Raw genomic sequence first — 57,671 nt, forward strand, 5'->3', positions numbered from 1 at the left:
TTTTATTTTTGCCGCTGGTGGGGCCGTTGTCTAGTTGGTGGGGGGTGGGGGTGTTGACCCCCTTATGAATAACCCTCTTTGTCCTCTTGCTCTATCTAGCGGCCCTTCAAAATATCACGAGCAAAGCGCCCCTCATATGGTGGTCTGAGGAGCGCTTGTAGCAATTTAGAGTGTTGGCTAGAAAAGGGTGTCGGAAGAACCATCTGCCGTATTGGTGAGAGGCACATTCTCGCGCTCTAGCCCGTAGTGGCGGCGATTGATAGCTTTCCCAAGTGCGTTGGGAATGCCCACTACCAATGCGTTACCCATGCAGAAAGCACGATGCCCGTCAGTTAAGCCTGCATCGGTCCAGCCCTTCGGAAAACCCTGAATCTGGTCTAGTTCATCGGGAATAAGACGGCGTAGACGGCCTGATTCTGTCTTTACAACATGTTTAAATCGTGAGGCACCAGCTCCGCCCTCGCCGGTCAAAATGGTACGTGCCGGGCGGTCAAGGGGGTCGGGGAAAGACATGCTACCTTCTGAGTAGGTATATTTGAACCCACTGGCTTTATTGATACGTTCTTCTTTTTTGCCACCTTTTAGGTATTCCCAGGCCTGGATTTTGCTAGGTTCGATAAAGAACTGGTCTGGTACTTCGGTCTCGTCGACCACGATATCCCCGAGGGTAAGACACTTGCCTGTGTACAGAGCTTCTGGCTTCGCGGTATAGATCTTACCGTGCTGCATTACGCCGGCATCTTGGAACCGTGAAGTTTTTGCACCTAGACCAAAGCTTTGAGTTACTTCAAAGGGGTCAATACTAATGCTGAAGTTATCTTCGCGAGCTAGGCTCTGAGTAATGGGGAAGGCTTCGGCAAAAACTCCTTCGGTACGCAGGGTAGCTTCCAAGTCCCATGTCATATCGGTAAGTTCTGCATAAATGTACACGCGTTTACGTTTCTGAGGGTGGCCGTAGTCAGCCGCGTTAATGACTCGCCATTCAACGGAATACCCCAGCGAGTAGAAGCAGGAAAGAATAATCGCGAAGTCACGTCCCCGTTGCTTTGACGGTGATTTGAGCAGGCGATCTACATTTTCAAGGACGACGTAACGAGGCTTTTTCATGTCTAGCGCACGGTAGATATCCCACCAGAGCACTCCCTTTTTGCCTTCAATGCCGTGTGACTGAGACAAGGGTTTTGAGACAGAGTAGTCCTGGCAGGGGAAGCCGCCAACGAGCATATCTGCTTCTGGAATGGTGATTTCACCATTTTCAGCCATATCGAGGGCCTTGTTGATGTCTTCGTTGAGGAAGTTTTCTTCTCCAAAACGTGCAACGTAGCAGCGAGCAGCAAACTGTTTGGTGGGTGTTCCTGGGGGTTCCCACTGGTTGGCCCAGACTGTCTCAAAGTTACCAGCTGAAGGTAGGCTGAAGCCGTCTTTGTTATAGCCTTCGAAGCCTAGGCGGAAGCCGCCGACGCCCGCGAAGAGCTCGATGATGCGAATCGGCTGGTCTGCCACGGTTGAACCTCCCGCTTGGAACTGTAAGTCTTAAGAGTATAGATCAGAATAGGTGTTCTGATCAATTCTATGTGATAAGCGTCTATAATTTAGGTGCTTTCTGCTTTCTGCTTTCGTCGAGCGAAAAGAGTTTAGAGAATGACCAATGAGTTCACTAGGGAGTCTTTGGAATCCCTCCTAGATGTAGCTATGGGCAGGACGCTGGGGGAAGTTGACAGCAAGCGTCTTATTGATCGGTATGTGGAAACCCGTCCTGACCGTGTGGTCAAGGGGGTTCCTGGCGATATCATCGAACAATCTGTCCTGGGTCTCCCCAAAGATTCTCTCCAGAAAGCTGACCTCTTAGTTGACGGGACTCCAACGGAGCTGAAGGTAACTGGGGTCTACAAACGTGGGGAAGGGGCGAATGCGGAGTACCATGCCAAGGAACGTCTTACGATAACTAATGTGAGTTACTCTGGGGTTGTTCAAGAGAGTTTCTTAGACTCCCACCTATGGGAGAAAATTCAGAATATCTTACTGGTGTACTACCAGTATGGTGATACCCGTGCGCTCTCGACTGAAGACTACAGAAAATTCCGGTACTTGCTCTACTCAAATCTTCACTTCAGTGATGAAGAAAGAGAGATTATCAAGTCAGATTGGGAACAGGTCCATGGTTTTTTCGCCTCTGAGCGTGGCCAGTATGTTATTAGACAGCTTCAGGACTCTCAAACTGATGACGAAGAACGTCGATCCCTGAGGGCAGAGCTATCCGTTGCCCTTGGTGGGCTGATGTATTTAGAGGTTGCTCCTAAATTTCCTCGTGCCCGGTTGGCTATAAAAAACTCGTACTTCAAAGTAAAGACAAAGGAAATATTTAGCGCGAAAGCATCGCAGCAGAAATTGGCAGGGGTTTCTGGTTATTCAGATCTGCTCCAACAGATTTCTAAGTCTGTAGCACCTTACGTTGGTATGAAGCTAGGGGATATCGCTAAAGAAGCGGAAGAAGTTAAATCTTCTACCCTTGCTGACCGAATCAGCAAAGGGGCAACTAACTACATACTTGGATACATGCTGACTGGAGATTACGTTAAAGCTACTTCTATCGAAGAGCTTGCTAAAGCTGGCTTCATCGTTAAGGCAATACCCATCAAGGACACCGGTCATAAGAAGGAGGATTCTAAACTTACCCCGGTCGTATTCTCAGAATTTGAGGACGATACAGCTTTCGAAGATTCAACACTTTTTGATTACCTTTTTAGTCACAGGTTCTTATGCGGGGTCTTTGAACGTCATCAGGGGAGGGACAGAAGCCTAGATATCTTCAGGGGCGTTAAGGTTATTGAATTTTCAGACGGCATGTTTGAAGAATCTGCTCGGAAGGTTTGGGAGACAATGCGTTGCATGTACCTTCAGCAGGAGATGACCACTCACTTGGCTCTGCGAAAAGATGGAACGGTTATCTATAACAAAAACGGTTTCCCAAAGATGGGGAACAACCTACCTAAGTCCAAAGAATATGAAATCTTTATCAAAGGCACGAGCGGAGATTCATCGAAGAAACCGTTAGTCATTAATGGACATGCTTTCTACAATCTGGATTATTGGATAAAGGGTTCCCTCATGGTTGAGTTACTCAATGAATCTGAGTTCCTTTAGGGAGAGTGATTCAAAAAAACTGAGGTGAAACAGGCTTACAGCGAAGCTGCTGGCTCGGGGCTGGCGTGAATCACCTCGTGAGCGAAGCGAACCGGGTGAGAGGGTCGGCAGCGAGCGTAAGCCTGTTTCACCTCTTTCAATCTTCTGGTCCCGCTATATGGGCAGTCCCCGGTGCAAACCTCCACTGACCCTCCGGCAAGAAGCCGGGGTGCCGCGTCCACCCGCTAAACTAGACCCCATGCGCTACACCTACCTCGGCCCGTCCGGAACCTTCACCGAAGCAGCCCTCCTCACCGTGCCCGGTGCCCCCGACGCCGAACGCATACCCGCAACGTCCGTCCCCGCAGCCCTCGATGCCCTGCGCGACGGCACCGCCGATGCCGCCATGGTGCCCATCGAAAACTCTGTTGAAGGTGGTGTGACCGCAACCCTCGACGCCATCGCAGCCCTCGATGGGTCCCTGCGTATCGTCCGCGAAGTGCTGGTACCCATCACCTTCGTGCTGGTTGCCCGCCCCGGCACCACTCTAGAGAACGTCAAAACCATTTCAACGCATACCCACGCCTGGGCGCAGGTGCGCTCCTGGGTGGCTGAGAACAAGCCCAGCGTGAATTACCTACCGGGCTCGTCCACTGCGGGCGCTGCCCTGGGGCTGCTGAATGAGAACCCCGGCTACGAGGCCGCTATCTGCTCGCCCGCTGTGGCCCAGGCTCACCCCGAGCTGCAGGTGCTGGCCCACAACATTGGTGATAACAAGAACGCCGTGACCCGTTTCGTGCTGGTTGCCCGCGATGCCGAAACCCCCGCACCCACTGGCGCAGACAAAACCACCCTGGTCATCCCGCTGCCTCAGGACCGCCCCGGCGCCCTGCTTGACCTGCTCGAACAGTTCTCAACCAGGGGAATCAATCTCTCCCGCATTGAGTCCCGACCCACCGGCGAATTTCTGGGGGCCTACTTCTTCTCCATCGATATTGATGGCCACCTCTACGACGCCCGCGTGCGCGATGCCCTGCGCGGCATCCACCGAGTCTCACCCGGCGTGCTCTACCTGGGGTCCTATCCCCGCGCCGACAAGCGCCTAGCCGCGGTAGACCCCATACACGACGAGGCTTCTTTCACCGCCGCCCGCAACTGGGTCGAAACCCTCTTCCCCGGCGGACGCCCCGAGGAACTTAAGCACAATATCTAAGGCTTTTAAGGTCAATGAAATGTATAGAAATCCAGCCCGCACTTCACAAGAGTGAAGGTGGGCTGAACGATTGCCTTACATTCTATAAAACCTTTTGCGTTGCCACCGGGAGCTTTCCGGCTTAGGGGATGACGCAGGCTCACAGCGAAGCTGCTGGCTCGGGGCTGGCGTGAATTGATCCGAGCGCCCCAGCGCGAGGATCAAGAGGGTCAGCAGCGAGCGTGAGCCTGCGTCACCCCCCCCTATGAGCTGAGTTTCCAGACTCTGCCGAGAGCCTTTAGAGCCTCAGTAGCCGCTGCCACCAGAGGCGCTGCTGCTCTACCAGCTCATCACGGGCATTCACAAAATCACTGAGCGAACGAATCTGCATGTCATCAGGGTAAACTTGCACCTTCATCGCGGCGGGGAGCACCTGGGCATGAAAATCGCTCACCTCACCCAGAACGTCCCCGTCCACCTCAACGGGCAAGCTGGTATTGGGGAAGTAGACGCGGACGTCCGTACCCACAAAGTGCTCGACAACCGGGTGGCGCACCCGGGTGGGGCGCAGAATAAACTGAGCCGCCATGCGCACCCAGCTACCCAGGTTGCGCGGGGTCAGCACAATCACCTCAAGCTGCCCATCGGAGAGCTGAGCTGTCTGTGCAAGATTCACCCCACCCTGAATCTTGCCGGTATTGGCAACCAACACAGCCCGAATCTTGCGGCGAACGGGCGCACCGTTATTCACCGTAATCACCGCTGGGCGGCGGCGGGTGAACATGTGCCGGGTGCTAGCCTCAACATAGGCCAACCAGCCGATACGGGCTTTCAAATCCTCTCGGGTGTCGGTCATAATCTGGGCGTCAAAACCTGCCCCGCCCATGACCACAAAATTGACCGGTGGAAGCTCCTTCTCGCCCTGCATCTCCATGCGAATCATGTCGATGGTGCGGCTCTGCCCATGCAAGGCAATATTGATGCAGGCGTGCAGGTCATTGACGTCCATGTCGAGGTTGCGGGCCAGTAGGTTGCCCGTGCCCAAGGGCACAATGCCTAAGGTGGCAGTGGTGCCCGCCAGACCGTCCGCTACAGCGCGTACGGTGCCGTCACCACCGACAGCCAGCACAATCTCAGCCCCGTCCGCCGCAGCCTGCTGGGCCATACCAAAGCCGGGGTCGTTAGCCTCAGTCTCATAGAACCTAGCCCGAGGCCAATCAGCCAGGCCCAGCTCGGCTGTAATCATGCGAATCACCGAATCAGCCCGATCCTTGGTGGGGTTATACACCACCGCAACCTGCTTCGGATCACCCGGCTCTAACATACGGTGCAGGGGCCGGTAGACAGGGAAAAGATCAGGACGTTCCCGCCTGCCCCTCCGCACAGAAAGAGCCACTCCGCCCAGGGCTAGAGCAGAAGCAGCAGTAAGGGATACACCGAGAGTCGAACGCGAAACCATATCACCAGCATACTGAAGAAAACCGTGTGCCACCGCCCGGCGTCCGCACGCCTGACATCGCAGCGGCAACTACGGTAAATTTAGAGGCATGATTGACATTAACCTCCTGCGTGAAAACCCCGACGCCTTCCGCGCCTCCCAGCGCGCTCGCGGCGCTGACGAAACCGTCATCGACCAGATTCTCGAAGCGGACGCCACCCGCCGCACCTCCATCAACGACTTCGAGAAGCTACGCGCCGAACAGAACGTCTTCTCCAAGAAGATCGGCAAGGCCGCCAAGGAAGAAAAGCAGGCTCTGCTCGCTGAGGTTAAGGAACTCTCCCAGAAGGTCTCAGAAGCCAAGGCTGCCGCCGACGCCGCTGCCGCCCGCCAGGAAGAACTGGTCGCCGGCGTAGGCAACCTGATTATTGACGGCATTCCTGCCGGTGGCGAGGACGACTACGTGGTCGTCAAGCACGTCGGTGAACCCCGCAACTTCGAAGCAGACGGCTTTGAACCCCGCGACCACCTTGAAATCGGTGAGCTGGTTGACGGCATCGACATGGTGCGCGGCGCTAAGGTCTCAGGCTCCCGCTTCTACTTCCTCAAGGGCCATGTAGCCCGCCTGGAACAGGCCCTCATGTGGATGGCCCTCGACCAGGCCACCGCCAACGGCTTCACCATGCTCACCACCCCCACCCTGGTGCGCCCCGAAACCATGAACGGCACCGGCTTCAACGTCGAACACGACGACGAAATCTACCGCCTCGAGCGCGACGACCTCTACCTGGTGGGCACCTCCGAGGTCGCTATCGCTGGCTACCACGCCGACGAAATCATCGACTTCGAGAAGGGCCCGAAGAAGTACCTGGGCTGGTCCTCCTGCTACCGCCGCGAAGCCGGCTCCGCAGGTAAGGACACCCGCGGCATCATCCGCGTGCACCAGTTCAACAAGGCCGAAATGTTCGTCTACTGCCCCGTCGAGCAGGCAGAAGACATGCACGCCAAGATGCTGGCCTGGGAAGAAGAAATGCTGGCCAAGTGCGAGCTCTCCTACCGCGTCATCGATACCGCTGCGGGCGACCTGGGCTCGTCCGCCGCCCGCAAGTTCGACTGTGAAGCCTGGGTACCCACCCAGGGCGCCTTCCGCGAACTGACCTCAACCTCCAACTGCACCACCTACCAGGCCCGCCGTCTGAACGTGCGTGAGCGCATGCCCGACACCGTCACCGCAGACGGCAAGACCAAGAAGGGCGGCACCCGCACCGTTGCCACCCTGAACGGTACCCTGGCGACCACTCGCTGGCTGGTTGCAATCCTTGAAACCCACCAGCAGGCAGACGGCTCCGTGCGTATCCCCGAGGCCCTGCGCCCCTACATGGGCGGCCTTGAGGTTATCCCCGTAGCGGCCTAACCCCGTAAGGTACCATCTACTTCGGAAAAGACCACCTCGTTTGTGGGTATAACCGACGTAGATGGTACCTTCTGCTTTTAAGCGTGACCGAGGAAGGGAGCTCCCATGCCCAACCGTACCCGCGCCCTACTGGCCAGCATGCTGGTGCTGGTGGCAGGCGTCCTTTCCGCCTGCGCCCCGGGTGCTACCGAGCAGGACGCCGCCGGGCAGGACGCCGCCGGGCAGGCGTCCGTGCAAACCGCAACCCAGGGAAAGCCCCGGGTGCTTGTCACCTTCACCGTGCTCGCAGACATGGCTAGCGCCATCGGCGGCGAGCACGTTGAGGTTGAATCTCTCACCAAAGCCGGGGCTGAAATCCACGGCTACGAGCCCACCCCATCGGATGTGCGCAAGGCAGCGGACGCCGACCTGATTCTCGCCAACGGCCTCAACCTCGAAGCCTGGCTTGAGCAATTTTTGCAGGACGCCGACGCCCCGGCTGTCACCGTCACCGAAGGAATTACACCCCTCGGCATCGCCGAAGGGGAGGGGGAGGGCTACCCCAACCCCCACGCCTGGATGAGCCCGGTCGCCGCCAAAACCTACGCCGATAACATCGCGGCGGCCCTGGCCGACCTCGACCCGGCCCACGCCGACAGCTACCGGGCCAATGCCGAAGCCTACAAGCAGGAACTCAGCCAGGTACACCAAGAACTCATCTCCGCCATCAGTAATCTCCCCCAACACCAGCGGCTTCTGGTGACCTGCGAGGGCGCCTTCTCCTACCTGGCCGCCGACGCCGGTCTCGATGAAGCCTACCTTTGGGCAGTGAACTCCGACGGCGAAACCGGTGCCCGCCGCATGATGGAACTCTCCGACCGGGTAGCGGGCAGCGCCGTGCCCGCTGTCTTCTGCGAATCCACCGTGCCCACCCGCACCATGGAACAAATCGCCACCGACACCGGCGCAACCTACGCCGGAGCCCTCTACGTCGATTCCCTGTCTGACGCCGACGGCCCCGTGCCCACCTATCTCGATTTAATCCGCTACGATACCCGCCTCATGGCTGAGGCCCTCAGCCAATAACCGCCCTAAACTGAGGTTCTATGACTGCACCACCGCTGCTCCAGCTCACCGATGTAACTGTCACCTACGGGGCACCCGGCTCCGGGGCCGTACGCGCCCTGAACCGGGCGTCCCTGCACGTTGCCCCCGGGAACATCTGCGGGCTGGTCGGCATGAACGGCTCTGGCAAGTCCACCCTCTTCAAGGCCATTATGGGCGTGGTGCCAGCATCGGGCAGCGTCCGGATTGACGGGCTCGCCCCGCGCGAGGCTCGTAGACAGGGCCTGGTCAGCTACGTACCCCAGAGCGAGGACATCGACTTCACCTTCCCGGTCTCGGTGCGCGACGTGGTCAGCCAGGGGCGCTACAGCCGACTGGGCATCACCCGCCGCCTGGGTGCCACCGACCGGGCCGCCGTCGATACCGCCCTGGAGCGGGTCGGGCTCACCGACCTGGCCCACCGGCAAATTGGCAACCTTTCTGGCGGCCAGCGCAAACGCGCCTTCGTTGCCCGTGGCCTAGCCCAGGGAGCCCGCCTGCTCCTGCTCGACGAACCCTTCGCCGGCGTCGATAAAAAGAGCGAAGCCATGCTCGTGAGCCTCTTCAAAGAGCTGCGCGCCGACGGCGCTGGCATACTCATCTCAACCCACGACCTGGCCAACCTGGCAGACCTGGCCGACACTGCCGTCCTGCTCCGCAACGAAGTGCTACTCACCGGCGACCCCGCCACCGTGCTGGCCCCCGAAAACATCGTGCGAGCCTTCGGAATGAACCCGCTGACAGGGGAGAACTAATGTATGAACTCTTCATCGAACCGCTCACCTACGGCTTCATGCAGCGCGGCCTGCTGGTGACCGTGCTGGCGGCCCTGGTATGCGCCCTGCTCTCCTGCTGGCTGGTGCTCATGGGCTGGTCTCTCATGGGCGACGGCATCTCCCATGCCGTGCTTCCCGGCGTGGCCCTGGCCTACATTCTGGGTGCCCCCTTCGCCCTGGGCGCCCTGATTGCCGCCCTGGTGGCCGTCGCCCTCATCGGGTCGGTTGCCGCCCGCGGGCGCGTGCGCGAGGACGCCGCCATCGGCATCGTCTTCACCGTCATGTTTGCCCTGGGGCTGGTGCTCCTTTCGGCCTTCCCCTCCCAGGTTGATTTGCACTCGGTCATCTTCGGCAACGTGCTGGGCGTATCGTGGGCGGACGTCTGGCAGATAGGCCTGCTGGCCGTACTAGTTGTTGCTGTGCTGCTTATTAAGCGCCGTGACCTGGTGCTCTACGCCTTCGACCCCGGCTACACTCACGCCATCGGGCTCAGCCCCAAACTGCTTTCAGGGCTACTGCTGGTTGCCCTGGCACTGACCTCTGTGCTGGCTCTTCAGATTGTGGGCGTTGTGCTGGTTGTAGCCCTGCTGGTGATACCGGGGGCAACCGCCCGCCTGCTCACCGACCGCTTCACCACCATGCTGCTCATCTCGGCAGGGGTCTCCCTGACCGCTGCCCTTGCCGGCTTCTTCATGGGCTACCTGCTCGACGTCTCAGCCGGCGGCACCGTGGTGCTGGCCCTCGGCGTCCTCTTCGGCCTGGCCTACCTCTTCGCCCCGCACCACGGCCTGCTGGCGGTTGCGCGAGCACGGAGGGCGTCATAACACGGACATAAATAAAAGGGCTACCGCTTATGACTAAGCAGTAGCCCTCAATGCATACGGGTTTTAAACCGTTTTATGCCTACCATTATCCCATAGAGCTCAAATCAACAGCAAGACCTGCCGGAGGCAAAGACGCCAATGAAGGAATCAACTGAAAATATTATCGCTGCACAAATAGGTTCGGCCAGACTCTCTACCTACCTCACTCAGGCGCAGGGAGACCGTAGCAGAGCACTAGCCCTTTATCTATGGAATCTTGAATCATCCGCTGCCGTTTTATCAACAACCGCGATGGTGGAAGTGCACCTAAGAAACACGGTTGATTTGGCCCTAAAGTCATGGAACGCGGCACAGGATTACACTGCTGAACCTGGCCGAGAGGGGCCTTACAGCCAAGAGTGGATTGAAGACCCAGCTCCACGCATTAGAAACATCGTGGCCCCTGCTCGACGAGTCTCGCTCAAAGATAAAAGTCGGTCCTCGATGAAAGACATTAATAATAAAAACACTAAGCCGTACCCCACTCACGATGACTATGTAGCGGGGCTGACCTTTGGAACCTGGACTAGCCTACTTCCGCACCCCGATGCAGGAAGTAACAATATTCGAGTAGCTATCTGGGAGACGGAACTTTCAAAATATTTTTCTAAGCACCGCAACGTTGTGTATTACTGGGCTCAGCATCTGCGATATGCGCGAAATCGAGCTTCGCACCTTGAGCCTCTACTCGATGTCAGGGAACTTCAGCACTATCACCGGTGCGCAGTACGTCTGCTCAATGCGCTTAATCCAGTCGCGGCGTCCTGGCTAGCGGGGCAAGCATTTATTCCACGGGCTCTTAGCAAGAGGCCTTAGTCTAGGGACAATTCAAAGCTATCGAGCCTGTTCGTGGGTGCAACATGTTGCACTAATCCCCAAATGTGGCGGCGGCACTGCCACATTTGGCGGGCAGCGCCACATCTGCACAAGGCGCATTGAGCAGGTGCCCGGCGGGCGGCGTCCTAACCGCTAGGCTTCACGCGGCGCTCACCTTGCCTTAACCCGGCTTTTGTATAGTCTGGTCTACACGAGAGAAAAGAGACACCGATGATTTCAGAGATCAAAGACATGCAGACCCTGCCGCTGCGCCGCTCCACCTGGCAGAAAGAAGAAGGTGCCAAGTACCTGGTTGCTATCGACGTTGATGGCACCTTGGTCAACCACGACGGGGCCATGAGCGAGGCTGTCAAAAAAGCAGCCCAGGATGTTGTGGACGCGGGCCACCACGTGGTCATTTCCACCGGACGCTCCCTGGGCGCCACCCTGCCCATCGTTGAGATGATTGGGCTGACGCGCGGCTACGCGGTGAGCTCCAACGGCGCGGTTACCCTCAGCATCGACCCCTCCCTAGAAGCTGGCTACCGCATCATCGACAAGGTCAGCTTCGACCCCTCCAACGCCATCACCCTGCTCAAGGCCAAGCTGCCGCACGCGTCCTTGGCCCTGGAAGCACCCGACGGAACGGTCTATGCCACCGATAACTTTGAGGACTGGTCCTTCGGCGTCAACACTGTGAAGACCACCCGCACCGAGATGGCCGCGATGAAGTCGGCTGTGCGCGTGGTGGTCTGCTCACCCACAGACACCCCTGATGATTTCAAGCGTGCTATCTACGATTCGGGCCTGCATGGGGTGAACTACGCGGTGGGCTGGAGCGCCTGGCTCGATGTGGCTGCGCACGGGGTGTCGAAGGCGACCGCCCTGGAACAAATCCGCCGCAAGCTACGCGTAGACCCCCGCCACACCATCGCCATCGGTGACGGCCTGAACGACAAGGAAATGATCCACTGGGCAGCCCGCGGCGTTGCCATGGGCCAGGCCCTGCCCGAGGTGGCGGAGCTGGCTACGGATGTCACCGGTTCGGTCTACGAGGACGGTACGGTGCCGATCCTGCGGGACCTGCTCTAAAATTCAGCAGATTCGAATGCGACTGATATTCCCGAAAGTACGTTAAAACAACGCCCGCTCGGGAACAAGAGTCACATTCGTACTTGGTTTACTGTCCCAGCACACCGAAAGGCCCACCGTGAGCAACTCCCTGCCCGCCACCGGCGTCCTACTCTATGACCCCGACTGCGGCATCTGCCAAAAAGCCGCCCGAGTACTCACCCACCTGGGCCTAGACGCCCGGGTGCAGGCCGGGCACTACGACCGCCTACAAGGGTACGGCGTCGACCTCGAACGCTTCATGCGCCAAATCCCCTTCATCACCCCCACCGGGCAGGTGGCCTACGGGGCGCTCGCCATCGCCCTAGCCCTTTCCACCAGCCGGTACGCGCCCGCGCGGGTGGCGGCGTCCGCCCTGAAGAACCCCCTGCTGCGCCCCCTGGCTGAGCGAGTCTACCTGCAAATCTCCACCAACCGCTCCACCGCCTGCCAGCTCAAGCCCTAACGGCTCGACGGCAGAAAGAAGCCCAGCATGCTCGCAGTCCTCGAAGGCTTTACCATCATCGCGGTAGTGGTGGGCGTAGGCTACCTGGTCGCCCGCCTCGACATTCTACCGCCCAACTCTGGGCTCTCCCTCAACCGTTTTGCCTTCTTCGTAGCCCTGCCCCCGCTCATGTTCGTGACCATGGCCGGGGCTGACCTGCACGTTATCTTCTCCGGCCGCCTTCCCGTGGCTATCTTGAGCTTCGCTACGGTCGCCCTGCTGTTTGCCGTCATCGCCAGGTTCCTGCTCAAAAAGGACGCCGGCACCGTCACCGTGGGTGCCGCCGCCAGCGGCTATATCAACGCCAACAATATGGGTCTGCCCGTAGCAACCTACATCGTGGGCGACGCCGCCCAGGTAGCCCCTATCCTGCTCTTCCAGCTCCTGATCGCCGCCCCCATCGTGCTTTCAATCCTGGATGCTATCTCCCACGGCTCGGTTTCCATGAAAGCCGTTGCCACCCAGCCCATCAAAAACCCGCTGATTATCGGTTCAGCCCTGGGCCTGCTGGTCAACGTGTTCAACCTGCAGGTTCCCGACGTGGTAATGGAGCCCTTCCGCATCTTGGGCGGCGCGGGCGTACCGCTGATCCTGGCAGCTTTCGGCATGTCACTTCGGGGCTCCAAGGTGCTTGATACCCCCGGCCAGCGCCTTGAAACCGTGCTTGCCGCCAGCTTTAAGAACCTTCTAATGCCGCTGGTTGCCTACCTGCTGGCCCGCTACATCTTCCACCTCAGCGAGAGCGATATCTTCGCGGCCACCATTCTTGCTGCCCTGCCCAGCGCCCAGAACATGTATAACTACGCGGTGCGGTACAACGTAGCCACCACGCTCTCCCGTGATATCGTGCTGCTCAGCACCCTGGGCGCCATGCCCGTGATTCTGGTGATTTCACTCCTCTTGCACTGACAGTTTGCCGGTACCCGGCCTATTGCTCCTGCCCCTCTAAGCCCTCAAGCAGCTCGGCGATGAGCTCGCGAGAAGCCAGCTCCTCATGCCAGTAGGACCGCACCAGGGTCTTGCTCACCGCCTGGGAGGTAATTCCCAGAGCCTGGGCTACCGCCTTTTGCTGCCCGCGCACACCGGGCACGAGCAGGTCAAGCACCCGCCACTCGGCTTCGGTACGGGCGGACGCCACCCGGTAGAGCAGGCGCAATAGGCCGGTTACCTGGTCGGCCCGGACGCCCTGCCCTTCAGCGTGTACACAGATACCGCGCGGTGGCGCACCGGTCCGGGCCTGCTCCACCGCCGACCGGGACAGGCTCAAGGCAGAGCCCGAACACTCCGGGGTAGAAACCGCACCCAGGGCCGCCGCGAAGCGCGGCCGCACCAGCTCACCGGCGCCGATACCCACCCAAAACCGGGCAAACCGTGCCCCGAGCAGGGCGGCGGCCAGGGCGTCCTGGGCATTATCAAACGCCCCCTGCACCTCATCGGGGTAGGTGCGGGTAAAAGCAACGGCGGGGGCCAGCTGCTCGAGACGGTTCTCCAGGTCGGCGAGGTGCTCCTGCACCGAACCCTGGGATGAGCGGGCAATGAAGGTCAGTACAAACATGCTTCTCAGTATGCCCTAGAGTCACCGGGCAGAAAACTAGCCCTCACTCCAGAGCAGGGTTTCGGCGTCCACCCCGGCAAGGAAGAGCTGCTCCTGTAGCGGCTGGGCGCACTCAATCGGCAGCCGGACGCTACTGCAGGTCAGGTCATAGCCCAGATAGGCGGTGGCAGAGTCGAAGCCGGATAAATCGCGCCCCAACTCCCGGCACAGGTGCACCACCTGTTTGAGGTCGGGAGCCGACCCAAAGACCCAGAAATAATCGGGGCTCGTGAGCTGGAAGAGCCCCAGGGGTGCGCCCGCACCGGACTGATCCCGCACCCGCACCCAGCCCCCTGCCGGGTCTAAGTCGCCGGGGCCGTCCTGCGGGGCTAGAGGGTCAAGCGTCCAGGCCCGGGTGCGCTCTAGCCAGTCGGGTAGCTGGGGCATATAGAGGGTGTCTCCCTCCCCGCCCCAGGGCGTAGCGTCAAAACTGCGGGCATACATGGCAGACCAGAACTCGCTACTGCTACACGAAACCCCCACGCTGTTGAGCTGGGCCGGGTCGCTCGGCGCCGCAAACTGGCCGTGCTCGGCATCCTCGGGGCTTGACGCAGCCAAATCAGCTAGGTAGGCCTGATCCCAGTAGGTGGGCCTGGTGGCGTACCCCTGCTCGCGAAGACGCTCGTCGATACGCTGCAAGTAGCGGGGCTCGCCCAGGGCCACGGTCTGCCCATCAAAGTGAAAGAGATAGGGGGAGCGCTTACGGTGGGTGGGGGAGAGGGGCATGCTAACTCCTAACGGTGGGGGTATCGGGACGGACGCCCGCCTCCCCCTCATCGGGGAAGGGCAGGGCTGCCCGCTCAAGGCGGATAAAGGCACCTAGCAGGGCTAGCGCCTCGGGGCTGGTGGGCAGAAAGTCGGTAAACCGGGTTGAACACACCACCACCGCCGCCCACATGCCGCGGGACAGGGCAACATTCAACCGGTTGGGCGAGAGCAGAAAATCGGTTCCGCGGGGGCTATCACCGGCACTCGAGGCAGCCATTGATACCAGCACCACCGGAGCCTCCTGCCCCTGGAACTTATCAACCGTACCGACGCGCACACCCCCGCCGTCGGAGTCCGCTAGCCCCGCCTCCAGCAGAGCCGCCCGAATCGTATCAACCTGGGCGTTATAGGCTGCCACCACAATAATGTCTGAGGGTGCTAGGGGCGCTGCCTGCTCGGGGGCAGCCAGGTGGGGAGTCCACAGGCGCCCCAGGAAGCCGCGGGCCAAAGCCACAATCTCATCAGCCTCTTCGACTGAAGCCGTTGAGTTACCCCGGTGTTCTATCGTGCGCAGGTAGACCCCGGGCTCCCACCCCTCCAGGTGCCTCTCGGTGCCCGAGGGGGCGGACGCCAGCCGCCCCTCATACGATAGGGCCGAGACCGGGGCGCACAGGGCCGGGTGCATACGCCAGGTGACATCGAGAAAATAGCCAAACTCTTCAGGCAGCACCGTACGGCCCACTGAAAGCCAGCCCAGGGCAGACTCGTCCACCGGGTAGGGGTGGGTGCCCTGCGTGACCTGGGGTAGCTGGGCCGGGTCGCCCAGGAGCAGCAGGTTCTTGGCCGAACGGGCCACCGCCAGTGTATTGGCTAAGGAATACTGACCCGCCTCGTCAATCACCAGAAGATCAAGCCCCTCAAACCGGAACTTGCGGTCAGAGGCAAAATCCCAGGCCGTGCCGCCAAAAATACGGCCACCGGGTTCATCCATGAACCTGGAAACATCGGGGTTGCGAACCTCGCGCCAGGGGAAATTCGGGGTCTGGCTCTTGCCCGCCCCCTTAGCGATCTGGTCAGGGTCTACGCGGCCATTACTGATACAGCCCAGCAGCATGTTCTCAACTACCGCATGAGACTGGGCCACAATACCCACCTTCCAGCCCGCAGCCACAAGACGGCCAATCACATGAGAACCCACGAAAGTCTTACCCGACCCCGGAGGGCCCTGCACCGCCACATACGACCGATCGAGCTGGCTCACCGCCTGATAAATAGCCTGCACCGTCGCAAGAGAACCGTGCGTCTCTACAAAATCCTGCGGACGCGGCAAAACACCGCCCCCGACCAGCCGCGGCGGAACACGACGAATCACATCGGTACCCGCCGACGCCGGTAACTCAGGTAGCACCCGGGCGGTACGCGCCGCCAATTCAAGTAGAGCCTGCTCCTGGGCCTGCGTCGGAATAGGCTGCCCGGGAGTGAGCGCCATCGGCAGATGCGAGTAAGGCTCAGCTGGCTCACCGTCTGAGGTCTTCAAACTCTCCCGTACCGTAATCCGTACCAGATTGGGCTGACCCGCTTCATGCTCCGGAATCTCTTCCAGCTCCACAATCTCGGTATTAAAGGCGCCGGCCCGCTCGGCCTCCACCGGCAGTACCCCCTCATGCAGAGCCGCATAGGTTAAAGCCTGCTGCCGAGCCTCCCGCTCCAAAAAGGGCGGAAAAGGGCGAGCATACATGGCAAAGAGGTTGCTATCGCCCACCTTCACCGACGAGCCCGGAGCGACCCTCGCCACCCCGCTCAGCAAACGCACCGTGGATCGTGCCCGCTCCGGACGGTGCCAATCGGCAACCACCTGCAATCGCCCCAGCAAAACCACATCGCGGGCGTCCTCCCAATCCTCACGGGGAGCCATAAGCCGATTGAAATGATCCCACCAGAACTGACGGCGCTCGCGACGATGGTAGCCCGTCGCCGTAGCCACCATAGCAACAGCCTGCTTCTGCGGCTCCAACTCGCCACCGGCGTCCAGAGCCTCAACAAACCGGCGTAGAACCCGCTCAGTATCCGTCTCGTCTTCAGCCCTACCCGCCTGCACCAGCAGCTCATTCAGATCGGCCAGGGGAGCGGGCTGCACCAGCTCATCATCGACCGACCGGCCCGCCAACCCCAGCAACCAGGCACGCAACTGAGACAGAGACAGACCCGTGCGATACAGACTACGAGCAAGTGCAGAGCGCATAGCTTCGGCCTGCTCAGCACGCCCTTCCTTCTCTGCCTCGGCTACATCAGCAAAGGCCGTCACCGGAATATCAAGGTCAGGCTCAAGCCCCTGAGCGTAGAGGGGCTCAATAGCGGTCAGTGCCCGGGTGCCCTCGCTCAAACGCATCGACCGGCGCAGCACCTCAGAAAGATCGACAAAAACACCCTCCCGCTGCATATCGGTGAGATAAGCTTCGCCAACCCCGTGCACCGACGCCAACTGCTGAAGAGCAGCCACAACAGACGCCCCAAAGTAATAGACCCGCAAGCCAGGGTTCAGCTGACGCTGATGGTGCAGCATACCGAGAAAATCGGCTAACAGCCGCCCCTCCGCCGCCCGGTCAGACGCCCAAAACTGGCTAAAGAGGGGCTCCTCGCTGGGCTGATCAGCCAGGTGCACAGCACCCACGAGATAGGTTAAACCCCAGGCAAGAGAAGGGTGAGCTGCCTTCCCATCGCGCCAGAGCGGGTCAGACCGAAGACTCATAAAAAGGTCGCCCGCGCTCGCCCGCGGAAGCATACGTAAAGAGTGCCGGGGCAGGAGCTTGTAAGAGACAGTATATTCCTGCCCCTCTTTCTCAACCACCACTGCCCCGTCAGGCTCCGACACACCGGTCTGTAGGGCTGCCTGCTCCGCATAGCGGCGCACCAGCCCAGGGAGCTGGGGCTGGCCCGCTAAGGAAGCTAGCTCGTCGATACTTTGCACACCACAGCGCTCGTAAATAGCTTGCCGCGACCGCGATGTCATGCCGGCAGTCAGCAGCATGTCGCGATGCTCTCGCACCATCACCTGGCAGGTGTCGCAGCGCCCGCACCGGGTAATCTCTGGGCTATCGGCTTCTACAAACCAGCTCACCGGGGCAGCCCCCGGCTCCCGATGGGCGGTGAGGAGCTCTACGAGGCGTTGGCGCTTCTGCTCGAAGACCGGTGCGAGGGTAGCAAGCTCGTGCAGGGACTCAATATTGTTACCCAAAATGAGCGAGACGTAAGGGTCACAGGGGATGCTCTCGCGGTGGAGCTGGTCGGCATAGGCAGCGACCTGAAGTAGAGCAGGGACGCGGGCTGTACGTGCCAGCTTAGTGTCAACCACCCGGTAGCTCCCGTCGGACTGCTTTACAAGGAAGTCGGCACGCCCGTGAAAGGAACCGTCAAAGAAGCTGGCCTGGAAGACAACATCGGCTCCTGCATGCAGAGCTTCGAGGGTCTCTACCCGCTTCTCTTCAAGGGCCTGCCGGGTGTAAGCCTGAGGCGGATTCACCTCATATACCCCCTGCCCCGTTGCAGGGCTCCAGCTGCCGTAGGTGTCTCTAAAGTTTTGTAGGATACGTTGCTCATGCGCTTCTCCCAGGGCCGCAGCTCTGCGAAGCTGAGGGTCTTCAATGCGCTCTAAGCGGGGCACCCTGCCTAACGCCTGGTCAAGAGCATAGAGGGCGGCAAATTGGCACTGGGCTGAGAGCACCAGGTCAGAGGCTGAGTAGACCAGCGATTTACCAAGGGGTTCAAGGCCAGACGCTAGCGGCGACGGTGCGGAATCTGCATCGATGAAGAACATGGGGCTCCTAGAGGTTACTGTCTTCAAGGCTAGCAAGGGAGACTGACATTTTAGGGAGCTCAGGGGACGCTCACCCCACGCATAATTGGTCCGTACCATTTGAGGTATTTAGAACATAAATTCTATAAGTTACTATCAGGTATAGAACAAAAACTTTGAAGATGTAATCTGAATCATATATACAAATTTTGCTCATATCAGACCCCTCTCTTTTTGCGCGGAGCTTGCTTGCTGCGATTGGCTTGCGGGTATGTAATGAATGGGAGATTCTGCAACTCTCGGTCGATCATCAGACCTGAATTAAATCCCAAAAAAACATCACAAAATGATCAAAAATAGGTCACAGTTCTATAAAGTTGTGTTCAGCAAAATTCCCTTGCTCATTACCACCAGAAAAACTGGAGCATAAATGAAGAGTTTTCTTGAAACCACACGAGCTGTTCGGCCCACTCGCCGTCAGGCAGCTGTCCTGACTCTAACCGGCCTGGCTACCGCATCAGCTATGACTGCTGCTACTGCTGCCGCATCAGATATTCGCACTGTCTCAGCAGCCCAGCGTGCCGCCGACCAGCAGACCCTGCTCAACCTCATCAACGCCTACCGTGCTCAGAATGGCCTAGGCGCTGTTAAGCATTCAGCCACTGTCGCATCGGTGATGGAGGGTGAGGCTATCCGCCAGTTCAAGGCCGGGTATTATTCCCACGGCACCGAGTTCCTCTACAACTCCAAGGTGCAGGGCTACAGCTTCGTTCGCGAAGTTATCGCTCTTTCCTACAATGACGACCTCAACCAGCTTCTCAACTTCTGGAAGAGCTCCCCTCCCCACCGTGCAGCCATCTTGGCTCCCCAGGCAAATGTCATTGGTATCGGCTTCTGCTACGGTCACGGTACCTCCCTGCCCTGGCGCGTACTCGGCAACGTTGGTATCTACCGCTACGAAGCAGGTAAGGGGCCCAATGACTATGTCTCTACCATCTCAAGCGTCAACACCCTGTCTAATGCGTTTTCTGAAGTAAGCGCCTATGCGATTAGCGATAAACTTTCTGACCACTACTACGCTAACGGTGGTGCGGATACCTTTGGCTTACCTACAGGTAATCCTTTTGCCTCAGTTAACGGTGGCATTATTCAGAACTTTGATAAGGGGCGCACCATCTACTGGACCGCATCAACCGGTGCTCACAATGTTTACTGGCCTGGCGCTATCGGTGGCCGTTATGCGGGCAGCAACTTTGAGCGTAACTGGGGCTACCCCATGAATTCTGAACATGCCTTCTCGGGGGGGATGCGCCAGGACTTCATCAAGGGGAATGGCATCATGTCTGTTTACTGGACCCCCTCCACGGGTGCCCGCGTTATCGTTGGAACCGGTGCTATTTCAGCTCGCTGGTACGCCCTGGGCGGCCCCGCAGTGCTGGGCTTCCCTGTAACCGACGAGATCCGTTGGGTTGATGGGGTAACCCGTGTGACTTTTTCCAGCGGTACCACCATTAACTGGACCCAGGCTCGCGGTACCTGGGTAAGCTAACTACCATCTTCTAGGTTCAGACACCTAGACACCGACACGAACGGCGGCTCCACACCTGTGGAGCCGCCGCCTTTATAGCTATCTATGTTTACTGGTTACTGAGAGTAGCTGCAAACCGATCGATAGTGTTCTTGGCGGCACCGGTGTCTTCAAGGTCGTTCATGATAATCGAGAAGACTACTACCCGCCCGGATTCTGTGACGGTGTAGCCGGTGAGTGACAGCACGGAGTTCAGGGTTCCGGTTTTAGCGCGGACGACCCCGCGCCCACCGGTTTCGTCAGCGTCGTTGAAGCGGCTGGCGAGGCCCAAGGTTCCGCTGTAGCCGGCTACCGGCAGGCCCTGCAGGGTGAGGCGTTCGCTGGTGTTTCCCTTGACCGCGCGCAGGGCAATGCTGGTGAGCAGTTCGTTGCTGACCTTGTTGTTCATGGAAAGACCGCTGAGGTCAACCTGGGTGTAGTTGGTGGGTAGGCCGGCGGTAGAGAGAGCCTCGCGTACGGCGGTAACTGCCCCTTGGGTAGAGCCATCGCCGCCTGTGAGGGCAGAAAGGTTTCGGCCTAGGGTCTCAGCCAGCGAATTATCCGTTTCCTGCATCATGAGGGCCGATTGCTCTGCGGCGGTGGCTGACTGCACGGCCGCAATCTCGCGTCCGCTGCTGGGGGCTGTGAGCTGCTCGCCCGCGGTGAAGGTGAGCCCGGCGTCCGTTCCTAACCTATTGAGAGCCTCTACCAGCACCTGCTGCACTTCTGCCGGGGCGTTGCTGGGGCGGCTGCCGCTTGATGCGGTTCCGTCGCTGGTGGGGGAGTAGTGGGAGTAAAAGGCGAGGGGGGTAACAGCACTGATGAAGCCGGAGTCGATATCTTCCTGGGCCCACTCGGGGTTAAGGGAGCTGCCGGAAAAGATAGTGGTGTCCAGGTTGAGGGTAAGGGCCTTGCCGCTGATGCCCTGCTCTTTAAGGCCCTCGATGGTGCGTTCTGCTAGGGTCTCGATGCCGGCGTACCCCATCACAGCTGTGGGGTCGGAGTGCCCAGGCACCAGTAGGGTATCGCCGCCGGCAACCAGGGTAAGGGTTGAGTCGTCGTTGAGGTCGACGGACGTGGTGAAGCGGGCTTGCGGTGCAGTGGTCAGCAGGGCGTAGTCCACGAGCAGCTTCATGTTGGACGCCGGGGTTCGGCTCGCTTGGGCCTCACGGGAGTAGAGGCTCTGACCGGTTTCTGCATCAAGAACCTGGGCTGAGAAAACCCCCTGGCCTAAACCGTCAAGGACGCTATCGAGCTCTGCGCTCAGGGCCGCTGAATCGAGGGCAGCACCGGCGCTTGCTTCTGTCACCGCAACCGGCGAGGCCGTGATATCAGGGGCTACCGAGGATTCGCGGAGGTCCTGGGACTCCTGCCAGGCCGGTACAGCCCAGGCTCCTGCTACTGCACACCCGGCTGCGAGCAGGGCAGTAACCACCCAGGCGGTCAGGGGGCGTCGGTGAGAAGTGGCCATGAAACCTCCACAGGTTAGCTCTCGGGCGAAGGGGTCCTTCTATATAGGGTATATGCCTGACCTTGGAAGCAGAGGCATGTAATACGTGTGACACTGGCGCGCCTGCCCTGTAAAAGGGGTGCAGCCTGCCGGTTCTCGGTTAGACTAATATGCCGAACCACTCGCGCGCAGCGCGAGTCAAACACACCACTCAACCAGGAGGTTCCCCTTGGAACTCGACGTCACGATTGAAATTAACCGCGGCTCACGCGTCAAGTACGAAATTGACCACGAAACCGGTCGCCTGCGTCTAGACCGCGTGCTGTTCACCTCCATGCAGTACCCCACCGCTTACGGCTACTTTGAGGACACCCTGGGCGAAGACGGCGACCCCCTCGACGCCATGGTTATTCTCGATGTTGACGTTGTCCCCGGCGTCCTGGTTGAAGCTCGCCCCATCGGCGTTTTCCGCATGACCGACGAGGCTGGCGGCGACGACAAGGTTCTCTGCGTTCCCGCAGACAAGCGCTACGACCACATCCAGGAAATCGGTGACGTTGCCGACCAGCTCAAGGAAGAAATCAAGCACTTCTTCGAGCGTTACAAGGATCTGGAGCCCGGTAAGTGGGTTAAGGGTGAGGGCTGGGAAGACCGCGCCTTCGCTGAGAAGCTGGTAGCTGAGGCTCAGGTTCGTTTTGAGAAGTCTCACTACGAGTCCGCTGCTGAAGCTGAAGCAGACGATAACTAAAGACTTGGTGGGGTAGCGAAAGCTAACTAGTGCCCCCACCGGGAAAGAAGGCTGGGCTCTGCACGGGGCCCGGCCTTTTCCCCTTTAAAGGCGCGGACGCCGCCGGTTGGCTGAGGTAGGCCGGAGCGGTTAGGAGCCGGTAGAGTGGGGTGCCATGAGCTCTTCATCCTTGCCCCTGAATTTTTCTTTAGCCCATAAGATTGCCGGTGTGCTGGCTCCGGCTGGCCCCCGCGCTGAGGCTGCGGCTAAGCGCCGGGCCGTTGAAGAGATGCGCTATGCGGCTACTGCCGCGGTTGATCACGTGCACGCTATTACGCAGCTGGCGGCAGCTGAGAACCTGCACGACTCTGAACTGCTGATTGTTGATAGGGCTACCTGGGTGAAGGCTAATACCCAGTCATTTGACGTGATGCTAGGCCCTATTGCCCAAGAGGTGCTGGGTCAGCGCCTGGCTCAGCTGTCTGATGCCGAGCACGCTGTGACTGAGATTGGCGGGGCGGCAGAAATTGGGGGTGTGCTGGCCTTCCTGTCTACCCGCGTCCTGGGCCAGTACGACCCCTATGCGGCGCTTGCCGGCCACGGGGCACCCGGCGGCCGCCTAATGATTGTGGCTCCCAACCTGATGAAGCTGGAAGAAGAGCTGAACCTCGACCCGGCTGACTTTCGTCTCTGGGTGGCCCTGCACGAGCAGACCCACCGGGTACAGTTTGCCGCTGCCCCCTGGTTGCGCGACTACCTGCTTGACCTGATGCACCGGCTGGGTCGGGAGCTGGGGGAGACCACCGATAACCTACCGGAGCGTATCGCCGCAGCTGCCAGTGGCGCTGTGCGCGGTATGAAGAAGCAGGAAGCGCCGGGGGAGAGCGCTGAGGCAGCCCGCCCCGCTGGTGCTGCCCTGCTGCTCAGCGATGAGGGCAAGGACCTGCTCGACCGCATCACCGGTGTGATGAGCCTGCTCGAGGGCCACGCCAACGTGGTGATGGACGCCGTTGATTCCTCAATCGTCCCTTCCGTTAAAACCATCCGCCGCCGTTTTGAGCGCCGCAGCCAAACCCAGGGTTTCTTCCCCCGCTTTATGAGCAAACTTCTGGGCATGGACGCCAAGATGGCCCAGTACAAGAACGGCCAAAAGTTCGTGCAGGCCATCATCGACGAGGTAGGCATGGAGCGGTTCAACCGTATCTGGCAGGCCCCCGAGAACCTACCCACCGTAGCCGAAATTCACACCCCTTCCCGCTGGATTGAGCGGGTACTGGGCGCAGACCTAGAGGAAGAGAAGAACTAGTGCAGCAGCGTAAAACCCGTCTGAACCCCCTGGTGGGAGCTGCCCGCCGCGAGGTCGCCGGTGTGCTGGAGCAGGTATTTGGGGCAGGTACGGTTGCTCCCACCGGTTCGTCAGGACGCCCGGGCGCAGGCCCAGAAGCAGGGCAGGTTCCCCTGGTGCTGGCTGCCGTATCGGGTGGCCCCGACTCCTTGGCCTTAGCGGTTCTGTTGGCCCACTTCAACCGGCGGCAGGACGTGCGCGTGGGGGCGGTTGTGGTGGACCACCAGCTCCAGGAGGGGTCAGCCCAGGTGGCCGAGCGCACCGCCCAGATTCTGCGGGAGCTGGGTCTTAGCCCGGTGCTGGTAGAAACCGTGACCGTTGAAGAGGGTAAGGAGGGGCCCGAAATGGCCGCTCGAACCGCCCGATACGGTGCTTTCGCCCGGGCGCTGGCCGCAACCGGGGCGGACGCCGTTGCCCTGGGCCACACCCTCGACGACCAGGCCGAAACCGTACTGCTGGGCCTGGCTCGGGGCTCTGGCACCCGTTCCCTGGCGGGTATGCCCGTGGACCGCACCGAAGACCACCCCGCCGGCCCTGTACGGGTCATCCGCCCCCTGCTCACCCTGCGCAGGTCAGACATCGAAGAGATCTGCGCTGATGCGGGCCTCACCCCCTGGCAGGACCCCACCAACACCGACCAGTCGCTCATGCGCGCCCGCGTGCGCCACAGCGTCCTGCCCTACCTTGAAGAACACCTGGGCGGCGGCGTAGCTGTATCCCTGGCCCGCACCGCGACCATTGCCGGTGCGGACGCCGACTACCTGGCGTCCGCCGCCCGCCAGGCCCTGAATGACATACTGGTGGACGCGGACGCCCTCGCCCCCGCAGGCACCGATGTCGCGGGTCTGCTCGGGGTGGAGCCCAGCAGGGACATGGTTCTGCTCAACCGCGCCGCGCTCGCCGCCCTGCACCCGGCCCTGCGCACCCGCGTCCTGGCCCTAGCTCTCGAACAAGCCGGCGGCATCGCCCCGGGCTTCGAGCGTCTTGCCGCCCTCGATGCTTTCGCTGGCGACCACTCGACTGCCGGCCCCCTCCAGCTGCCCGGCCATATTTCTGCCTACCGCCGCCGCCCCGGTACCACCATCACCCGGGCAGGTCAGAGCTACAACCTCAAGAAAACCGGCCTCATCGTTTTACTCAACACCGCCCCATAAACCATACTTAAAGGTGAACACGCGCTTTGCCCTACCCAACAGGGCAGGGCGCACACCCTTTGAACCAGCAGAAAGCGATCAACCGTGGACGCACTCGACGTACAGAACGACATCAAGCACGTTCTCTTCAGCAAAGAAGAAATCGACGCCAAGATTAAGGAACTTGCCGCCCAAATCGACAAGGACTACGAAGGCCGCGACGTACTGCTGGTCGGCGTACTCAAGGGCGCCATCATGGTCGTAGCCGACCTCTCCCGCGCCCTCAAGGCCCACTACACCATGGACTGGATGGCCGTCTCATCCTACGGTTCAGGCACCAAGTCATCCGGCGTCGTCCGCATCCTCAAGGACCTCGACACCGACCTGACCGGCCGCGACGTGCTCATCGTCGAAGACATCATCGACTCCGGCCTGACCCTCAAGTGGCTCCAGCAGAACCTGGTATCCCGCGGCGCCAACTCGGTCGAAATCTGCACCCTGCTGCGCAAGCCCAAGAGCGTCAAGACCGACGTTGAGGTCAAGTACGTCGGCTGGGACATCGAACCCGAATTCGTAGTGGGCTACGGCCTGGACTTCGCCGAGCGCTACCGCAACCTGGACTGCATCGTCACCCTGGCACCGCACGTCTACTCCTAAACACCGAGCACCTGTCAGAGAGCCCTGGCAGACTCCCCTCCGCCGACTAACCTTCTTGCTCCTCGCCTGGAGGCTCGTCGTAATTCATGCCAGACCCAGCCAGTCGGCTACGGGGAGCCTACCAGGGCCATGCTTCGTTGGTCCTTTAGCCCTGAGGTGAAAACCTTGAGGTATCAAGCAAGCACTCAGCAACTTTAGGTACATTAGATAGGTCTAGGCCCAACTGCACCCACTGCCGGGTGCTGGGGCTACCTTTGTGCGGGGCGCACACGGCGCCCCGCCCCGTTATTTTTGTGGAAGGCGCGGCTGTGCAGAATACGGATAATACCCCCGACCCCAAGAAAAAGGGGTTCTTCGGCAAGCTCATCTCAGGGCCCTGGTTCTGGGTCTTGCTGGCAGTTCTCATTGCCGTGCCCATGATCTTCGCAAACTCCCTAGCAGCCTCAACCCGCGTTGATACCAACGTGGGTATTAGCCTGCTGAATGACGAGAAAGTCGTCAGCGCCAAAATCTTCGACGGCGACCAGCGCGTAGACCTGGAACTCAAGGAAGACTACGTGAACGCCGCCGGTGAGAACCAGGGCAAGAACGTGAGCTTCTACTACGTACAGCCCCGCGCTACCGACGTTGTCGCGGCCATGGACAATGCCAACCTTGAGTCCTACACCGATCAGCCGGTGCAGACCAACTGGTTCACCTCCATGCTGTCCTTCATCCTGCCTTTCGTGATCCTGGTGGCCCTCTTCTGGTTCCTCATGTCACGCATGGGCGGCGGCAGCAACCAGATTATGAACTTCTCCAAGTCCCGCGCCAAGAAGTTCAACAAAGACAACCCCACCGTGCGTTTTGCTGATGTCGCCGGTGTTGACGAGGCTCTAGCTGAACTCGAAGAAGTCCGCGAATTCCTGGCTGAACCCGAGAAGTTCACCCGCCTGGGCGCCAAGATCCCTAAGGGCGTACTGCTCTACGGCCCTCCCGGCACCGGTAAGACCCTGCTAGCTAAGGCTGTAGCCGGTGAAGCGGGCGTCCCCTTCTACTCCATCTCCGGCTCCGACTTCGTTGAAATGTTCGTGGGCGTGGGTGCCTCCCGCGTGCGCGACCTCTTCAAGGAAGCTAAGTCCAACAAGGCCGCTATCATTTTCGTCGACGAAATTGACGCCGTCGGTCGTCAGCGTGGCGTCGGCATGGGCGGCGGTAACGACGAGCGCGAGCAGACCCTCAACCAGCTGCTGGTTGAGATGGACGGCTTTGACGGCACCTCTAACATCATCGTTATCGCGGCAACCAACCGCCCCGACGTGCTTGACCCGGCCCTGCTGCGTCCTGGCCGCTTCGACCGCCAGGTCGGTGTAGACGCTCCCGACCTCAAGGGCCGCCAGCGCATCCTCGAGGTGCACGCAACCGGCAAACCCATCGACCGCCGCGTTGACCTAGCCTCCGTTGCCAAGCGCACCCCCGGCTTCACCGGTGCTGACCTGGCCAACGTCATGAACGAAGCGGCTCTGCTGACCGCCCGCGACGGCGGTAACGTCATCGACGAACGCGCTATCGACGAGGCAATCGACCGCGTCATGGCAGGCCCCCAGCGCTCCTCCCGCATCATGAGCGAGCACGAGCGCACCGTCACCGCCTACCACGAAGGCGGTCACGCCCTGGTTGCAGCTGCCCTGCGCAACTCAGCACCCGTCACCAAGATTACGATTCTGCCGCGTGGCCGTGCCCTTGGCTACACCATGGTCATGCCTCAGGACGACAAGTACTCCACCACCCGCCACGAACTGCTGGACCAGATGGCCTACGCCATGGGCGGCCGCGCAGCCGAAGAGCTGATCTTCCACGATCCCTCAACCGGCGCATCCAACGACATTCAGAAGGCAACCGACACTGCCCGCAAGATGGTCACCGAATACGGCATGAGCGCCAAGGTCGGCTCAGTACGTCTAGCTGCCAAGGAATCCGACCCCTTCCTGGGCGGTGGTGCTGGCGGCGGCAACAACTTCTCCGACGAGATGGCCTACCTTGTTGACCAGGAAGTCGCAGCCCTGCTGGAGCAGGCCCACGATGAGGCCTACGAGATTCTGCGCGATAACCGCGATGTACTCGATGCCCTCTCCCTAGCCCTGCTCGAGAAGGAAACCCTGCTCGAGAACGACCTGGCAGAAATCTTCGCGGGCGTGCGCAAGCGCCCCGAACGCGACCACTGGTACTCCAAGTCCAACCGCGAGCCCTCTGCTCTTCCCCCGGTTAAGGTGGCTAAGGCAGAAGCTGATGAGGCTCCTGCCGCTGAAGAGCCGATCGTTCAGCAGCCCACCGTTGACCCCATGGATCCCGGTAACCCCCACCCCGGTGCCGCAGGCCCCGCAGGTAACCCCGATGTTGACCCCCTGGGAGGGCCCCGTTAATGGCAGTTGACCAGCCCCGTATCGAGGCCGCTATTCGCGAGATTCTGCTGGCTATCGGCGAAGACCCGGACCGTGACGGCCTACTCGATACTCCGGCCCGTGTGGCCCGTGCCTACGATGAGATGTTTGCCGGTCTGCACCAGAGCGCCGGCGATATTCTGGGAACCACTTTCGACATTGACCATTCCGAGCTGGTTTTGGTCAAGGATATTCCCTTCTACTCGACCTGCGAGCACCACCTGGTGCCCTTCTTCGGGCACGCCCACATCGGCTACATTCCCGGTGGTGACGGTAAGGTCACCGGTCTCTCCAAGTTGGCCCGCCTGGTGGACGTCTACGCCAAGCGCCCCCAGGTGCAGGAGCGTCTGACTACCCAGGTGATTGAGGCTCTCGAAGAGCATTTGCAGCCCACCGGTGCGATTGTGGTGATGCAGGCTGAGCACATGTGCATGTCCATGCGCGGGGTGCGGAAGCCGGGAACCAAGACGGTGACGAGCGCCGTCCGCGGGGCCCTGCGCGATCCCGCTACCCGTGCCGAGGCGATGAGCCTGATCAACGCCTCCTGATTTCTCCCAAGGGGACCTGATTTCTAAAAAAGGACCGCATAATATGCGGTCCTTTTTTGGTTTTGCGGTCCCCTTAGCTCAGGCGAGCAGGTAAGCGAGTGCTAGCCTGGGTGCATGACCCTTCCTCACGCCCACGGTTCCTTCGCCAACCTGCCCACCGACCGCACCCTGATCATGGGGATTCTCAACGTCACCCCCGATTCCTTCTCAGATGGTGGCTTGCACGCGGACGCCGCCACGGCAGTTGCGCACGCCAAGACCCTGGTTGCCCAGGGGGCAGACATTATTGATGTGGGGGGCGAATCAACCCGCCCCGGTGCCACCCGTGTTGACCTGGCTGAGGAGCAGCGCCGCGTCCTGCCTGTTATTGAAGCTTTAGCTGCTGAGAACATCGTCATGTCGGTTGATACCCTCAACCCCGAAACCGCCCGTGCCGCCGTCGCAGCTGGCGCCCACATCATCAACGACGTTGCTGGCATGAGCCTGCGCGAAGACATGATTGAGACTGTCGCTGAGCTGGGCGTGCCCTACATTCTCATGCACTCGCGCGGTACCTCCATCACCATGGACTCCCAGGCCGTCTACACCGATGTTGCCGGTGAGGTCTTTAGCGAGCTCTTTACCCTGCGCGAGCGACTGCTTGCCGGGGGAGTGGCACCCAAGCAGATTATTCTTGACCCCGGCCCCGGCTTTGCTAAGCAGGGGGAGCAAAACTGGCAAATTTTAGCGGGTCTGCAGGCCCTGACAGCTGAGGGGCACCGGGTGTTGGTGGCTGGTTCCCGCAAGCGCTTTATCGCCCGGCTTTTGCAGGAGCAGGACGCCGCAGCCTCCGGCCTGCCGGCAGAACAGGTTACTGAGCGCCCGGCTACTGAACGGGATGTTGCCAGCGCAGCCCTTTCGGTGATGGCAGCTGAGGCAGGAGCCTGGGCCGTGCGCGTCCATAATGTGCAGGCGACCGCCGATGCCCTGGCCGTGCGCGCAGCCTGGCGGCGAGCGTCCGCTCTCTCAAACTAGGTGGCGCAGGTAGCCATGAAACAGAAGCGTCATAAATGAAAATGTCTTTGTGACTTTAAGCGCTTTAGAGGTGGTACTTTAGGCCCGCTTAAGTACTACCCTTCCCAGCAAATACCCGGGTGAGACTATCTTTCGGCATGTCGAAGGGCACACATAACGGTCACTAACGGTTGCTCCCGCTGCGTGGATAATGGCTACAAAGCACCGGCGCTTCAACTCTGAACTCCCACCGGTGACCAGACTCGGTGAAAGGTGACCATGCACGATCACAGCTCATCGGCAGATACGCGAGACTACTCGCGCGCTGACCGCATAACACTCACAGGTGTGGGTAGCGTGGGCTACCACGGGGTGCTCGACTCGGAAAAGCAGACCGGCCAGCCCTTCTTCGTCGATATCACCATGTTCACCGACTTTACCCGGGCCGCTGCCACTGACGATGTGGCGCACACCGTCAACTACGCCGAAGTAGCTGAGGTCATCCGCGAAATCGTCACCGGTGAATCCCTGGATCTCATCGAAACCCTGGCTGAGCGTATCGCTACCGCTGTGCTCGAGAAGTTCCCCCTGCTGGCGGTTGAGCTGACCGTACATAAGCCCAAGGCCCCTATCGAGGTGACCTTTGCCGATGTGTCGGTGACGATTTTTAGGGAGAAGCATGCCGGTTAAAGCCATTCTTGCCCTGGGCTCTAACCTGGGCAATAGCGAAGACACCCTGATTAAGGCAATTGGCGATATCTGCTCCCACGAGAAAATCGCGGTGACCAAGATTTCCCCTATCGCTATCACAGCTCCCGTGGGCGGCCCTGTCGGCCAGCCCGATTACGCCAACATGGTGGTTGAGATTGAGACCAGCCTGCGGCCCTTCATACTACTGGAATATACCCAGCAGATTGAGCAGAAGCACCACCGTACCCGCGATGTTCGCTGGGGCCCGCGTACCCTGGATATCGACATTATTGACATCGCCTCCCTGGAGATGGACGACCCCGATCTCACCCTGCCCCACCCGCGGGCTGCTGAACGGGCCTTTGTGCTGGAACCCTGGGCCCGTATGGACCCCGCTGCCCTCCTTTTGGGTTTATCGGTGCGCCAGCTGGCAGATGATGCTGCGGACGCCGGTGGCATCCGCGAGTTCCACCCCGCCCCGGTGGTCTGCGCGTGAAACTGCGAAGCCGAGCCCTTGCCCTCCTAGCGGCTGTCGGGGTTGCAAGCGGTGCTGTACTGAACTTCCTGAGCGTGAGCTCTGGCGGGCCGGAGCTCTCCCTGCCCGCCTTGACCGTAGTAGCGGCTCTGATTCTCGGCTCCCTGGCCCTCTACTTCGCCCGGCAGGTGCTCAAATTCAGCCGGGTTGAGACTCGTAAGAATGCCGGTTCCATGAACCCCCTCATGGCCGCCCGTGTAGCGGTCTTCGCTCAGGCTCTTGCCCTCACCGGTGCCCTGGTGACCGGCTGGCAGGTGGCTATCCTGGTCTACCAGGTGGGGCTGGCGTCCGCCCGTGCCACCGCCCAACCCCTCATCGAGAGCCTGCTTGCCCTTGCAGGCGGCCTGGTGATGCTGGTTGCCGGTATCGTCGCCGAGAACTGGTGCAAGGTGCCTCCGGGGGATGAGGACGCCGGTGGTGGGGTCGGTGAGGTCAGTCCGCAGACCGGTCCCCTGGCTCGCAATAAGTCGGACTCTTCTTCCTAGCCGGTAAGGTTTAGACAGGCTTTCCCTCCGTGCCATAATGGTGTAGACCACATTTGAAGCATATAGAGGGTTTTTATAAGGTATGCCAGGCTCACGCTCGCTGCCGACCCTCTCGCTGGTTCGCTAGCGCTCACAAGGCGATTCACGCCAGCCCCGAGCCAGCAGCTTCGCTGTGAGCCTGCCTACCTACTTTTATGAATAAGCCTTATACGTAACGAGAGAGCACCATGAACGAGCCGCAATTTACACCTACCCTGCCCCCGCTCAACCTGGATGGCCTGGGCAAGCAGACTATAGATCTGCCCGAGGTCAGCTGGAAGCGGGTCTCGCCCAAGTACGTTCGGGTTAAGCTCATTACCTCTTTGATCTGGTCTCTCATTCTGTTGGGGCTGGCGTCCCTACCGCTTATCATGACGCTTGTGGTGGAGAGCTGGAACTGGGCCCCTTGGGCCTACTGGGGCCTGTTCGGTCTGGTGCTCATCTGGCGGCTGTGGGCGCTGATACTGGTCAAGCGTCGGGTGCAGGCTATCGGCTACAGTGAACGCGCTGACCACCTGCTCAAGCGCTCCGGCCTGCTCTTCCGTTCGCTCACCGCTGTTCCCTACGGGCGTATCCAGTACGTCGATGTGTCCTCTGGGCCGCTCGAAAATGCGCTCTCACTGGCCAGCGTCGAGGTAAAAACCGCGGCCAACAGCATTACTATTCCGGGCCTGGCTAAGAGCGACGCTGACCAGCTGCGTGAGGTTCTCACCGACCTGTCGGACGCCAGAATGGCAGGTCTCTAAATGAGTGAACAGGTACCCACCTCAGAATCCCCGGCGGTTTCCACCGATATCACCGCCCGCGAAGAAGCAGCCCTCACCTGGCGTCGTGCCCACCCGCTCTCGCCCCTGGTGAGGGCCTGGCTGATTATCGTCGTGTTCGTCTACACCATCGCTAACAACCTGGTCGACGACCTCTTCACCGGCGAAGAACCCCTTGACCTGCGCGAACTCGGGCAGAGCGGCCCGCCAGACACCGTCTTCCTCTCCTGGACGAGCATCTTCGGGGGCTTCTGGTTCCTGGGAGTACTGGCCGTCTTCTTCCTGCTCTTGCTGCTGCCCTTCCTCTCAACCTGGTTCTTTTACCGGTTTGCGGTCGATGACCACAATGTCTACATCAAGAGCGGCATGCTCTTCAAAACCGAGCGCAAGGCCCGGTTAGACCGCGTGCAGTCTATCGACGTCAACCGCCCCCTGATGGCCCGCCTGCTGGGCCTGGCAGAGCTTAAATTCGACGTGGCAGACGGTGATTCTTCTGCCCTGCGGGTGCAGTTCCTCAAGTACGCCGATGCCCGTGCCCTGCGCGAGCAGCTTCTAGCCCGGGTGCGCACCCTCAAAGCCGATGCGGCAGATTCCCCGGCGCCGGCGTCCGCTCCTGCCGACCAGCCCGCCCACCGCGACATGGCAGACCGCCTGAGCGACCATCTCACCGAGAATTTTCTGGGGGTTAAGGACGCCGGTGAGCAGCTTATCGTCAAGGTGCCGGTTGCGCGGCTGTTGGGGTCGATGGTGCTGAGCCTGGGATGGGCTGTGGGCCTGCTTTTCCTCTTGGGCATGGGCGGGCTGATGTTCTGGGCAGAGATGTCCCTGGGGGCTATTTTCGCTTCGAACGTGGCGGTTATCCTGACTATCGTTTCGAGCGCCTGGAAGCGCTTTAACACCGGCTTCAATTTTTCGCTTTCCACCAGCCCGGACGGCCTGAAAACCCGGTTCGGCTTTACCGACACCACCACCCAGACCCTGCCCGAGGGCCGTATTCAGCGTATTTCGGTGGAGCAGCCCCTGCTCTGGCGTATAACCGGCTGGTACCGGGTCAAGGTGACCCTGCTGGGCAAGACCGGCGACCAGGGCGAGTTTGCTGGGGAGCTGCTCCCGGTGGGCACCCTTGATGACGTGATGCGGGTGCTACCCCTGGTACTCCCTGCCCAGCAGGACGGTGGCGTGTCACCTGACCAGCTCTTAGCTGGCCTGGCGGGAAGCGGCACAGATCAGGGCTTTACGGTGTCCCCGGCGTCTGCCCGCTGGTTTGACCCGTTCACCTACCGTCGCAACGGTTTTGCGGTGACCCCTCTGCTTCTCTTGGTCCGCTCGGGTCGCTGGGTGCGCCGTCTAACCTTTGTGCCGCACCGTAAGGTGCAGAGTTTTGAGCTGGCCCAGGGGCCCCTGCAGAAGAAAGCCGGGCTGGCCCACCTGTCCTTGCGGGTCGCCGGGGGAACCCTGTCCTCCTCCGTGCATAATGCGGACGCCGAGGTCGCCCGCGCCCTGACCGTCCGCCTGGCCCAGATGGGGGCTGCGCCTGAATCACCCTATTCTTTCTCTCTTCACCCTGAGACAAACTCTAGGGTAAAGAGAGAAGGAGTAGGGTCTTAGGGAGTGAGCAGCACGGTGCCCCGGTAAACTAAGCAGGCAGGACGCAGACAGAAAGGTGCCCCGTGCAAACCAGCAACCATCTTAAGCCCGCCCGCCTGGGCATCGGCGTAATCTCAGCAGGTAAGGTAGGGGCCGTGCTCGGCGCAGCCCTCCGTGCCGCTGGGCACCTGATTACCGGCGTCCATGCCGTCTCAGAAGCCTCCCGTACCCGGGCTGAGGCTCTGCTCCCCGGCGTCCCCGTCTCCACCATCCCAGAGATCATTACCACCAGTGAAGTGGTGCTCCTTGCCGTGCCCGATGATGCCCTGCCTGATCTAGTTAAAGGTATAGCCGAAACCGATGGCTGGCGCCCCGGGCAAATCCTCATCCACACCTCAGGGCGGCACGGCACCTCCGTCCTTGCCCCCGCCACGGTCCAGGGAGCTATCGGCCTAGCCATCCACCCGGCCATGACCTTCACCGGCCTTTCCCTCGACCTGCCCCGCCTAGCCAACACCAGTTTCGGCGTCACCGGCCCAGGCCCCTTCACCCCCATCGCTCAGGCCCTGGTCGTTGAGATGGGGGGAGAGCCCGTACTGATAGCCGAAGGCGACCGCCCCCTCTACCACGCTGCCCTTGCCCACGGCTCCAACCACCTGGTTACCATCATCGGCCAGGCCCTCCAAATCCTGGCCTCCATCGGCATCGAAAACCCAGCCCGCTACATAGAGCCCCTGCTCAGAGCATCCCTCGACAACGCCCTCGCCAACGGCGATAGCGCCCTCACCGGCCCCGTCGCCCGCGGAGACGCCCACACCGTAGCCGCCCACGCCCAAACCCTAGCCAGCTACGCACTGGAAGAAAACACCGACGACGTCCCCGCCGCCTACCTAGCCCTGGCCCGCGCCACCGCCGAACGAGCCCACAGCCGCGGCGCCCTCACCGATGAGAGCTACCAGGCTGTGCTTAAAGCGCTCGCCGGGTAAACTAGGAGGGCGCAAAACACGAAAGGACCCCTCACTACCGTGACGAGTCAAACCCCCATCGCACACACCATCACCGACCTCGGCAACGAAATGCTCCTGGCCCTCACCACCGCCAGTCGCCGCCGAGACACCGGTGAAACCCCCGCCGCAGAGAAGCCCCTCACCGTAGGCTATGTAGCCACCATGGGCGCTCTGCACGACGGGCACGCCACCCTGATTCGCCGTGCCCGCGAACAGAACGATGTTGTGGTGCTCTCTATCTTCGTGAACCCCCTCCAGTTCGGGCCCAACGAAGACTACGACCGCTACCCCCGCACTCTTGAAGCGGACGCCGCCCTGGCGACCCAAGCGGGCGTCGACGTCATCTTTGCCCCCACCGTTGAAGAAATGTACCCCGGTGGCGACCCCAAAATCACCGTTGTCTCAGGCAAGCTGGGCACCCTCTTTGAGGGCAAGACCCGCCCCGGCCACTTCGACGGCGTGCTGACCGTGGTCAATAAGTTCTTCAACATTCTGAAGCCCCTGGTAGGGGAAGGCACCCTTAACGCCTACTTCGGGCAGAAGGACGCCCAGCAGCTGGCCCTCATTCAGCGCATGGTTAAGGACTTCAACCACGAGGTAACCATCAAGCCTGTGCCCGTGGTACGTGCGGACGACGGCCTTGCCCTCTCCTCGCGCAACCAGTACCTGAGCGCTGAAGAACGCGAAGCGGCCCTGGTGCTTTCTCGCACCCTGGCAACCCTGCGCGAAAAGTACATCACCGGCAGCTTGAGCGCAGAGGACATCGCCCAGGCCCGTACCACCATCGACAGCACCGAAGGAGTGCGCCTGGACTACCTCGAAGTCGTCGATACCGACACCTTTGAGCCCCCCCAGAGCGAACAGGCACGTGTGCTAGCGCTCGTGGCAGCCTACGTGGGCTCCACCCGCCTCATCGATAACATGGAAATCAACTAAGACCTCTATACCCAACCTAAGAACAGGTACATCATTGACTGAACAGGGCAACACCCCCGCCGAAACCACCGCTTTCGACCACGGCGTCTCAGAGCAGATGCAGATTCGCCTCGAAAAGCGCGCCAAGCTGCTTGAATCTGGCCGTGAAGCCTACCCCGTGGGCGTCCCCGTCACCCACACCATCACCGAAATCCGTGAGAAGTACGACGGCAAGCTCGAAGCAGACCAGACCACCGGTGACATCGTTGGTGTGGCCGGACGCGTCGTATTCGTTCGCAACACCGGCAAGCTCTGCTTCGCCTCCCTGCAGCAGGGTAACGGCACCCGCATCCAGGCCATGATTTCACTGGCCAGCGTGGGCGAAGAATCCCTGGCTGACTGGAAGGCCCTGGTTGACCTGGGCGACCACGTCTTCGTCAAGGGCGAGGTTATCTCATCCCGCCGCGGCGAGCTTTCCATCATGGCGGACGAATGGCAGATGGCGTCCAAGGCCCTACGCCCCATGCCCAACTTGCACTCCGACCTGAACGAAGAGACCCGCGTCCGCCAGCGCTACCTCGACCTGATGGTGCGCGACGAAGCCCGCGACCTGGTCATCAAGCGTGCCAAGATCACCCAGACCGTGCGTAACGTGCTGAACGATCATGGCTACATCGAGCTGGAAACCCCCATCCTGCAGCTCATTCACGGTGGTGCGGCAGCCCGCCCCTTCGAAACCCACCTGAACGCCTTTGACCAGCCCATGACCCTGCGCATCGCCACCGAGCTCTTCCTCAAGCGCGCCGAAGTGGGCGGCCTGGAACGCGTCTACGAAATCGGCCGTGTCTTCCGCAACGAGGGCGTAGACTCCACCCACAGCCCCGAATTCACCACCCTGGAATGCTACGAGGCCTACGCCGACCAGTTCGTCATGGCCAAGCGTATGCAGGAAATTATCATGGCCTGCGCTGACGCCGTAGGCGTACACAAGATTGAAACCGAAGCAGGTACCATCGACCTCACCGGCGAGTGGAAGTGGCTGGGTGTCTACCCCGGTCTCTCTGAAGCTGTAGGCGTTGAGGTCACCCCCGCCACCACCGCAGAAGAACTGCGCGTTATCGCTGAGAAGCACGAGGTTCCCGTTGACCCCAAGTGGGACGCCGAGAAGCTGGTTGTTGAGCTCTTTGGCGAAATCGTGGAGCCCACCCTGATTAACCCCACCTTCGTCTACGACTACCCGCCCTCAGCCCAGCCACTGGCCCGCCAGCACCGCTCCGAGGCCAACCTGATTGAGGCCTGGGACCTGATTATCGGCGGTATGGAGCGAGGCACCGCCTTCTCCGAGCTCATTGACCCCGTGATTCAGCGTGAGCGCCTCACTGAGCAGTCCAAGCTGGCTGCCGGTGGTGATGACGAAGCCATGCAGCTCGACGACGACTTCCTGCGCGCCCTTGAATACGGTGCGCCCCCCATGGGCGGCCTGGGCCTGGGCATCGACCGCCTGATTATGCTCTTCACCGGCGTAGGTATCCGCGAGACCATTCTCTTCCCGCTGATGAAGCCCGAAGCCGAGTAAAGCGTCCTAACGCTCTTGTGCCCGCCTGGCAGCCTGCCAGGCGGGCATTTTGTTTGCCAGCCCCTCTACACCGCCGCCTAGGGTAGATTGGAGGGAGCATAAACCCGAGAAAGGTAGAGAAGAGATGGAATTCCTGATTGGCCTGGTTCCCTCCATAGGCGCGGGCCTGGTGCTTTATTTTATTTTGCGCTGGATGAATCGTGCTGACCGCACCGAGCGTGCTGCCCGCCGGGATATCGAAAAGGACGCCGAAGCCTGGTACCGCTCTGTAAAAAACGCGGACGGAACCCGGGACCCTTTTGGAACATCAGAAACTAAATAAAAGTCTTTTTGTTCTCTGAAGCGTGACTTTATTTCCTTTTTGAGAAAAGAATATGTACTATTTATTTTAGTCATCAAGGGTGACTAACTCGATTGCGTACCCCACAGAAAAGGGTAGAAGGCGGATATTCCCTATACGTCTCCCTGCCCAAAAACGCGGTTGAGTTCATATTCCCTAAACAGCCTCATCCAAGGAGAAAATAATGGCTCAGAAGGTCAAGATTATTCTTGAAGACGATCTCGACGGCGGCCCCGCAGAAGAAACCGTACGTTTCGGTCTCGACGGCGGCCAGTTCGAAATCGATCTTTCTAGCGCTAACGCTGCCCGCCTGCGCGACGCCATCCGTCCTTTCGCCGCTAAGGCCCGCCGCGTTCAGGGTGCCCAGCGCACCCCCGGCCGCCCCGCAGGTTCACGCACCACCGCTAAGCGCAATCCCGAAATCGCTGAAATTCGTAAGTGGGCCCAGGAAAACGGCTACGAGGTTTCTAGCCGTGGCCGTATTCACCAGAACATTCAGGACGCCTACTACGCAGCTATGGGCAAAGAAAGCAAGTAAATAATCTTCTTCTTGTCTCTATGAGGCGGAACCCGTTGAGCGGGTTCCGCCTCATTATTTATAAGCAGTCTATAAAGTTCAGGCACGGAGGAAATGATAGATAAATTCCAGGCGCCTTTGGCCGGTAAATATAGAGGTGTATCTAGACAAAAAGTAGAGCAACCTTAGAGCCGCGCAACTGACTCAATGCCAGCCCTCTTATCGGCCTGAGACGCGGGAGCTTTCCCTCCCTGCGAACACCATTCATTCCGTGGCGAACAGGGCCCCGCGGGCGCAGAAACGCGCGTAATCTTTTGGGTAATAGTAAGTTTCCAAGGAGTGTTCAATGTTTGAACGGTTTACCGACCGCGCCCGTCGCGTCATCGTGCTTGCCCAAGAAGAAGCACGTATGCTGAACCACAACTACATCGGCACCGAACACATTCTGCTCGGTCTGATTCACGAGGGTGAGGGTATTGCGGCTCGTGCTCTTGAGTCGCTCGGTATTAATCTCACTGCCGTGCGTGACCAGGTGCAGGACATCATCGGTTCTGGCCCCCAGGCGTCCAGCGGTCATATTCCCTTTACCCCGCGCGCTAAGAAGGTTCTTGAGCTGTCGATGCGCGAGGCTATTCAGCTGAACCACGGCTACATTGGTACCGAGCACATTCTGCTGGGTATGGTGCGCGCTAATGAGGGTGTGGGTAACCAGATTCTGACCAAGCTGGGTGCTGAGCCGGCTAAGGTTCGTCAGACCGTGATGGATCTGATTTCTGGCTACCCCGGTAATAACAACGGTGAGGGGGGTAAGGAGACCGCCGGTGTGGGTGCGGGTAACTCCCGCGAGGGTACCCCGGCTGGGTCTGCCATTCTTGACCAGTTCGGACGCAATCTCACGGCTGCGGCGCGCGAGGGCAAGCTTGACCCCGTGATTGGTCGCCATAAGGAGATGGAGCGCGTTATGCAGGTGCTCTCTCGCCGTACTAAGAACAACCCCGTGCTGATTGGTGAGCCCGGTGTGGGTAAGACCGCTGTTGCTGAGGGCCTGGCCCAGGCGATTGTGCACGGTGATGTGCCTGAAACTCTGAAGGACAAGCACCTTTACACCCTGGATTTGGGCTCTATGGTGGCGGGTTCCCGCTACCGCGGTGACTTCGAAGAGCGCATGAAGAAGGTGCTGAAGGAGATTCGCAACCGCGGCGACATCATCCTTTTCATCGATGAGATTCACACCCTGGTCGGTGCAGGTGCCGCTGAGGGCGCTATCGACGCTGCCTCAATTCTGAAGCCCATGCTGGCCCGCGGTGAGCTGCAGACTATCGGTGCAACCACCCTCGATGAGTACCGCAAGCACATTGAGAAGGACCCCGCCCTGGAGCGTCGTTTCCAGCCCATCCAGGTCGATGAGCCCAGCCCCGAGCTGGCTGTTGAGATTCTCAAGGGTCTGCGCGATAAGTACGAAGCCCACCACCGCGTGACCATCTCAGATGAGGCTCTGGAAACCGCCGTTAACCTGGCCCACCGCTACATCTCTGACCGCTTCCTGCCCGATAAGGCTGTTGACCTGATTGACGAGGCCGGTGCCCGCCTGCGTATCAAGCGCATGACCGCTCCACCCGAAATTAAGGTGCTCGAAGAGCGCATCGCCAAGCTCAAAGGCGAGAAGGAAGAGGCCATCGCGGCTAACGAGTTCGAGAAAGCAGCTGACCTGCGCGACAAGGAGCAGAAGCTGGCCGCTGAGAAGGAAGAAGCCGAGCAGCAGTGGCGCAATGCCGGCGATGCTTTCGGTGAGGTAACCCCCGAGGTTATCGCCGACGTCCTGGCCTTCTCCACCGGTGTTCCGGTCTACAAGATCACCGAGGAAGAGTCCGGCCGTCTGCTCAAGATGGAAGAGGAGCTGCATAAGCGCGTCATTGGCCAGGAGAACGCTATCAAGGCTCTCTCCCGTTCAATCCGCCGTACCCGTGCGGGCCTCAAGGACCCCAAGCGTCCTGGTGGCTCCTTCATCTTCGCCGGCCCCACCGGTGTCGGTAAGACCGAGCTGGCTAAGGCCCTGGCTGAGTTCCTCTTTGGGGACGAGGACGCCCTCATCACCCTGGATATGTCGGAGTACCAGGAGAAGCACACCGTGTCCCGCCTCTTCGGTGCCCCTCCCGGCTACGTTGGCTACGAGGAGGGTGGCCAGCTGACCGAGAAGGTCCGCCGTAAGCCCTTCTCCGTTGTGCTCTTTGACGAGGTTGAAAAGGCTCACGCCGACCTCTTCAACTCCCTGCTACAGATTCTGGAAGACGGCCGCCTGACCGACTCCCAGGGTCGCGTGGTGGACTTCAAGAACACCGTCATCATCATGACCACCAACCTGGGCTCCCGCGAAATGGCCCGCCGTGTACCCGTGGGCTTCCAGCAGGTCGGCGACGACCAGGGCTCCTACGAGCGTATGCAGGGCCGCGTGATGGAATCCCTCAAGGAGCACTTCCGCCCCGAGTTCCTCAACCGCGTGGACGACATCATCGTCTTCCCCCAGCTCTCCGAGTCTGAGATTCTGCAGATTGTTGACCTCTTCGTTGCCCGCCTGGCCAAGCGCCTGGCCGAGCAGGATATGTCAATCGAGCTGACCGATAAGGCTAAGGCTCTCATGGCAGCTAAGGGCTACGACCCCTCCATGGGCGCCCGCCCGCTACGCCGCGAGATGCAGCGCAACCTGGAAGACCCGCTCTCTGAGAAGATCCTCTTCGGTGAGATCAAGTCCGGCGAGAAGATCACCGTGGACGTTGAGGGCGAGGGCGACCTGGCCAAGTTCACCTTCTCGTCAGCTCCCCTGGGTGAGCTGGATGCCGAGGCCTTCGACAAGGCCTTTGGCGAGGACGAGACGGAACTCCCCGCAATCCCCGAAGCTGAGGTAGCTAACGAGACTGCCGAGCAGCGTTTCGAGGCTGAAGAGGCCCGCGAGGCCGACGAGCGCTAAGCCGCTTCTGCAAGCGCAAGCCGTCTGCGGCGTCCTGATACTAAGGACGCCGCAGGCGGCTTTGCGCTACACCGGGTAGTTTTGTGGTGCGCTGGCTGGTTCTGTGATGCTTTTGTGATGGGCGGTCAAAAATGTAACCAAAGCTTGACCAACCTTTCAGCTTGCGCCCAGCTCTTTAAGGCTTGCGCTCAAGGCTGGCTTGCCATACTTAAGTCATACGGTTCGACAGAGCCCCTGAAGCGATAAAGCCCCGGTGTGTGGGGCAACTTTAGGACAAGAAGACTCTTGTGTGTATGTGTGTGTAATGATGTAAATCAGCTCCCGCGCCGGTTGGCGGTCGGGGGCTGATTTATTGTTTAAGCGGTTTTGCGTCTCACGGGGCTTTGGCTCCCGGGTGGGCAGGGCAGTAGCCTTGAGGAATGACAGATGTGACCGTCCGCCCCGCCACCGTGCACGATGTACCCGCTATCCAAGCCCTGGTGCGCCCGCTGGCACTTGAGGGGATCCTGCTTGATAAAGAAGCTGTGGCCTACTATGAGGCTATCCAGGAGTTCCTTATTGTTGAGGACGCCGCCGGGCAGGTTCTTGGCTGCGGGGCCCTGCACGTGATGTGGCAGAATATCGCTGAAATTAGGACGCTGGCGGCAGCTCCCGCGGCACGCGGTCGGGGAGTGGGGCACGCCCTGGTCGCTGCGCTGGTAGAGCGGGCTAGGCAGCTTGGCGTAGCCAGTGTTTTCTGCCTGACTTTTGAGGTTGATTTCTTTAGACGGCAGGGGTTTAGGGTGATGGAGAACCAGGATCAGATTGATTCTGAGACTTTTATGGAGCTGCTGCGGTCGCACGATGAGGGTGTGGCGGAGTTTCTTGACCTTGCCCGGGTGAAGCCCAATACTCTAGGAAATACCCGGATGATTCTGGAAATCTAGGGGGCTGGGTTGGAGGTTTTCCTTCTATAGGTCTAGAATATGCCCGGCTTTTAAGGTAATCTAGTTCACAACTTCTGAAAGGTGTGAACCATGAATCATCAGGATTTACAGGGAACATACCGTCAGAAAAAGCGACCCGGCATTGTTACTGGCGCCGCACTCGGCTTGAGCCTCTTGCTCGCCGTTGTTGCCTCGTTTTTCCTGGCGGGAACTTCAACGTTAGGGCGCTCACCGAGCAGTGAGCCTATTGAACACATTACGGTGACCCGCAAGGCAGCAGTACCCGGCTATTCTGACGCCCAGTGCTGGCAGGCCTTCACCCGCGTGGCCGAAACGAATATTCTGGGCAAGGAGCTTCTGGCCCATAAATTCTCCGTTATCTGGTGCGCGAAGGACGGCGGCATCGTCTACCAGCAGGATGCCACCACGGTTGACTACGAGGGCCCTAACATGCGCTCAGACCCGCCTGCTAACCCCGATTATTCACTGGCCTATGAGCTGGATTCCCCCGAGTCATACCGCACGGTTATTAGCCGTATGGTGAATAACAGTAGCGGCCTGCCGAGCTACGGTTTCGAACGGTGCGTGGCCTTTACCCTCGACGCTGAGGGTACAGCGGAAGGAGAGCTCTCGTGCGTCCCCAACTAGACCTAGAGCAGGTACCCGGCACGGTTCTGGCTGAGAATGGTCGCCCGGTCTTTTTGCAGACAGTACCCGGCCTCTTTGCGACCTGGGTTTATCCTCTGACCCTGCTCCTGCTTTTGCTCGTAAATCAGCCCCTAGCCCTGTGGCTGGTGCTAGCCGCTGGTGTTTATGCCCACGGGGTGCGCTACCCCAGGGTCTATGAGGTCTTTTACCCGGTCTACTTCTATCTTTCGGTGGTGCTTGTGGCCCTCCTGCCCGTGGTGCACCTGGTGCTCACTTTAGCGACCGGGGTGAGCGTGACGGACGCGCGCCCCTAGCCTCGGAGAGAAAGCGAGGAGAATCATGAAAACGAGGCATCACACCATCCTGCTAGGGCGGGTATGTACCGCCGTGTTGATTATTCTGCCCCTCTTGCTGGGCTGGCTTGTCTCTAGCCAGCAAATGAAGAACTGGGACCAAATGCAGAATAATGACGGTGCCCTACTTGTATCGGTGAACTCCTGGAGCGTCAGCAACCTGGTGACGGGATCAACTCGCGATAAGATCACCGAAAAAGAAGCCGCTCTCTATGCAGACCATCAGTGCTGGCAGGCGAGCACCCCGGTGACAGAAGAAAACCTGCTGGGTTCTGACCTGACCACCACTGTTTTCTCCCTGGGCTGGTGTACCGACGGCTCTGCCATCACCTACCTGAGCAACCTCACCTACACCTCATCCAGCTTCTCCCTGCTTGGCGATAACTCGGTCTACGACAGGGAGCCTGAGATATGGGAAGAAAAGGGTTCGACAGCCCGGGTATCGGTGGTGCGGGAGTTCAACCGCACCAGCCTCAACAGCTATGGCTACACCCGTTGCGTGAACTTTTCCATTGACAGCGAGGGCACCGCAGAAGCGAGACTGACATGCTAAAGAGAACAGACACCCACTACGACACCACCGGCCGTCAGGTCTACCTCAACTACCGGCCGGGCTTCTTCGCCCAGCCCTGGTACCCGGTACTGGTCTTTGTGCTCCTTATTCCCTCCGCTCAACTCTTGTCTCTTATTCTGCTCATCGCAGGCACATACGCAAACGGGGTGCGCTACCCCCGCCAGCACGGGGTCTTCAAGCGAGGCTACTTCCTCTTCTCCTTCATCGCCGGAGTGGTTATCCCCTTCGCAGCGATTCTCTTGGGAAGTGCGGCGTAGTGAATTTAAGAACCAGCTAGAGGCTGACCCTGCCGCCCTCAACCTGCCGGGCGAGGCCGTCCGCCAGGAGCCCCGAGAAGCAGCGCTCAACCTGCTCCGGCGGGGGAGTGAGCGCCCGCAGCTTCGCAACAGCAGGAACAAGGCCCTCGGGAACAACCATATCTACCCGCCCCACACTGGTCAGCAGCTGGGCCGGCACCGGCTCCTGGGCGGCGCGCAGCACGCCCATCATGGCACCCCGCAACTGGCGGTCGGTACCGGCCCAGGCCTGGCCCTTAGGTACATAATCGGCCTCGGGGCGTCCTGCCGCAACCCAGGCACAGGAATCCACCACCGGGCAGCGCTCGCAGCTCGGGGATTTAGCGGTGCAGACGAGCGCTCCCAGCTCCATGACCGATACATTCCACAGGCAGGACGCCGCCAGATCGGCGGGCATGAGCTCGTCAGCTAAACGGGTTTCGGCTGCTGTGAGTGCCTTAGACGGCAGCGCCTTGCCCGAGATAAGGCGGGCATGGACCCGGCGAATATTAGTATCAATCACCGTGGCCCGCGCCCCAAAGGCAAACACAGATATAGCCGCAGCGGTATATGAACCTACACCGGGTAAAGCCAGCAGCTCCTCGTAGCTGCCGGGTACTTGGCCACCGTGCTTCTGAACGATAGCCTGGGCCGCAGCATGCAGCCGCAGGGCTCGGCGGGGGTAGCCCAGGCGTCCCCAGGCACGCACAGCCTCGCCCGAATCTTCAGCCGCCAAATCAGCCGGGGAGGGCCAGCGCTCTAACCAAGTTTCCCAGACCGGCAAGACCCGCTTAACCGGAGTCTGCTGCAGCATAAATTCGCTGACCATCACCTCCCAGGGAGTATTGCTCCCGGTGCGCCAGGGCAGGTCACGGCGGTTCTCTAAATACCACCCGTTAATCTCGGTGTGCAGGTTCTCAAGTTCCTGGGGAGTCAGCTGGCTCAGCGGCAAAGTAAAAGACACCCCAACACTCTAAAGCACCGGCCTTCACGCAAGCTAATACGGCGCAAAAGTTCCGCAGGCGGCATAGAAAAAGGTACTCTAGATGTATGTCTGAAAACGTTGATTCACAGGTGGAAGAGGTCTCACCCGAGGTCTACCGCCGCCGCCGCATTGTTGCCCTGCTTATTCTGGTCCTAGTTCTGCTCCTCATTATCGGCCTCATCAGCTGGTTAGCAGGTCGCGGTAACAGCTCCGACAACGCAACCGCCACAGCAAGTACCTCCACCAGCGCTGAAGCCTTCAGCGACTTTAGTCAGCGCGCTACCGAATCAGCGACCCCCTCAGAAAGCGCTGAGCCCAGCGACTCCGCAAGCGCCACCGAATCAGCGTCAGCCGACGCAAATGAATCAGCCACCGCCAGCGCAGAGGCTACCGAATCAGCCGAGCCCACCGCGTCCGCTGAGCCCAGCGAATCAGCTGAACCCACTGCGTCCGCCTCACCCACCGAGGTTGTTGCGGCCGCCTGCACCGCAGCCGACCTACAGGTAAGCCTAACCGCCGACCGCAACAGCTACGCAGCGGGCCAGAACCCTGCCCTGGCCGTTACCTACACCAACACCTCGGGTAACCCCTGCATCGTGACCGGCGGCGCCAACAACGTAGACGTTAACATCACCTCCGGCCCCGCCCAGGTCTACAACTACGCCCAGTGCTACGCCAACCCCGTAGAAGACGCCGAAGTTGCCGCAGGTGCCACCAACACCACCGCCCTGACCTGGAACCGCTCCCTCAACGTCCTGGGCTGCAACACCTCAGCAACCATCCAGCCCGGCTACTACTGGGCAACCGCAACCGTCAACGGCGTGACCTCACAGCCCGTCCGTATCATCGTCACCGGCTAAGAACCTTAGCCTCACAGACCGCTACCGTCCCGGCCCGCCCTGCGCGTGCCGGGGCGGTGCCGTTTCTAGCCCCTCTGTGCACTAAAATTGGTGGAGTGCTAACGGTTTATAGTGAATCTCTGCTGAAAACAATCGCCCAAATCGCCCCCGGTACCGAACTCCGCGAGGGCCTGGAACGAATCTTGCGCGGCCGCACCGGTGCGCTGATTGTGCTGGGCAGCGATAAGACCGTAGCGCAGATGTCATCGGGCGGGTTTGCTATCAACACCGAATTCTCTGCCACCCGCGTTCGGGAGCTCGCCAAGATGGACGGCGCGATTGTTTGCGACAAGGACGCTTCCACCCTGCTGGCGGCAGGAGTGCAGCTGCTACCCGACCCGTCCATCGATACCAATGAGTCGGGTACCCGCCACCGCACCGCAGAACGTGTGGCAAAACAAACCGGCTTCCCCGTCATCGCGGTGAGCGCGTCTATGTCCCTGATTTCGGTCTACACTGAGGGAATCCGTTACACGGTTGAAGATACCCAGTCGCTCATGAGCCGTGCCAACCAGGCGATTCGTACCCTTGATAGCTACACTGAACGCCTAGAACAGGTGCTCCATCAGCTCTCTTCCCTAGAAATCGAAGCCAACGTGACCCTGCGTGATGTAGCGAGCACCCTGCAGCGCATGGAGATGGTTCGTAGAATCACCGTTGAAGCGGGCCACTACGTGGTGGAGCTGGGCAACGTGGGTCGCCTGGTTGCCCTGCAACTGGAAGAACTGACGACCCATAACCTGCCCGCCACCTGGGTTGTACTGCGCGACTACCTCCCAGCAGATACAACCCCTGAGGAACTTCAGGCTGCTGTAGATGCCCTGATTCAGCTCGATGATAAGGAAATCATTGACCCCCTGACCATCGCCCGTACCGCGGGGCTGGGCGAAGAGCTGGATGCACCGCTACACCCCCACGGCCATCGCCTACTGGCCGGTATCAAGTCCATGCCCGGGGCGGTTGCTGACCGCCTGGTCGACCGCTTTGACGGCCTGCAGTCGCTCATGGCCGCCAGCCTCGATGACCTGCGGGCTGTTGAGGGCATCGGTGAACAGCGCGCCCGCGTGATTCGAGAATCCCTCTCCCGCATGGCCGAAAGCTCGCTCTTAGAGAGATTTATGTAGGCTTTGGCTACTGGCGGTAGCTAGCCGTGCTTAAAGTGTCAGCCACCGGCCTTATGCTGTTGATATGGCTACCCGTAAAACAACCCGCTCACGCTCCGCTAACGCCTACCGCTGCACCGAATGCGGCTGGACCACCGCTAAATGGGTGGGGCGTTGCGGCGAATGCCAGTCCTGGGGCACCGTAGAAGAAGCCGTCGGACCGGTCGCCGCGAAAACCACCGTGGCATCGAGTGTGCAGACGCCCGCCCAGCCCATTGGGCGGGTTGATTCCACCGTGGCTCACTACATGAGCACCTGCAACCCGGAGTTCGACCGTGTCTTAGGCGGCGGCCTGGTGCCCGGGGCAGTGATTCTCATGGCCGGTGAACCCGGCGTCGGTAAGTCCACCCTACTGCTCGATGTAGCCGCTACCTTTGCCCGCGGTGAGTCAACGGGAAAGCCCCACAACGTCCTGTATGTGACCGGCGAAGAGTCTGCGGCCCAGGTCAAGCTCCGCGCCGACCGCATTGGTGCCCTGGCCGATACCCTCTACCTGACCAGCGAAACCGATCTCGGCACCGCCCTGGCCCATATCGAACAGGTCAACCCTGACCTGCTAATTGTGGACTCGGTGCAGACCCTGGCCTCATCTGAGGTCGAGGGGAGCGCCGGTGGCGTCACCCAGGTGCGAGAGGTGGCCGCCTCGCTGATTGCCGCCGCTAAACGCCGCAACATGTGCACCCTGCTGGTGGGCCACGTGACGAAGGAGGGCACTATCGCTGGCCCCCGCCTGCTGGAGCACCTGGTCGATGTTGTCTGCCAGTTCGAGGGCGATAAGCACACCCCTATTCGTATGCTGCGGGCTATCAAGAACCGCTTTGGCCCCACTGACGAGGTGGGCTGTTTCGATATGCACGAGGACGGCATCGCCCCCGTCACCGACCCCTCGGGTCTCTTTGTCTCCCGCACCCCGCACCCGGTCTCGGGCACCTGCGTTACCGTCACCATGGAGGGCCGCCGCCCCCTGCTCGCCGAGGTTCAGGCCCTGCTCGACACCAGCGCCACCCCGCAGCCCCGAAGAACCACCAGCGGTCTCGACAGCTCCCGCATCTCTATGCTGCTGGCTGTGCTCCAGAAGCGGGCCGGGTTCAACGTGGGCAAGCTAGACTGCTATATCTCAACGGTGGGCGGGGCTAAGATTTCTGAGCCGTCCGCCGACCTGGCCTGCGTCATCGCCCTGGCCTCCGCCGCCCAAGACAAGCCTCTGCCCCGCAAGCTGGCGGTCTTTGGCGAGGTCGGTCTAGCGGGTGAGGTACGAGCTGTTCCCGGCATCCGCCAGCGGATTGCCGAGGTCGGCCGCCTGGGCTTCACCCACGTGATTGTGCCCGCATCACCTGCCGGTGTGGGTGACGTGCCCGCCGGAGTATCGGTGCGCGAGGTCGCCTCGCTGGGGGAGGCCCTGGCTCTGCTCTTCCCCGGTCAGGGCTAGTTGCCCTTCTCCTTCTTGAGGTTCTGTTCGATCACGGTCAGCTGGGCCGTGTTCAGAGCCTGCTGCTTCTCGACTCTAGCGGCGCTCTCACGTAGCCCGGCGGACGCGTCCGCCCCGTTTCCTGCCGGCGGTACGGCTGGCATACTGCGGGGGTCCCTCACCGAGGCCTCCCGAATCTCCCGAATCGGAGCCCGGTCTTTGGCTCGCAGCACCGTGGTGAGCTGACGGGTGTCGTCTCGATGCTTCTGCTCCACCCGCTGCTGGTGAGAGCCCTGCTGACCACCGGCGTCCGCACCTGCCTGCACCGGCAGAATGGTCGTGGCGGGGGCGTGCTCCGTCATGGAATCCCCCAGGGGTACCAGCATATCCACTGCCTGCTGGTGGGTCAGCCCCGAAGCCTCCAAAAGATCAACCACCAGGGGGCGAAGCATCAGCACCAGGGCTTCGGCCTCCATCGTGCGCACACCCATCAGGTGCGGCTCTAGCTGCCCAGCCAGCTGCGATAGGTCCTGGCGGGCCTTGACCTTGCGCTCATTACGGACGCTCGCATCAGGGGCAGACATACCCTCACCCAGCACCTCCACCGCACCACCAATGCTCTTGAGGGCCTCAGCGATAGAAGTGATAGCCTCCTGCGAAATCTGCACGTTATTGATGGTTGAAGCGAGTCGGCGGTTGAGCACCCGGGTGTTGCGGATAGCGTAGTCAATCTTGCTCAGGGCCTGGGAATAGCGGTCGAGCTCCTTCATATGAGACCGGCCCGTCCAGGCCAGCTGGGCCATGCCCTTTGAGGTAATAATGTCTTTCTCACAGGTGTTATAGAGAGGCTGTAGACGACGGGCAGACGCCAGGGCATGCCAGGCCTCCTTGCCGTCGTAGTGCTCCATGGCCTCACCTGCATCGCGGAAGACCGCAGCAAAAGAACCCATCATGGTTTTAGCGTTCTCACGCGGGGTGCGACGCGGGTCTTTCGGGAAGAGGAACATGAGCAAAAAAGCGCACAGGCCACCGACAATACCGTCTAGGCTTCGGGCAAAAGGCCCGTCAATATTCGGCGGGAGCAAGACCACCAGGCAGGACTGCAGACCCATCTGAATCGTGAAAATAATACCGTTATCCAAAAAACGGGCCAGCATAACAGACAGGAACATCACAAGCCCTGCCTGCCAGATGCCCCGACCCAGGGCGAGCATCATCATATCACCCATCAAGATGCCCAGGGTCACACCAAACGACACCTCTAGGATGCGGCGGGCATGGGTAGCGCCGGTGATATAACCCAGAGAAACAATGGCAGCGGTTGCCGCAAAAATTGGTTCGGTATGCCCCAGCACCTTCTCCGCAAAAAGATAGGCCCCGATACCCGAGACCACAATCTGAAGAGACTGGAAAAAGCCGTCCTTCATACGCTGCCAGCCCAGGCGACTATGATTCCGAGCTCGCTTCTTTAAACTTTCAACCTGCTGACCAAAACCCATACCCACCATTCTAAACCTGCGGCCTCAACCCGACCGCCAGCGTCCTTAACCCTAACTGTGCGCCCCCTGTTCACCCACCGTTCACCCACTGCTAGCCCACCTGCTACCTAACGCTCCTAAAGTCAGATGCGTTAGACACCGTTCCCTTCCTACTCACCGTCTCACACAGTTCTCACACGAGACAGGGTAGGGCACACAAACTCAAAGGAAATCACCTGTGAAGGCTAAGTCACTTGCTCGTTGGGGCTCACTTGCAGCTGTAGGCGCACTCGCATTCACCGCTTGCGGTTCAGACAATGCAACCGGCACCGCCACCTCCTCAGACGCAGGCTCCAGCGCAGCTTCCCTGCCCTCCACCCCCCTGACCGGCGTCGGCGCCTCATCCCAGCAGGCAGCAATCACCGCTTGGGAAACCGGTTTCGCTAACCTGGGCGGCACCGTACAGTACTCACCGGACGGCTCCGGTGCAGGCCGCGAGGCCCTGCTCGCTGGTGGCGCTAAGTTCGCCGGCTCAGACCGCGCTCTCAAGGCCACCGAATGGGAAGAATCAAAGGCAGTCTGCGGTGACGGCGGCGCCATCAACATCCCCGTCTACATCTCCCCCGTAGCCGTAGCCTTCAACCTGCCGGGCGTCTCATCCCTGAACCTGGACGGCGAAACCATCGCCAAGATCTTCAAGGGCGAAATCACCACCTGGAACGATGCAGCTATCGCCTCACAGAACGAAGGCGTTACCCTGCCCGACACTAAGATTACCGTTGTCCACCGCTCGGATGACTCCGGCACCACCCAGAACTTCACCGAGTACCTGGCTGCCGCCTCTAACGGCGCCTGGGACGTAGAGGCAGACGGCAACTGGCCCTCCCAGTACGCCGGTGAATCCAACAAGGGTACCTCCGGTGTTGTCTCCACCACCTCATCCACCGAGGGTGCTATCACTTACGCGGACGCCTCAGCCATCGGCGACCTGGGCAAGGTCAACGTCAAGGTCGGTGACTCCTACGTTGAACTCTCAGCAGATGCCGCTGCCAAGACCGTTGAACTCTCAGAGCGCGTCGGCGGCATGAACGAGAACGACATGGCGATCAACATCAACCGCACCCCCAATGACTCCACCGCCTACCCCGTTGTTCTGGTCTCCTACCACATCGTCTGCTCCGGCTACTCCTCAGAAGACGACGTCACCCTGGTCAAAGCCTACGAGAACTACGTAGTCTCCGAGCAGGGTCAGCAGGACGCCGCCGATGCAGCCCAGTCAGCCCCCCTGACCAGCGCCCTCATCGCTGATGCTCAGAAGGCTATCGAATCCATCACCGTTACCCAGTAACACCGCGTTCATCAAGGTGCGGCCAGGTTTCCCACCCGGTCGCACCTTGACCCGCGTCAAAACGACAAAGGTTTCACATTCCCATGTCAACCACAGCAGCACCGCAGTCGGGCACCAGCAGCGCCCGCGCGAAAACCAAGGACCTTCCCGATGTAGGAAACCCGGCGGCAGATAAAATCTTCTCGGGTATCTCCCTCGGCGCCGGCGTCCTTATTCTTATCGTCCTGGCAGCTGTCGCTATCTTCCTGGTCGCCCAGGCCCTGCCGGTTTTCACCGCAGACCCAGCAGACCTCACCAGCGGCAGCTTTATTCAGTACATCATCCCGCTGACTATCGGCACCCTCATCGCCTCGACTATCGCCCTGCTCCTGGCAACCCCCATCGGCATCGGCGTGGCTCTGTTCATCTCCCACTACGCCCCCCGCAAGCTGGCTAAGGGTATCGGCTACGTCATCGACCTGCTGGCCGCCATCCCCTCCGTTATCTTCGGTGCCTGGGGCGCTTCGGTACTGGCCCCCAAGATCGTGCCCTTCTACGACTGGCTCGCCGCCTACCTGGGCTTCATCCCTATCTTCGAAGGCCCCGCCTCACAAACCGGTAAAACCATTCTGACTGCGGGCATCGTGCTGGGCATTATGATTCTGCCGATTATCACCTCCATGTGCCGCGAAATCTTCATCCAGACCCCTACCCTGCAGGAAGAGGCAGCTCTGGGTCTGGGCGCGACCCGCTGGGAAATGATTCGCATGACCGTCTTCCCCTTCGCCCGCACCGGTATCATCTCTTCCGTTATGCTGGCCCTGGGGCGCGCCCTGGGCGAAACCATGGCAGTGACCCTGGTGCTGGCGTCCGGCCCGCTCACCGCCTCCCTCATCAAGTCCGGTAACCAGACCTTCGCCTCAGAAATTGCCCTCAACTTCCCCGAAGCCTACGGCCTGCGCATGTCTGAGCTGATTGCAGCCGGCCTGGTGCTCTTCGTTATCACCCTCATCGTCAACATCCTGGCCCGCATGATCGTGGCCCGCTACAAGGACTTCTCAGGAGCTAACTAATGTCTGTAGCTACCACCTCATCCCGTTTCGCCAGCCGCCAGGCCCCCAAATGGCTCCCCCTGGCTGTCGGTGCAGGCGCCCTGATCCTGGGTGCCGCCGCCAGTGCGCTGACCGGCTTTACCATCGCCACCTTCGCCCTCTTCGCCGGCCTCATCTTCGTCATCGCCGGCCCCCTGGCCGTCACCTCATTCGAAGGTAAGCGCAAGGGACAGGACGCTTTTGCCCGCTACCTGGTCTACGGCACCTTCCTCATCGCCCTCATCCCCCTGGTGTCGGTGCTCTACACCGTACTCTCTAAGGGTATTCCTGGCCTCTCAGGCAGCTTTCTGAGCACCTCCATGAAGGGCGTCACCGGCGTCCACGACAACGCCGCAGCCGCCGGTGAAGGCCCCGTATTCGGCGGTATCTACCACGCCATCATCGGTACCCTGGAAATCACCCTGCTGGCCACCGTCATCTCGGTACCCATTGGTCTGCTGACCGCTATCTACCTGGTGGAATACGGCCAGGGCAAATGGCTCTCCAAGGCCATCACCTTCTTCGTAGACGTCATGACCGGCATCCCTTCCATCGTGGCGGGTCTTTTCGCAGCTTCCTTCTTTGCCCTGGTATCGGGCAACCCCATGAACCGCATGGGCCTGGTAGCAGCCGTGGCCTTGTCCGTCCTCATGATTCCTACCGTGGTGCGTAACGCCGAAGAAATGCTGCGTATCGTACCCAACGAGCTGCGTGAGGCCTCCTACGCCCTGGGGGTGCGCAAGTGGCGCACTATTATGAAGGTAGTTATCCCTACCGCTATCTCAGGTATCGCCTCAGGTGTGACCTTGGCGATCGCCCGCGTCATCGGTGAAACCGCTCCGATTCTGGTCACCGCAGGTTTCGTCACCTCCATCAACTGGAATGCCTTCAGCGGCTGGATGGCAACCCTGCCCACCTACATCTACTACCAGATCATGACGCCCACCAGCCCCACCGCCGCGTCCGTCTCCGAGACCCGCGCCTGGGCCGCCGCGCTCATCCTCATCATCATCGTGATGGTGCTGAACCTCATTGCCCGTACTATCGCCAAGATCTTCGCCCCCAAGACCGGCCGATAAGACCCACGAAAAGCCTATGAGCTTTACCCGGCCCCAAGACTTTTAGAAAAAGGAAACCCCATGTCAAAGCGCATCGACGTTGAAAACCTGAACGTGTACTACGGCGACTTCCTCGCGGTAGAAGACATCTCCATGGAAATTGAACCCCGCACCGTCACCGCCTTCATCGGCCCCTCAGGTTGCGGCAAGTCAACCTTCCTGCGCACCCTCAACCGCATGCACGAGGTAATCCCCGGTGCCCGCGTTGAAGGTAAAGTGCTGCTCGACGGCGAAAACCTCTACGGCAAGGGCGTTGACCCCGTGGTTGTCCGCTCCCAGATCGGTATGGTCTTCCAGCGCCCCAACCCCTTCCCCACCATGTCCATCCGCGAGAACGTGCTAGCGGGTGTGAAGCTCAACAACCGCAAAATCTCCAAGACCGACGCGGATGAGCTGGTCGAATCCTCCCTGCGCGGCGCTAATCTCTGGAACGAGGTCAAGGACCGCCTCGACAAGCCCGGTTCTGGCCTCTCCGGTGGTCAGCAGCAGCGTCTGTGCATCGCCCGTTCCATCGCGGTTAAGCCCGACGTGATCCTCATGGACGAGCCCTGCTCCGCTCTCGACCCCATCTCAACCCTGGCCGTTGAAGACCTCATCAACGAACTCAAGGAAAACTTCACCGTCGTCATCGTGACCCACAATATGCAGCAGGCAGCCCGCGTCTCAGACAAGACCGCCTTCTTCAACATCGCGGGCACCGGCAAGCCAGGCAAGCTCATCGAGTACGCCCCCACCCAGGAAATCTTCAACAACCCCAGCCAGAAGGCCACCGAAGACTACGTCTCAGGTCGCTTCGGCTAAGCCTAGCGCCCCGCTATCGCCCGCTTTATGCGGGCATAACAAAACTTCCCTCACCCGTAGCTGTGCGGGGGAGGGAACACCATGGGAATGTGTGTGCCGCCCGGCCCCTAACTCCTTTCGCTGCTGGAAAGGACGAGGTCGGGCGGCTTTTTAGTCTGGCACCCCGGCTTACACCGGGGTGCATCTTGTCTGCCGGTGCGTGGCTATTCGCCGCGCATCTTGCGGCGCATCCAGCCGCGCAGGGTGGCGTTTTCTTCGGCCTCAATGAGGGAGTCAGCCAGCTCGGCGTTACGACGCTCTAGCTCATCGGCACGAGCCTGGGCCCGGTCGCGCTGGAGTAGACGCTGGTAGTCCCAGGAGAGGGCCCGGTCGGTCTCTGCACTGGCACGGGCAGCCGCCAGTGAAATCTCGGCAATATCGTCGCGCACTAGCAGATTGGTTATGTTCCACTCGCCGGTAAAGATGGTGGGGGTGTTGCCCAGCTCGCGGACGGCCGGGGCAGCCTGCTCTGCTCCGTGCAGGAGGACGTGGGAGGCGGCGTCCCACCAGCTGGCGGAGAAACCGCGGAGCTGTTCGGCTCGCGCCAGCAGGGTTTCAGAGAGTTCATTGCGCAGCTGAATGACCTCGTGCAGGGCTTCAGCCGGGGCATCAGAGTTGAGCAGAGCCAGGGGAATAGCGTAGTTTTCAGCCCCGTACTGTTCCATCATGCCGCGCACCCGCATATCGGTGAAGGCATCGGGCAACAGGGCCACAAAGGGAACACCCGCTGAGAGGGAGAAGACGCCGGGGTGGTAGCGGGTAGAGACCGCGATGAAGGCACCGCGGTGAACCTGCACGGCGTCGTCCGCGTGCACCATGGGTAGCTGCACGGGATTGGAGAACATGTGCGAGGCAATCTCGGCGTGCACCGCCACATCGCCCTGGTCGGTCAGGGGCTCGCCCATGTGGGGCAGGAAGACGGTGCGCAGGCCGTATTCGCGGTGCATATCGTCAAGCAGCTGACCGATGACCCGGGCCTGCCCCGGGGCGAGACCTGAGAAAGTAGCGCAAATGTAGTGTTCGGGCAGATCAACGACTGGACGGCCCGGTAGGGAGCGCTTCTGATGCTGGTAGAAGGTGGCGTCATCCACAATCAGGTGGGCTTGAACGCCCTGCTGGGTAGCCCAGGTATAGGAGGATTTTTCCCGCATACCCACAAGCTGGGCAGAAGAAAGCATGTCACGCAGGGTATCGGCATCGGCCTCTGTAAGTACCGGCCCCACCGACTGGCCAGAAATCACCAGGGGAATCTCATGCTGACGGGCGATGAGTGCATAGGCTGCCCGCTCATATAGGAGCCAGCCGTAGGTTGAGTTCATATTGCCGCCACCGGCGATTACGATGCCGTCCATATCGGCAACCTGGCGCACAAAATCAGCTATTTCAGGGCGGGCACTGTCACCGGCGAGGTAGGCCTTGAGGTCGCCCAAAAAAATTTCGCGCTCTGCAGGCGGCCAGGGGAATTCGAGGGTTTTAATGTAGCCAGTAGCGGAACCAATGTAGGCCTGGGAGTGCTCAACAGAGCGGGTAGCGATATAGACTTCGTAGCCGCGGCGGGTGAGCTCAGCGGCGGTTGCGATGCCCATAGCTTCGTCGCCAACGTGGTACACAGACTGCCCTAGGTCTGCGAGCACAAGAATGCGAGGCATGATTAGCGGTTTCCTTTCACAAAGCGTGTGAGGCGAGACTTGAGAGACAACGCCCGCTCGATGCGTTCGAGCCGCTCTGAGGTGGTGCGAGTGGTTTCTTCTATACGGTCTAGTTTGACACTAATCGTCCTCAGCTCGTCAAGAACACGGTGGGTGAGGTCGATGTTATGCCCCACGCTGCCATCAACCTGGTTTGCGAGATGAGCCTGGTAGAGGTAGGAACCGAGGTGGCCGTTGTTTGCTAAATCATCACGAATAGCCTGCGCCCGCACACGCCCGTCGTAGATTCCGTGCAGAACTTTGCCCGCATGAACGCTATTAGCGAGTGCACCCTCTGTCTGGTCAGGGCGTTGCGACCAGTGAGCAAGTAGCTCGTCGATAAACAGAATGGGGTATCGGGCCGCGACGCGTAGATTGAATTCCCAGTCGCCTACCACGGGTAGGTTCTCATTATAGAAACCAAGTTCATCGTGGAGGGACCGGCGGTGCAGGATTGAGATAGGAACGGCGCGGTTGATACGGGTCAAATCTTGAACTGTGATGTCCTTAAGAATTGCCCAGAAAGGGCGTGAGTCGATGAACTCGAATGTTCCGTTGTCGGTAATGCGTTCAAAGTATTCGTCAGTGCGTACCGTTACCATGTTTTCCCCGGTTTCTTCGAGGCGGTGAACGGTTGTTTCGAGGAAGGTGGGTTCCCATAGGTCATCGTCATCATGGATGGCGATGTAGGTGGACTGTGTAGCTTGAATGCCTTGGTTTGAGGCGGCCTCCATGCCTCGTGACTCTTCATTGTGAATAGTCAGCAGCTCTTTGATACGGGGTTCTTGGGCTATGACGCGCTCTACGGCTTGTTGGTTGCCACCGTCATTCACTACCGCAACAACATAATCGGTAAATGTTTGTTCCGCGATGTTAGCTAGGGCTCGCTGGAGGAAGATGGGGCGGTCTTTTGTGCGAACAATGATTGAAACTGTAGGCATGCTGCTCTTTCACGTGGACGGTGCGTAGTCTTAGTCCCCAATATATCGAAGAGGTGGCTTTCTTGCCGAGAGCGCGCCGGAGCAGGTAGGAGCGCTACAGCAGGGGGGAGAGTGCCAGGAAGAGAACAGCGGCGAGCAGAAAACAGGCTGGCATGGTGATAAACCAGGTGAGGATGATACGGAGCACGATTTTGTGGCGTACCGCGGCGAAGCGCTGGTTGACTCCTGAGCCGAGTACTGCGGAGGCTGCCAGATGGGAGGACGAGACCGGGGTGTTGAGGAAGAACTGCAGGAGCACCATGGCCAGTGCGGTTGAGCTTTGTGCAACGGCCCCGCGGAAGGGGTCAACTTTAACCATTTGGTGGGCGAAGGTGTAGCCGATGCGGGAGCTACCTCGGGCTGTGCCGAAACCTAATACCATGGCAAGGAAGAGGGCGGAGATGATGTAGGTGGTGGGATGAACTTCGAGTCCGGCAGAAAGCAAAAGCACGGCGTAAATAACGACGGCTCGTTGGCCGGTTTGAATGCCGTGGATGAGGGAGATGAGGGAGTTGGCTAGGGAGAGGACGCTGCGGGAGAAGCGGTTGACGGTTGAGGGGTAGGAGCGTTGGAGCAGACCGTAGAAGGGGAAAACTGCCGCCCAGGCCAGAACGAAGAGGACGATGGGGGCCAGCACGAGGGGCACGAAAAGGAAGGTGGCAAGGGGCTCAGAGAAGGGGCTGAAGCTGCCTAGATCGGTTGAGCGTGCGGCCCATGCTGCTCCGGCTAGTCCGCCGATGAGGGCGTGGGTAGAAGAGGACGGGATGCGAAACCACCAGGTGATAATGCCCCAGGCTACCGCTGAGATGAGGGCGGTGAGTACCAGACCCAGGCCAGTGTTGTTGTGGGGGACGGTGAGCCAGTGGGTGGTGACTGAGCCTAGCATGATGCCGGTCATGGCCATGCCGACGGCGTTAAAGAGGGCGCTGGTGCGTAGGGCGATTTTGGGGGTGAGGGCCCTGGTTTTCACGGGTATGGCGGTGGCGTTGGGGGCGTCTCGAAAGCCGGTGACGAAGGTAAAGGCAATCAGTGCTAGGCAGCCGAGGGTAAAGAGGGCAAGAGTCACTAGGACTCCTGCACGATAATGCGGCCGATTTCGGTGGCAACGGTACGCATAGCTTCGGAAGCCTCGATGAGCTTACGCACGAACTGGGTGGTTTGCAGGTAGCGGGTCTGCTTGTAGCGGTCCTGAATGTCGGCGTCGTATTCTTCAGCTATGCGTACGGCCTGCTTGGCGATGCGG

The 57,671-nt window shown here is 60.2% G+C and carries 53 protein-coding genes (1 of these 53 running past the window's edge); 41 read left to right on the top strand and 12 right to left on the bottom strand.

The window, feature by feature from the left end; genetic code table 11:
• Positions 1-177: 177 nt before the first annotated feature.
• On the bottom strand, positions 178-1,503 hold the full coding sequence (gene dcm / locus ACED88_RS08175) for a DNA (cytosine-5-)-methyltransferase (protein WP_431464501.1): 1,326 nt from the start codon (positions 1,501-1,503) through the stop codon (positions 178-180).
• 138 nt (positions 1,504-1,641) lie between these two features.
• Here dcm and ACED88_RS08180 point away from each other — a divergent pair, with 138 nt between their 5' ends.
• A complete protein-coding gene (locus tag ACED88_RS08180) occupies positions 1,642-3,144 on the top strand; it encodes a MutH/Sau3AI family endonuclease (RefSeq protein WP_449109306.1) in 1,503 nt (500 codons plus the stop codon).
• Between the two features lie 238 nt (positions 3,145-3,382).
• Positions 3,383-4,336, top strand: a complete 954-nt coding sequence (pheA, locus tag ACED88_RS08185; protein WP_449109348.1) for a prephenate dehydratase — start codon at positions 3,383-3,385, stop codon at positions 4,334-4,336.
• A 277-nt stretch (positions 4,337-4,613) separates the two neighbouring features.
• Here pheA and ACED88_RS08190 read toward each other — a convergent pair whose 3' ends face one another.
• Positions 4,614-5,774 (bottom strand): diacylglycerol/lipid kinase family protein, encoded by a 1,161-nt coding sequence (locus ACED88_RS08190; RefSeq protein ID WP_449109307.1) that lies wholly within the window; start codon positions 5,772-5,774, stop codon positions 4,614-4,616.
• Positions 5,775-5,862: 88 nt separating this feature from the next.
• On the opposite strand from ACED88_RS08190, the gene serS reads away from it, so the two are divergent.
• From serS to ACED88_RS08230, 8 genes are all read left to right on the top strand, one after another.
• Positions 5,863-7,167, top strand: coding sequence for a serine--tRNA ligase (gene serS / locus ACED88_RS08195; RefSeq protein ID WP_449109308.1), 1,305 nt, complete (start codon positions 5,863-5,865; stop codon positions 7,165-7,167).
• A gap of 105 nt (positions 7,168-7,272) precedes the next feature.
• Positions 7,273-8,232 (top strand): metal ABC transporter substrate-binding protein, encoded by a 960-nt coding sequence (locus ACED88_RS08200; protein ID WP_449109309.1) that lies wholly within the window; start codon positions 7,273-7,275, stop codon positions 8,230-8,232.
• A gap of 20 nt (positions 8,233-8,252) precedes the next feature.
• Positions 8,253-9,005: a metal ABC transporter ATP-binding protein gene (locus ACED88_RS08205; RefSeq protein ID WP_449109310.1), complete on the top strand. Its 753-nt coding sequence runs from the start codon at positions 8,253-8,255 to the stop codon at positions 9,003-9,005.
• Entirely contained in the window at positions 9,005-9,850 is an 846-nt protein-coding gene (locus ACED88_RS08210) for a metal ABC transporter permease (RefSeq protein ID WP_449109311.1), read from the top strand. Before ACED88_RS08205 ends, ACED88_RS08210 begins: the two co-directional genes overlap by 1 nt.
• A 138-nt stretch (positions 9,851-9,988) precedes the next feature.
• On the top strand, positions 9,989-10,705 hold the full coding sequence (locus ACED88_RS08215) for a hypothetical protein (protein WP_449107911.1): 717 nt from the start codon (positions 9,989-9,991) through the stop codon (positions 10,703-10,705).
• Positions 10,706-10,936: 231 nt separating this feature from the next.
• The gene (locus tag ACED88_RS08220; RefSeq protein ID WP_449109312.1) at positions 10,937-11,797 is read left to right on the top strand and encodes an HAD family hydrolase; all 861 of its coding nucleotides are present in this window, start codon (positions 10,937-10,939) and stop codon (positions 11,795-11,797) included.
• 118 nt (positions 11,798-11,915) lie between these two features.
• The gene (locus tag ACED88_RS08225; RefSeq protein ID WP_449109313.1) at positions 11,916-12,281 is read left to right on the top strand and encodes a thiol-disulfide oxidoreductase DCC family protein; all 366 of its coding nucleotides are present in this window, start codon (positions 11,916-11,918) and stop codon (positions 12,279-12,281) included.
• Between the two features lie 27 nt (positions 12,282-12,308).
• Positions 12,309-13,229, top strand: a complete 921-nt coding sequence (locus tag ACED88_RS08230) for an AEC family transporter (protein WP_449109314.1) — start codon at positions 12,309-12,311, stop codon at positions 13,227-13,229.
• A gap of 19 nt (positions 13,230-13,248) precedes the next feature.
• Here ACED88_RS08230 and ACED88_RS08235 read toward each other — a convergent pair whose 3' ends face one another.
• The 3 genes from ACED88_RS08235 to ACED88_RS08245 are packed head-to-tail and all read right to left on the bottom strand — an operon-like array spanning position 13,249 to position 18,436.
• On the bottom strand, positions 13,249-13,875 hold the full coding sequence (locus tag ACED88_RS08235; protein WP_449109315.1) for a recombinase RecJ: 627 nt from the start codon (positions 13,873-13,875) through the stop codon (positions 13,249-13,251).
• 36 nt (positions 13,876-13,911) lie between these two features.
• Positions 13,912-14,640, bottom strand: coding sequence for a hypothetical protein (locus ACED88_RS08240; protein ID WP_449109316.1), 729 nt, complete (start codon positions 14,638-14,640; stop codon positions 13,912-13,914).
• 1 nt (position 14,641) lies between these two features.
• Positions 14,642-18,436 (bottom strand): AAA domain-containing protein, encoded by a 3,795-nt coding sequence (locus ACED88_RS08245; RefSeq protein WP_449109317.1) that lies wholly within the window; start codon positions 18,434-18,436, stop codon positions 14,642-14,644.
• A 409-nt stretch (positions 18,437-18,845) separates the two neighbouring features.
• On the opposite strand from ACED88_RS08245, the gene ACED88_RS08250 reads away from it, so the two are divergent.
• Positions 18,846-19,964: a CAP domain-containing protein gene (locus ACED88_RS08250; protein ID WP_449109318.1), complete on the top strand. Its 1,119-nt coding sequence runs from the start codon at positions 18,846-18,848 to the stop codon at positions 19,962-19,964.
• 88 nt (positions 19,965-20,052) lie between these two features.
• On the opposite strand, the gene dacB is transcribed toward ACED88_RS08250, so the two are convergent.
• The gene (dacB, locus tag ACED88_RS08255) at positions 20,053-21,453 is read right to left on the bottom strand and encodes a D-alanyl-D-alanine carboxypeptidase/D-alanyl-D-alanine endopeptidase (protein ID WP_449107918.1); all 1,401 of its coding nucleotides are present in this window, start codon (positions 21,451-21,453) and stop codon (positions 20,053-20,055) included.
• 208 nt (positions 21,454-21,661) lie between these two features.
• On the opposite strand from dacB, the gene ACED88_RS08260 reads away from it, so the two are divergent.
• The 23 genes from ACED88_RS08260 to ACED88_RS08370 all read left to right on the top strand — a co-directional run bounded on the left by ACED88_RS08260 (position 21,662) and on the right by ACED88_RS08370 (position 43,433).
• Positions 21,662-22,180: an inorganic diphosphatase gene (locus tag ACED88_RS08260; RefSeq protein WP_237237040.1), complete on the top strand. Its 519-nt coding sequence runs from the start codon at positions 21,662-21,664 to the stop codon at positions 22,178-22,180.
• A 154-nt stretch (positions 22,181-22,334) separates the two neighbouring features.
• The gene (locus tag ACED88_RS08265; RefSeq protein WP_449107919.1) at positions 22,335-23,465 is read left to right on the top strand and encodes a zinc-dependent metalloprotease; all 1,131 of its coding nucleotides are present in this window, start codon (positions 22,335-22,337) and stop codon (positions 23,463-23,465) included.
• Positions 23,465-24,658, top strand: a complete 1,194-nt coding sequence (tilS, locus tag ACED88_RS08270) for a tRNA lysidine(34) synthetase TilS (RefSeq protein ID WP_449107920.1) — start codon at positions 23,465-23,467, stop codon at positions 24,656-24,658. Before ACED88_RS08265 ends, tilS begins: the two co-directional genes overlap by 1 nt.
• Positions 24,659-24,742: 84 nt before the next feature.
• On the top strand, positions 24,743-25,294 hold the full coding sequence (gene hpt, locus ACED88_RS08275) for a hypoxanthine phosphoribosyltransferase (RefSeq protein ID WP_185173992.1): 552 nt from the start codon (positions 24,743-24,745) through the stop codon (positions 25,292-25,294).
• Positions 25,295-25,602: 308 nt separating this feature from the next.
• Entirely contained in the window at positions 25,603-27,696 is a 2,094-nt protein-coding gene (ftsH, locus tag ACED88_RS08280; RefSeq protein WP_272878932.1) for an ATP-dependent zinc metalloprotease FtsH, read from the top strand.
• Positions 27,696-28,262 (top strand): GTP cyclohydrolase I FolE, encoded by a 567-nt coding sequence (gene folE, locus ACED88_RS08285; RefSeq protein WP_237205595.1) that lies wholly within the window; start codon positions 27,696-27,698, stop codon positions 28,260-28,262. The genes ftsH and folE overlap by 1 nt, the downstream gene beginning before the upstream one ends.
• 114 nt (positions 28,263-28,376) lie before the next feature.
• A complete protein-coding gene (gene folP / locus ACED88_RS08290) occupies positions 28,377-29,276 on the top strand; it encodes a dihydropteroate synthase (protein WP_449107921.1) in 900 nt (299 codons plus the stop codon).
• A gap of 258 nt (positions 29,277-29,534) precedes the next feature.
• A complete protein-coding gene (gene folB / locus ACED88_RS08295; RefSeq protein ID WP_237196340.1) occupies positions 29,535-29,945 on the top strand; it encodes a dihydroneopterin aldolase in 411 nt (136 codons plus the stop codon).
• On the top strand, positions 29,935-30,441 hold the full coding sequence (folK, locus tag ACED88_RS08300) for a 2-amino-4-hydroxy-6-hydroxymethyldihydropteridine diphosphokinase (RefSeq protein WP_449107922.1): 507 nt from the start codon (positions 29,935-29,937) through the stop codon (positions 30,439-30,441). Before folB ends, folK begins: the two co-directional genes overlap by 11 nt.
• Positions 30,438-30,965, top strand: coding sequence for a DUF3180 domain-containing protein (locus ACED88_RS08305; protein WP_449109319.1), 528 nt, complete (start codon positions 30,438-30,440; stop codon positions 30,963-30,965). Before folK ends, ACED88_RS08305 begins: the two co-directional genes overlap by 4 nt.
• A 227-nt stretch (positions 30,966-31,192) precedes the next feature.
• Entirely contained in the window at positions 31,193-31,750 is a 558-nt protein-coding gene (locus ACED88_RS08310) for a PH domain-containing protein (RefSeq protein ID WP_449109320.1), read from the top strand.
• On the top strand, positions 31,751-33,376 hold the full coding sequence (locus ACED88_RS08315) for a PH domain-containing protein (RefSeq protein ID WP_449109321.1): 1,626 nt from the start codon (positions 31,751-31,753) through the stop codon (positions 33,374-33,376).
• 62 nt (positions 33,377-33,438) lie between these two features.
• A complete protein-coding gene (locus tag ACED88_RS08320) occupies positions 33,439-34,341 on the top strand; it encodes a Rossmann-like and DUF2520 domain-containing protein (protein ID WP_449109322.1) in 903 nt (300 codons plus the stop codon).
• A 90-nt stretch (positions 34,342-34,431) separates the two neighbouring features.
• Complete coding sequence (panC, locus tag ACED88_RS08325) at positions 34,432-35,298, top strand: pantoate--beta-alanine ligase (RefSeq protein ID WP_449109349.1); 867 nt, start codon at positions 34,432-34,434, stop codon at positions 35,296-35,298.
• A 97-nt stretch (positions 35,299-35,395) separates the two neighbouring features.
• Positions 35,396-36,853 carry a lysine--tRNA ligase gene (gene lysS, locus ACED88_RS08330; RefSeq protein WP_449109350.1) on the top strand — a complete coding sequence of 486 codons (1,458 nt, stop codon included), beginning with the start codon at positions 35,396-35,398 and terminating at the stop codon, positions 36,851-36,853.
• A 124-nt stretch (positions 36,854-36,977) separates the two neighbouring features.
• On the top strand, positions 36,978-37,175 hold the full coding sequence (locus ACED88_RS08335; protein WP_326504093.1) for a hypothetical protein: 198 nt from the start codon (positions 36,978-36,980) through the stop codon (positions 37,173-37,175).
• 202 nt (positions 37,176-37,377) lie between these two features.
• The gene (locus ACED88_RS08340) at positions 37,378-37,731 is read left to right on the top strand and encodes a histone-like nucleoid-structuring protein Lsr2 (RefSeq protein ID WP_449109323.1); all 354 of its coding nucleotides are present in this window, start codon (positions 37,378-37,380) and stop codon (positions 37,729-37,731) included.
• A 325-nt stretch (positions 37,732-38,056) separates the two neighbouring features.
• The gene (locus tag ACED88_RS08345; RefSeq protein WP_449109324.1) at positions 38,057-40,675 is read left to right on the top strand and encodes an ATP-dependent Clp protease ATP-binding subunit; all 2,619 of its coding nucleotides are present in this window, start codon (positions 38,057-38,059) and stop codon (positions 40,673-40,675) included.
• A gap of 419 nt (positions 40,676-41,094) precedes the next feature.
• A complete protein-coding gene (locus tag ACED88_RS08350) occupies positions 41,095-41,601 on the top strand; it encodes an amino-acid N-acetyltransferase (protein WP_449109325.1) in 507 nt (168 codons plus the stop codon).
• 90 nt (positions 41,602-41,691) lie between these two features.
• Complete coding sequence (locus tag ACED88_RS08355) at positions 41,692-42,249, top strand: hypothetical protein (RefSeq protein ID WP_449109326.1); 558 nt, start codon at positions 41,692-41,694, stop codon at positions 42,247-42,249.
• Entirely contained in the window at positions 42,234-42,563 is a 330-nt protein-coding gene (locus tag ACED88_RS08360) for a hypothetical protein (RefSeq protein ID WP_449109327.1), read from the top strand. The genes ACED88_RS08355 and ACED88_RS08360 overlap by 16 nt, the downstream gene beginning before the upstream one ends.
• Before the next feature lie 25 nt (positions 42,564-42,588).
• Entirely contained in the window at positions 42,589-43,155 is a 567-nt protein-coding gene (locus ACED88_RS08365; protein ID WP_449109328.1) for a hypothetical protein, read from the top strand.
• Entirely contained in the window at positions 43,149-43,433 is a 285-nt protein-coding gene (locus ACED88_RS08370; RefSeq protein WP_449107929.1) for a hypothetical protein, read from the top strand. Before ACED88_RS08365 ends, ACED88_RS08370 begins: the two co-directional genes overlap by 7 nt.
• 16 nt (positions 43,434-43,449) lie before the next feature.
• Here ACED88_RS08370 and ACED88_RS08375 read toward each other — a convergent pair whose 3' ends face one another.
• A complete protein-coding gene (locus ACED88_RS08375; RefSeq protein WP_449107930.1) occupies positions 43,450-44,415 on the bottom strand; it encodes an A/G-specific adenine glycosylase in 966 nt (321 codons plus the stop codon).
• A gap of 86 nt (positions 44,416-44,501) precedes the next feature.
• Between ACED88_RS08375 and ACED88_RS08380 the strand changes: the two genes are divergently transcribed.
• From ACED88_RS08380 to radA, 3 genes are all read left to right on the top strand, one after another.
• Positions 44,502-45,296 (top strand): hypothetical protein, encoded by a 795-nt coding sequence (locus ACED88_RS08380; RefSeq protein ID WP_449107931.1) that lies wholly within the window; start codon positions 44,502-44,504, stop codon positions 45,294-45,296.
• 95 nt (positions 45,297-45,391) lie between these two features.
• A complete protein-coding gene (gene disA / locus ACED88_RS08385; protein ID WP_449107932.1) occupies positions 45,392-46,459 on the top strand; it encodes a DNA integrity scanning diadenylate cyclase DisA in 1,068 nt (355 codons plus the stop codon).
• A 64-nt stretch (positions 46,460-46,523) separates the two neighbouring features.
• On the top strand, positions 46,524-47,927 hold the full coding sequence (radA, locus tag ACED88_RS08390) for a DNA repair protein RadA (RefSeq protein WP_449107933.1): 1,404 nt from the start codon (positions 46,524-46,526) through the stop codon (positions 47,925-47,927).
• Here the strand turns inward: radA and ACED88_RS08395 are convergent.
• Positions 47,924-49,333, bottom strand: coding sequence for an FUSC family protein (locus ACED88_RS08395; RefSeq protein WP_449109329.1), 1,410 nt, complete (start codon positions 49,331-49,333; stop codon positions 47,924-47,926). The two genes, radA and ACED88_RS08395, sit on opposite strands and share 4 nt — an antisense overlap.
• Before the next feature lie 289 nt (positions 49,334-49,622).
• Between ACED88_RS08395 and ACED88_RS08400 the strand changes: the two genes are divergently transcribed.
• The 4 genes from ACED88_RS08400 (at position 49,623) to pstB (ending at position 53,721) form a co-directional block, all read left to right on the top strand.
• The gene (locus ACED88_RS08400) at positions 49,623-50,732 is read left to right on the top strand and encodes a phosphate ABC transporter substrate-binding protein PstS (RefSeq protein WP_449107935.1); all 1,110 of its coding nucleotides are present in this window, start codon (positions 49,623-49,625) and stop codon (positions 50,730-50,732) included.
• 83 nt (positions 50,733-50,815) lie between these two features.
• A complete protein-coding gene (gene pstC / locus ACED88_RS08405) occupies positions 50,816-51,784 on the top strand; it encodes a phosphate ABC transporter permease subunit PstC (RefSeq protein ID WP_449109330.1) in 969 nt (322 codons plus the stop codon).
• On the top strand, positions 51,784-52,881 hold the full coding sequence (gene pstA, locus ACED88_RS08410) for a phosphate ABC transporter permease PstA (RefSeq protein ID WP_237211904.1): 1,098 nt from the start codon (positions 51,784-51,786) through the stop codon (positions 52,879-52,881). The genes pstC and pstA overlap by 1 nt, the downstream gene beginning before the upstream one ends.
• 60 nt (positions 52,882-52,941) lie before the next feature.
• Positions 52,942-53,721 carry a phosphate ABC transporter ATP-binding protein PstB gene (gene pstB, locus ACED88_RS08415; RefSeq protein ID WP_135011575.1) on the top strand — a complete coding sequence of 260 codons (780 nt, stop codon included), beginning with the start codon at positions 52,942-52,944 and terminating at the stop codon, positions 53,719-53,721.
• A gap of 203 nt (positions 53,722-53,924) precedes the next feature.
• On the opposite strand, the gene ACED88_RS08420 is transcribed toward pstB, so the two are convergent.
• The 4 genes from ACED88_RS08420 to ACED88_RS08435 all read right to left on the bottom strand — a co-directional run.
• Complete coding sequence (locus ACED88_RS08420; RefSeq protein ID WP_449109331.1) at positions 53,925-55,409, bottom strand: polysaccharide pyruvyl transferase family protein; 1,485 nt, start codon at positions 55,407-55,409, stop codon at positions 53,925-53,927.
• A gap of 2 nt (positions 55,410-55,411) precedes the next feature.
• Complete coding sequence (locus tag ACED88_RS08425; RefSeq protein WP_237207300.1) at positions 55,412-56,389, bottom strand: glycosyltransferase family 2 protein; 978 nt, start codon at positions 56,387-56,389, stop codon at positions 55,412-55,414.
• Between the two features lie 94 nt (positions 56,390-56,483).
• Positions 56,484-57,494 carry an anion permease gene (locus ACED88_RS08430; protein ID WP_449109332.1) on the bottom strand — a complete coding sequence of 337 codons (1,011 nt, stop codon included), beginning with the start codon at positions 57,492-57,494 and terminating at the stop codon, positions 56,484-56,486.
• Positions 57,494-57,671: the 3' portion of a DUF47 domain-containing protein gene (locus ACED88_RS08435; RefSeq protein ID WP_237196394.1), read on the bottom strand. Its footprint extends 440 nt past the window's final position; 178 of the gene's 618 nt are visible here — the last part of the coding sequence; the start codon falls outside the window, past its right edge; the stop codon is at positions 57,494-57,496. The genes ACED88_RS08430 and ACED88_RS08435 overlap by 1 nt, the downstream gene beginning before the upstream one ends.

It is taken from the genome of Rothia sp. 11273D007AR, from assembly GCF_053547255.1.

Coding starts and splice junctions, on each gene's coding strand:
- ACED88_RS08395 (WP_449109329.1), bottom strand. CDS start 49,333: ATGAAGGACGGCTTTTTCCAGTCTCTTCAGATTGTGGTCTCGGGTATC.
- folP (WP_449107921.1), top strand. CDS start 28,377: ATGACCCTTCCTCACGCCCACGGTTCCTTCGCCAACCTGCCCACCGAC.
- ACED88_RS08180 (WP_449109306.1), top strand. CDS start 1,642: ATGACCAATGAGTTCACTAGGGAGTCTTTGGAATCCCTCCTAGATGTA.
- ACED88_RS08370 (WP_449107929.1), top strand. CDS start 43,149: ATGCTAAAGAGAACAGACACCCACTACGACACCACCGGCCGTCAGGTC.
- ACED88_RS08425 (WP_237207300.1), bottom strand. CDS start 56,389: ATGCCTACAGTTTCAATCATTGTTCGCACAAAAGACCGCCCCATCTTC.
- ACED88_RS08235 (WP_449109315.1), bottom strand. CDS start 13,875: ATGTTTGTACTGACCTTCATTGCCCGCTCATCCCAGGGTTCGGTGCAG.
- ACED88_RS08355 (WP_449109326.1), top strand. CDS start 41,692: ATGAATCATCAGGATTTACAGGGAACATACCGTCAGAAAAAGCGACCC.
- ACED88_RS08245 (WP_449109317.1), bottom strand. CDS start 18,436: ATGTTCTTCATCGATGCAGATTCCGCACCGTCGCCGCTAGCGTCTGGC.
- ACED88_RS08315 (WP_449109321.1), top strand. CDS start 31,751: ATGAGTGAACAGGTACCCACCTCAGAATCCCCGGCGGTTTCCACCGAT.
- ACED88_RS08310 (WP_449109320.1), top strand. CDS start 31,193: ATGAACGAGCCGCAATTTACACCTACCCTGCCCCCGCTCAACCTGGAT.
- folE (WP_237205595.1), top strand. CDS start 27,696: ATGGCAGTTGACCAGCCCCGTATCGAGGCCGCTATTCGCGAGATTCTG.
- folB (WP_237196340.1), top strand. CDS start 29,535: ATGCACGATCACAGCTCATCGGCAGATACGCGAGACTACTCGCGCGCT.
- ACED88_RS08340 (WP_449109323.1), top strand. CDS start 37,378: ATGGCTCAGAAGGTCAAGATTATTCTTGAAGACGATCTCGACGGCGGC.
- ACED88_RS08190 (WP_449109307.1), bottom strand. CDS start 5,774: ATGGTTTCGCGTTCGACTCTCGGTGTATCCCTTACTGCTGCTTCTGCT.
- pstC (WP_449109330.1), top strand. CDS start 50,816: ATGTCAACCACAGCAGCACCGCAGTCGGGCACCAGCAGCGCCCGCGCG.
- lysS (WP_449109350.1), top strand. CDS start 35,396: ATGCAGATTCGCCTCGAAAAGCGCGCCAAGCTGCTTGAATCTGGCCGT.
- ACED88_RS08200 (WP_449109309.1), top strand. CDS start 7,273: ATGCCCAACCGTACCCGCGCCCTACTGGCCAGCATGCTGGTGCTGGTG.
- ACED88_RS08250 (WP_449109318.1), top strand. CDS start 18,846: ATGAAGAGTTTTCTTGAAACCACACGAGCTGTTCGGCCCACTCGCCGT.
- ACED88_RS08350 (WP_449109325.1), top strand. CDS start 41,095: ATGACAGATGTGACCGTCCGCCCCGCCACCGTGCACGATGTACCCGCT.
- ACED88_RS08205 (WP_449109310.1), top strand. CDS start 8,253: ATGACTGCACCACCGCTGCTCCAGCTCACCGATGTAACTGTCACCTAC.
- ACED88_RS08420 (WP_449109331.1), bottom strand. CDS start 55,409: ATGCCTCGCATTCTTGTGCTCGCAGACCTAGGGCAGTCTGTGTACCAC.
- ACED88_RS08345 (WP_449109324.1), top strand. CDS start 38,057: ATGTTTGAACGGTTTACCGACCGCGCCCGTCGCGTCATCGTGCTTGCC.
- ACED88_RS08230 (WP_449109314.1), top strand. CDS start 12,309: ATGCTCGCAGTCCTCGAAGGCTTTACCATCATCGCGGTAGTGGTGGGC.
- ACED88_RS08380 (WP_449107931.1), top strand. CDS start 44,502: ATGTCTGAAAACGTTGATTCACAGGTGGAAGAGGTCTCACCCGAGGTC.
- ACED88_RS08220 (WP_449109312.1), top strand. CDS start 10,937: ATGATTTCAGAGATCAAAGACATGCAGACCCTGCCGCTGCGCCGCTCC.
- pstB (WP_135011575.1), top strand. CDS start 52,942: ATGTCAAAGCGCATCGACGTTGAAAACCTGAACGTGTACTACGGCGAC.
- panC (WP_449109349.1), top strand. CDS start 34,432: ATGCTCCTGGCCCTCACCACCGCCAGTCGCCGCCGAGACACCGGTGAA.
- pheA (WP_449109348.1), top strand. CDS start 3,383: ATGCGCTACACCTACCTCGGCCCGTCCGGAACCTTCACCGAAGCAGCC.
- pstA (WP_237211904.1), top strand. CDS start 51,784: ATGTCTGTAGCTACCACCTCATCCCGTTTCGCCAGCCGCCAGGCCCCC.
- serS (WP_449109308.1), top strand. CDS start 5,863: ATGATTGACATTAACCTCCTGCGTGAAAACCCCGACGCCTTCCGCGCC.
- ACED88_RS08240 (WP_449109316.1), bottom strand. CDS start 14,640: ATGCCCCTCTCCCCCACCCACCGTAAGCGCTCCCCCTATCTCTTTCAC.
- radA (WP_449107933.1), top strand. CDS start 46,524: ATGGCTACCCGTAAAACAACCCGCTCACGCTCCGCTAACGCCTACCGC.
- ACED88_RS08365 (WP_449109328.1), top strand. CDS start 42,589: ATGAAAACGAGGCATCACACCATCCTGCTAGGGCGGGTATGTACCGCC.
- ACED88_RS08215 (WP_449107911.1), top strand. CDS start 9,989: ATGAAGGAATCAACTGAAAATATTATCGCTGCACAAATAGGTTCGGCC.
- folK (WP_449107922.1), top strand. CDS start 29,935: ATGCCGGTTAAAGCCATTCTTGCCCTGGGCTCTAACCTGGGCAATAGC.
- ACED88_RS08335 (WP_326504093.1), top strand. CDS start 36,978: ATGGAATTCCTGATTGGCCTGGTTCCCTCCATAGGCGCGGGCCTGGTG.
- ACED88_RS08210 (WP_449109311.1), top strand. CDS start 9,005: ATGTATGAACTCTTCATCGAACCGCTCACCTACGGCTTCATGCAGCGC.
- ACED88_RS08265 (WP_449107919.1), top strand. CDS start 22,335: ATGAGCTCTTCATCCTTGCCCCTGAATTTTTCTTTAGCCCATAAGATT.
- dacB (WP_449107918.1), bottom strand. CDS start 21,453: ATGGCCACTTCTCACCGACGCCCCCTGACCGCCTGGGTGGTTACTGCC.